Below are 48,222 nucleotides of genomic sequence, written 5' to 3'. Positions count from 1 at the left end.
CCACCGATGCCAGCGTGCTGGGCGAGAACGCCAGGTGCAGCTTCGGGGCGGCGGCCCGGTCGTCCACGTCCCAGCGTCGTCCGCGCTCGCTGACCAGGACGTAGTCGTGTTCCAGCCGGGTGGTGCCGCCGACGGCGCTGCCGAGGCTGACGCCGACCCGCCAGGGATTCTCGACGGCGGTGTCGACGCCGGAGTCGCGGACGGCTTCTCCGGCGGCGACGGCCGCGAACTGGATGTACCGGTCGGCGTGCTCGACCAGTTCCTGCGGAAGGCCGTGGGCGTACGGGTCGAAGTCGCACTCGGCAGCGATGCGGGAGCGCAGGCCGACCGGGTCGAACAGGGTGATCCCGCGGGTCGCCGTGCGCCCCTGGCTGAGGAGGTCCCAGAAGGCCGCGGTCCCGGCGCCGCCCGGGGCGACCACGCCGATGCCGGTGACGGCCACGCGTCGCTTCACTCGAGCGCCCCCTCCCGCTCACGTGCCCGTCCATGGTCGGCGCCCGCTGCGCACGGCGCCGTCCCGGCCGTGTCCTCGGTGTCGACGTGGCCGAGGCTCGGGTGCGGGGCGAGCGGCCCCAGGTGGAAGACCATGCGGGCCTCCACGTCGCCGACGTTGCGGAAGCGGTGCCGGACGTCGACCGGGATCAGCAGTCCCTGGTCGGGCACGAGCGTGTGCGTCTCGCCGTCCAGGTCCACTTCGAGCAGGCCGGAGACGACGTAGACGAACTCCTCGGAGTACGGGTGGTAGTGCTCGCCGATGCGGTCTCCCGGCTGGATGATGGCCAGTCCCATGAAGCCGCTGGTGGAGCCCACGGTGGCAGGCGTGAGCATGGCCCGGAGGTCACCTCCGCGTCTGCAGTTGGGTTCCGTGTCGCTCAGGTTCACGATGCGCGGACGCTGCTGGAGCATGGGGTGGTACCTCCGGTTGTGACGGTGACGTGTGACGGACGGCCGGGGCCGGGGCCCCGCGGAACGGATCCGGTGGCCCGCGGTCGGGCCGGTGGCCGGACGGCCCGCGGCGGTCCTCTCAGGAGTCGACGGAGCGGCGGTCGGTGACGGGCAGCATGTCGGCGTGCGACAGGAGCCGGTTGAGGTTGCGCTCGGTCTCCAGGGACCCCTCGACGCCGATGGCGGCTCCGTCGAGGAGGCGCTCGAGCACCTTGGCCTTCCTGGTCCCCTTGACGCCGAGGGCCGCGACCGGGTCGAGGTCGAGGTCGCCCTCGACGTCGATCAGACGCACCACGACGTCGTCGCGCTGGAAGACGGTGCTGCCGTGGACGGGGCTGTCGGGGTCGTCCGCGGCCTCCGCGTCCTGCTGGGCCAGGAGCCGGGCCAGGTCGGTGCCGCGCCCCTCCTTCGCCGGGTAGTACAGCGCGTGGCGCCGGAGGTCGGTCGGCTCGGGGCCGGCGGAGACCACGTGGTGCACGGCCGGGAGGGCCGCCCGGGTGAAGAAGACACGGGCCGACTCGGGATCGGTGAGGTCCCGGTCCTGCTCCAGGTACGGATTGATGGCCTCCTCGACCGCCCGGACCTCGGGCTGCCGGGCGACGTGCCGCAGCGCGGAGAGGAGGTCGCCCTCGACTTCGACGGCCCGTACGACGCGGTTGCCGTGCATGAACAGCGAGGTGCGGCGGAGTCGGGTGTTCTCGTCGACCTGTGCCTGGGGCGACTCGTATCCGGCGAGGAGCTCCGCGACCTTCGACTCGGAGCCCGGCTTGACGGTGAACGTGAGCGCGTGGCGGGTGACTCCGTCGCCCACGCGGGCGGCGACCTGCTCCCCCGCGAGGGCCTCCGGGGTGACCGGCCGCTGGGCCCCGGTCTCCCTGAGGATGCTGTAGCGCATCGACCGGGTGTCCCGGACGCAGCTGTGCATCGGCTTGACCACCTCGACGTGTTCCTCGCTGTTGACCCAGGCGAGGAAGGGCGGGGCGCTCTCCCACTCGCTGGTGATGAGCCATTGGGAGGGGTTCTCGATGGACTGGCACAGCTGGTCGCTGATGTGGCCGGGGACGTCGGCGACCTGCCTCCGCATGATTTCGTAGGCTTCGAGGAACTGCTGCTGGGCTCCGTCGTACAGGTCGAGCAGCAGGATCACCCGCAGCCTGGACCCGTCGAACACCGACTGCGAAACGCGTGCGGCGCTGGTCATGGGGCGCACCTCTTCTCGTCTTTCGAGAGCGGGGAGGGACCGCCTGGCTCGGAAGGCCGGGGTCGTCATGTACTGATCGTTGGCGCGGGCAGGCCCTCCACGCGAGTCCCACGGGGCGGATGAGTGAACCGCGCGTCATTCGGGTGCTCTCCAGGCAGGGTCGGGAGCTCCTGGGGGCAGACATCTGCTTCCCATCCTCGACCTGCGTCAGCGATGACGCTGGAGGCCTTCAATGAACCGAAGCGAAGCGACCGGCGAGGTCGACCAACGCACGCCCGTGCTGATCGTCGGCGGCTCTCTGGTGGGCCTGTCCACCTCGCTGTTCCTGGGACGCCTCGGCGTGCCGCACATGCTGGTCGAGCGCCACGCGGGCACCTCGATCCATCCGCGGGGGCGCGGGAACAACGTGCGCACCATGGAGGTGTTCCGCGCCGCTGGCCTTCGGGACCGCATCCACGAGGCCGCGTCCGTGCTCGCGGGGAACAACGGGATCCTGCAGGCGCCCAGCCTGGTCGGCGACGCCGGCGAGTGGCTCTTCCGGGAGATCGACCCCGGAGGGGGCCTTGCCCGGTTCAGCCCGGCCGAGTGGTGCCTGTGCAGCCAGAACGACCTCGAACCCGTGCTCCTCGATGCCGCGCGGGAGCTGGGCGGGGACCTGCGGTACTCGACCGAACTGATGTCGTTCGAGCAGGACGGCGAAGGGGTGACCGCGCGGATCAAGAGCCGCGAGACCGGCGAGCACACCACGGTCCGGGCCGACTACCTGGTGGCGGCGGACGGCCCGCGCAGCCCCGTGCGGGAGCAGCTCCGCATCGGGCAGAACGGCTCCGGCGACCTGTTCCACAACGTGAGCGTCACCTTCGAATCCCCTGACCTCGCGGACGTCGTGGGCGACCGGCGCTTCATCGTCTGCTACCTCACGAACCCGGGGGCGGACGGGGCCCTGCTGCCGGTGGACAACGCCAGGCGGTGGGTGTTCCACGCCCCGTGGCACCCCGAACACGGGGAAACGCTCGAGGAGTTCACCGACGAACGGTGCCGGGAGCACATCAGGCGCGCCGTGGGCGTTCCGGACCTTCAGGTGGAGATCACGGGCCGGGCTGCGTGGCACGCCGCCGAGCGGATCGCCGAACGGTACGCGGACGGGCGGGTGTTCCTCGTCGGCGACGCGGCCCACGAGATGCCTCCCACCGGGGCCTTCGGCTCCAACACCGGCATCCAGGACGCCCACAACCTCGCGTGGAAGCTCGCGGCGGTCCTGGGCGGCTGGGCGGGTCCCGGCCTGTTGGCCTCGTACGACGCGGAGCGCCGGCCGGTCGCGGAGACGACGAGCGCCCGCGCCGCGTCCCGTTCGGTCGAGCACAGCCACCCGGGGTACGCGCCCGATTCGGGAGCGGGCGGCCCGGCGGGGAAGCGGGGCGGGATCCTCAACGTCGCGCTGGGCTACCGCTATCCGCACGGCGCGGTCCTGGGCGCGGACCCCGCGGTCCCGGTCGTTCCGGACGGCCTCCGGTTGACGGGCGAGCCCGGTAGTCGTGCGCCCCACCTGTGGCTGGACCGTGACGGAGTGCGGCTCTCGTCCCTCGACCTGTACGAGCGGCGTCCGGTGCTGTTGTCGACGGCGGGCTCCGGCGCCGGTTGGCACGCCGCGGCGCAGCAGGTCGCCGAGGACCTCGGGGTGCCCCTGGAGTCCCACCGGATCGGCGGGGGTCCCGATGCGGAGCTCTGTCCCGCGGACGGGACGGATTGGGCCCGGGCCCACGGGGTGACCGCGGACGGTGCGGTCCTGGTCCGGCCCGACGGTTTCGTCGCCTGGCGCTCCGAGGGGGCGGCGGAGCACCCGGTGTCGGCCCTGCGGGTCGCCCTGGGGACCGTGCTGGACCGGGAACCGCGGTCCGGGCGGGAACGCGGCGGAGCCCGTTGAACCGGGCGGGGCGGGCCCGCACGCCGTGCGAGGGTCCGCCCCGCCACCGGTGGGTGCGGACGGTGGGGCGACGCGGGCGGAGCGCCCCGTCCGAGCGGAAGGGCCGGGACGGCGGGACGGGGAGCCCGCCCCGGGCCGGTTCGGTGCCCGCGGGCACCGCGTTAGGGTGGGGGGTGCTTCCTCGAACCCTCCTGACCGGTCCGTCGCTGGCTGATGCCGCCCTCCTCTCCCACGTGGAGCAGGGCAGGGACTGGCCGCTGCTGGTGTGGGCCCCGGGGCCGGGCGTGCGGATGGTGTCGAGTGCGGTCCTCGGTGGGGGGATCGGTGAGCGGCAGTGGGTCGTGAACGCCCAGGTCCCGCCCGGCTACGCCCGGCTCGACCCCGTCGCCCATCTGCGCGAACTGGCCTCCGGGGCGGGACTCGACGGCGCCGGCGTGGGGCTCATGACCGCGGCGTCGGTCGCCGGCCGGTGCCACGCCGCGGACGGCGGCGCGGAGGCCGTGGTCACCGCCGGGATCGGGGTGCGGGGCTGGGCGGCCGTGCCGGAGGGGCCCGTGGTGGCACCGCGGCCCGGCACGATCAACATCGTCGTGTCCTTGCCGGTCCCGCTGACGGATGCCGCACTCGTGAATGCGGTCGCCACCGCCACCGAGGCGAAGGTGCAGGCACTGGTGGAGTTGGGCGCCGACGCGTCCGGCACTCCCACGGACGCCGTCTGCGTGGCCGTGCCCTCCCCCGGCTCGGCGCCCGCCGGAAGCCCCGTCGAGTGCTTCGCCGGGCCGCGGTCGTACTGGGGCGGGCGGTTGGCCCGCGCGGTGCACGCCGCGACCCGGGCCGCCTGTGCGGGACCGCTCGCCTCCCCGACGGTTCCCTCCGCCGTCAACCGTGGGCGAGCAGCGAGGCGGTGAGTTCGGCGGCGCGGCGGTGCCAGAGGTCCGCGCCCCTGAGCATGGCGTGGCCCCCGCTCGGCATGGGGATGCCCGCCGCGTCGGCACCCGCCGCCCGCGCCCGGCGGACGAACTCCCAGGACTGGCGGGCCGACGTCACGCGGTCGCGCTCGTCGTGGAGCAGGTAGAGGCGCCGACCGCCGAGGTGCTCCACCGGCTCGTCAGCGGGACACCAGGGGGCGAGCGCCACGACCCCCCGTACGGCGGGATCGCCCGCGACCCGGAGCGCGGCCCGGCCTCCCATGGAGTGGCCGAGGAGGACGACCGGCACCGGCCCGGTCCGTTCCCGGAGCAGCGCGAGGGCCGCCTCGGCGTCCCTGGCCGCGTCGGCGCGCGCGCCGTTCCAACCGCGATGGCGGTAGCGCACCTCTGCGACCAGTACGCCCCTGCCCCGCACGGCACGGGTCACGGCGGTCGCGAACGGGCGCATGCGCAGGGCGGGGAGGTTGAGGGCGGGCGGCGGCTCGGGGCCCTCGGCCCGACCGCCGTGGAGCAACAGCACGGCCGCGGCGGGCTCGGCGGGCTCGCTGCGGACGAGGAGGGCGGTCGGGTCGGCACGCCGGGTGCGGCACCGGGTCATCACGCGGCCGTCCCGACGGCCCGCCGGTGCACCGGCCGGGGGTGGTAGCCGTTCGTGCGGGCCGCGCGACCGGGCCGCTGGGCCATGGAGCCTCCAGGATTCTGGGTGGGACGACCGTGAGGCCCGCAGTCTGCCAGGCCGCGCGGGCCAAGGGGTACACGAGGCTTCGGAACCGCCGTCCCCTCCGGGCGTGTCGGCGGCTGCCGAGCCGACGACGGAGGCCGTGCACGGTTCCGGCGGCGCACGGTCCGACGGAGGCGCGGCCCATCGGAGTGAGCTCGCCCACCCGCACGGACGAGTCCTGACCTCCTCCGGCTCCGCGGGCTCGACCGAGGACCCGGAGTGCCGAAGAGTGGCCTCCGGTCCCTTCGATGGGGTACGACCAGATCACGGGCCCCGAGCCCGTCGTGACCAGTGGGACCGACCCCGACCGCACGTCCCGTTCGAGCAGGGAGCCCCATGGCACACCGCCACCCGTTCCGCCGCTGCCGCGACGCCCTCGCCGTCGCGGTGCTCGCCCTCGTGGCCGCCGCCCTGCCCGGTGCACCGGCTCCGTCGGACGCTTCCGCCGCCGGACCCGCCTTCGACCCGGCGCCCGCGCGGGCGGGACTGGAGCGCCTGCTGCCCGCGAGGGCGGCGCAGTTCACCCTGGTCCCCGTCGAGGAGTCGGACTCCGGGGACCACTTCTCCGTCTCCGGCACGGCGGGGGCGATCGAGGTGCGGGGCACCTCACCGGCCACGCTGCTCGCCGGGGTGGGCTGGTACCTGGAGCGGGTGGCCGGCGTCGACATCGGCTGGCCCGGCGGGAGCGTCGACCGGCTGCCCGCCGTGCTCCCCGCGGTCTCCGGAACCCTCACGAAGTCGGCGACCGTGCCCCACCGCTACGCCCTGAACGACACCGACGGGGGGTACTCCGGCGCCTACCGGGACTTCGCCTCGTACCGGCACGACATCGACCTGATGGCCCTGCACGGGGTGAACGAGGTGTTCGTGCAGACGGGGGCCGAGTATCCGTACTACCGGGCCCTCCAGGAGTTCGGCTACGACGCGGCGGAGCTGCGGGCGTGGGTCCCAGGCCCCGCGCACCAGTCCTGGTGGCTGCTGCAGAACATGTCGGGTTTCGGGGGGCCGGTGTCCGAGCAGCTGATCGAGGCCCGGGCGGCCCTGGGGGGCCGCGTCGCGGAGCACCTGCGTTCCCTGGGGATGACCCCGGTGCTCCCGGGGTTCTTCGGCACGGTGCCACCGGGCTTCACCGCCCGGAACCCGGGTGCGGTCACCGTCCCCCAGGGCACCTGGGTGGGGTTCGCCCGTTCCGACTGGCTGGATCCCAACGGACCGGTCTTCGGCGCGCTGGCCGCCGCCTACTACCGTCACCAGCAGGACCGGTTCGGGGACAGCGACATGTTCAAGATGGACCTGCTGCACGAAGGCGGCACCGCCGGTTCCGTCGACGTCGCACGGGCCTCGGGCGCGGTCCAGCGGGCTCTGGACGCCGCCCGCCCCGGGGCCACTTGGGTGCTGCTCGGTTGGCAGCAGAACCCTTCCGCAACGCTGTTGAGCGGTGTGGACCGGCGGCGGCTGCTGATCGTCGACGGCCTGTCCGACCGGTACGAGGACCTCGACCGGGAAACGCAGTGGGGCGGTACGCCCTACGCGTTCGGCACGATCCCCAACTTCGGCGGCCACACCACGCTGGGGGCGAACACCGCCGTGTGGGTGGACCGTTTCCAGACGTGGTTGAGCAAGCCCGACAGCGCGCTGCGCGGCATCGCGTACCTCCCGGAGGGCACCGGCGGGAATCCGGTGGCCTTCGACCTGTTCACCGAACTCGCCTGGCAAGCCGGGCCGATCGACCACCGGGCCTGGTTCGCCGCGTACGCGGCCCGGCGCTACGGCGGTGCCGACCCCCACGCGGCCGCCGCCTGGGAACAGCTGCGCCTCGGCCCGTACAGCGGAGCGTCCGGCCTGTGGAGCGAACCGCAGGACAGCCTCTTCACCGCGCGCCCCGGCCTGACGGCGGCCACGGCCGCGCGCTGGAGTCCCACCACCATGCGCTACGAGGCCGGAACCGTGGAGCGCGCGTTGTCGGAGCTGCTCCGGGTGGCTCCTGAGCTCCGGACTTCGGACGCCTACCGGTACGACCTGGTGGACGTGGCGCGGCAGGCGCTCAGCAACCGTGCCCGGGTCCTGCTGCCGCGCATCAAGAGCGCTTACGAGGCCGGGGACCTGACGGGTTTCCGCACCCTGGTGCGCGAATGGAACGCGGACGAGGAACTGCTCGGCCGGCTCGTGTCCGCCGACCGCCGCTTCCTGATCGGTCCGTGGCTCGCCGACGCCCGCGCCTGGGGAGCCGACCCCGCCGAGCGCGACCGGCTCGAATACGACGCCCGCTCGATCCTCACCACGTGGGGCGACCGGGTGCAGAGCGAGAACGCCGGACTGCGCGACTACGCCAACCGCGAGTGGGACGGCTTGCTCCGGGACGTCTACGCGCCGCGCTGGGCCGCGTACTTCGCGGGCCTGGACACGGCCCTCGTGCGGGGCACCGCACCCGCCCCCGTCGACTGGTTCGCCCTGGACGACGCCTGGGCCCGCGGTCACCGGTCCTATCCGACCGCACCGGTCGGGGATCCCGTCGCACTGGCGGGCGAAGTCAGTGCGGCCCTGGCGTTGTCGTAGCCGGCGCGTAGGCTTCGATCCACCGGAACGGAGCGGGGGCGGACATGATTGCTGGAGCGGCACCGGGGTGGGGGTCGACCCTCGACTCGGTGGTGGTGTACGCGCAGGGCGCGCTGTGCCGGCGCCTGGCCCGGGGAGTCGTCCCGCAGGACGGCCGGGTGCGGGTGGCGGGGCTGCCCCGCTCACTGGACCCCGGCTCGCTGCGGGCCCGGGTCTTGGGCGGTTCGGCAGCTCGTGTCACCGAAGCGCGCGTGGAGGTCGAGGCGGAGCCGCGGACCGCGGAGGCGCCCGGGACGTCACAGCAGGAGCACGAGCGGCTGCTCGATGCCTATCGGGCCGCACGGGCCCGCCGCGACCGTCAGCAGGGCCTGATCGAAGAGGTCACGGGGCTGCGTCCGGTTCCACCCGCCCGCAGACGGGAGGACCCGTACCGCCGCACGCCGACCGATGCATGGCTGGGCTTGGCCGATTTCGTCGAGGAACGGCTGACGCGACTCCACGCCCGTCTCGTCGCGCTCGACGAGGAACTCCGGCTGGCGGAGCACGCGGTGGACCTCTCCGCGGACCGCCTCGCCCGCGCTTCCACCGATGCGCCGTCGCCCTCCGTGGAGACGTCGGTCTGCGCCGCCCTGACCCTCGCCGACGCCGGCGACGACGAGGTGGAGGTGGAGGTGGAGGTGGAGTACGGCGTGCCCGGTGCCGTCTGGGCGCCCGCGTACCGCCTGGCCCACCGGCAGGGCGAGGAGAGCGGTCGGCTCGTGCTGCGCGCCTCGGTGGCCCAGCGCACCGGGGAGGACTGGACCGGGGTGCACATCGCCCTGGCCACCGCCGATCTGCGGCGCCGCACCGATCTGCCCGCGCTCCGCTCGCTCCGGATCGGCCGCCGCCAGCCCCCGCCCGCTGCGTCCGGCTGGCGCGAACCCCCGGCGGGGCTCGCCTCCTTGTTCACGGGGTACCGGGCGGCCGGACCGGCACCGGAAGGCTTCGGAGTGGCTGGCGCGGTCGGGGGCGGTGTTTCCCTGCCCGTGGCGGCCCCCGGTCCGCAACCGGCACCGAGGCCGCCGGCTCCGCCGCCGGGCGCCGGCGGGGCGTTCACCGGCCTTCCCCGGTCCGGCGCAGCGTACGGCTCCGCACCGCAGGGCTTCGAGGGCGGGGCACCAGGTCACGCGCGGTCTGCCGCCCCTCGTCCGGCCGGCCGCACGCACGGTGGCGGCGGGGCACCCCTCCCCGCGGCTCCGGCGGCTCCGGCCGCGCCCGTGCCTCCCCCACCGCCACCATCGGGTCCGCCACGGCCGAGCGCCCCCGAGCTGGACTACGCCGGACTCGTCCTGTCCGGTCCCGAGGAGCCGGGCGACCGGCGGGGCAGGTTGTTCCCCGGCTCCTCCTTCGACGCGATCGCCGCCGAGTACCGCCGTCGTGCGGAGGCGGTGGCCGCCCTGCCGCTGCCCGAGCACGCGGTGCGCCCCAGCGAGTCGGCCGGTTCGTTCGCTCAGCGCTTCGATGCAGCCGCCCGCACCGACGTGCCCTCGGACGGCACCTGGCACACCGTCACCGTCGGTGAGATCCCGGTCGATCTGCGCGCCGAACACCTCTGTGTGCCTTCGGTGGAGCCAACGGTGTACGCGACCCTGGCCGTGTCGACCTCCACCGGTCAGGCGCTGCTCGCCGGACCGGTGGAGGTCAGCGTCGACGGGGAGTTCCTGCTCACCGCCGCACTGCCCACGCTTGCGCCCGGATCCGTTCGTCGACTGGGGCTCGGGCCGGTCGAGGGCATCCGCGTGACCCGCCGCACCCATCTGAACGAGTCGACGGCGGGCCTGCGCAACAACGTCACCGTGCTCGACCACCGGGTCCACGTCGAGCTGGCCAACCGCCTCGCGACGCCGGCCGAGGTCGAGGTGCACGAACGGGTGCCGGTCTCCTCGGAGCCGGACGTCCGCATCGAGGAGCGCGGGGACTGGGAGGCCCCCGAGGACGGCGCCGCACCGGAGCATCACGTCCCGGGCACCCGCATCTGGCGGGTGGAGCTGCCCGCCGGCGGCACCGCCGTGCTCGAAGCCGGCTACGAGATCCGCATTCCGGCCAGCAAGACCCTGGTCGACGGCAACCGCAGGAGCTGACGCACGCCATGCCCACGGAACCCCGACCGATCGCCCTCCCCGTCACCGCCGTCACCTGCCTGGAGGACCGCGCGCTGGTCGAACGCACCGCCGTGCTCGATCTGGAGCCCGGAGTACGGCGTGTGCGCCTCGGTCCCGTCAGCGCGCTCGCCGTCGACCGGACCCTCCACGCCGAACTGCTCTCCGACCACCCGGCCAGCGTGCTCGACGTGCGGATCGTCCGCGCCTGGACCCCGCCTGCTGCCGGGCCGCCCGGCGCCGAGGACTCGGCCCTCCGGCGCCGCGCGCACGACCTGGAGGAGGAGCGGCGCGCCGTGGAGCAGCACCGTGACCGGCTGCGGTCCCGTCTCGACCTGCTCGGCCTGCTCGCCGCCGACCTGCTGCGGGAGATCGGTGAGGGCGCCGGCTCCGGTGAGTCCGAGGGTCCCCGATGGCACCGGGAGCTGGACCGGGTGGACGCCGAGCGCGACGCCCGCGCCGAGGAACTGCGCCTCGCGGACGCCCGGTCGGCCGCCCTGACCGCCGAACTCGACGAGGTGCGACGTGCCGTGGAAGCCGCCGAGGAGGAGCCGGCCGAACTGCTCGGCCACATCGAGCTGACCGTGGAGGCGACGGCAGCCGGCCCGGCCCGGCTGCAGCTGTCCCACCTCACGCCGTGCGCCCTCTGGCGACCCGCCTACCGGGCCGTGCTCAACGGGGACACCGTGACCCTGGAGACCGAAGCCGTCGTCTGGCAACGGACCGGAGAGGACTGGTCGGACGTGCGGTTGACGCTGTCGACCGCACGGTCGGCACTCGCCTCCGATCCGCCCCGGCTGGTCGAGGACCGGCTCAGGCTCAAGGACCGCAGTGCGGCGGAGCGGCGGACGATCGACGTCGAACTGCGCGAGGAGGAGATCTCGACCGTGGGTCCCCCGTCGGTGCTCGGCCTGCCCGGCGTGGACGACGGCGGAGAGACACGGGTCCTGCACGCTCCTGCCGCGGTCTCGGTGTCCAGCGACGGGCGGGCCCACCGGGTGCCGCTCTCCTCGTTCGCGACCCGGGCCTCCAGCGAGTACGCCTGTGCACCGGAGCTGTCCCCGTTGGTGACCCGGACGGTGCGGTTCGACAACCGGTCCGGCCACGCCCTGCTCGCCGGCCCCGTGGACCTGGTCCGGGACAGTGGCTTCACCGGACGCGGCACCCTGGACTTCACCGCCCCCGGCGCTGCGGTCGAGCTCTCCTTCGGCAGCCACGACGACCACCGGGTGGTCCGACACGTCGAGGAGTCGCGCGACACCGCCGGCATCGCACAGCGGACGGTGGTGACCCGTACGGTGCGGCTGCGCCTGTCCCGGTTCTCGCCGCCCGGCGAGGAGGGCGAGCGGGTGGTCGTGCTCAGGGAGCGCCTTCCGGTGTCCGAGGTGGCGGCGGTGGAGGTGCGGCTGCGCAAGGAGGCGTGCTCTCCCGTGCCCGACGCAGTGGACGAGGAGGGCATCGCCCGCTGGGACGTCCCGCTCCCGCCCGGCGGCCACCGTACGGTCACCCTGGTCTACGAGCTCTCGGCGACGTCCAAGGTCACGGGCCTCTGACCGGCGGCGGCCGGCGGATGCCGACCGGCCCGCGGATCCGGTTTCCACGGCCCGTACCCGTACCGCGCCCGCGGCCGTCAGACCGCTCGTGCCCTTCGTCGCCGTGAGCGCCGTGGCCCGCGGACGGACGGGCCGGTGGAGTGCTTTCCTCCTCCCGGAGGACCGGGGTGTCGCCCTGCACGCTTCCGCTTCCCCGGGGGGGCGGAGCCGGCCGACCGCCGTCCCGGGAACGGGGGCGGGCACTTTAGCAGGGTGATGTCCGCTCCATCCCGAACTCTCCTCACTCTCCACAATCGTGTGGGCACATGGGGTAATCATGGGGCCGGGAGGAAACACCTTGGTCTTCATTTTGCGCCGCCGCCGCAAGGCCGCCGTCGCCAGTGCCTGTCCGGTCACGTCTTCTTCGCCCGTACCCCCAGCGGACGACGCCCCCGTCACCGGGGAACCCGCCCCCGATCCGGAACGGGCGTACCCGTCGCGCCCCTCGGCGTGCCACCCGACGGATCGACGGGAGGCGGAGAGCTTCGTACGCCAGTTCCACCAGGAGCAGCTCGGGGCAGGAGACGTGGAGCGTCGGGTCCGGGAGGTGCTCGCCGAGATCGACCGCACCGGCACCTACGAACACACCCCGGGAGAAATCGCCTTCGGCGCCCGGGTCGCCTGGCGGAACGCCGCCCGCTGCATCGGCAGGCTCTACTGGCGCAGCCTCGTCGTCCGCGACCTGCGCCACGTCTCGTCGGCCGACGAGATCGCCACCGAATGCTTCGAGCACCTCCGGATCGCCGGGAACGACGGCCGGATCCGCCCGGTGATCTCCGTGTTCGCACCGGACCGGCCCGAACGTCCCGCGCCGCGGATCGTCAACGACCAGTTGGTCCAGTACGCGGGGCACCGTGCCCCCGAGGGCCACTGGGTCGGGGATCCGCGCAGCGCGGCTCCGACGACCCTCGCCCGCGGCCTCGGGTGGAAGCGGAGCGACGAGCCCTTCCAAGTGCTCCCGCTGATGATCGAGGAGCAACCGGGCGCCGGAGCCGAGTGGTACGAACTGCCGGACGACTCCGTCATGGACGTGCCCCTGCGACACCCCGACCACGCGTGGTTCGAAGAGTTGGACCTGCGCTGGTACGCAGTGCCCGCGATCAGCAACATGACGCTGGAGATCGGCGGGGTCAGCTATCCGGCCACACCGTTCAACGGCTGGTACATGGGAACCGAGATAGGCGCCCGCAACCTCGCCGACGCCGAGCGGTACGACCTCCTCCCGGTGGTCGCCGACCGCTTGGGGCTCGACCGTTCCTCGGAGCGGACCTTGTGGCGGGACCGGGCCCTCGTCGAACTGAACGTGGCGGTCCTGCACTCCTTCCAGGAAGCAGGGGTGACGATGGCGGACCACCACACCGAATCCGAGCGGTTCCTGCGGCACATCGCGCAGGAGACCCGGCACGGCAGACCGACTCCCACCGACTGGAGCTGGATCGTCCCGCCCGTTTCCGGATCCGCCACCCAGGTCTTCCACCGGTACTACGACCCGGTGGACCCCTCGCTGCGGCCCGCGTTCCTCGCACGGGAACGGTGACGGGCTCCGCGCACGGGACGAACGGACGGTGGAGACGGGCGCCGGGGCCTTCCCCCGCCCCGTCATGAACTGCGGAGGAACTCCGTGAGGGACCGTCCTCGATCGCGCCTTCCCGGGGAGGGGCAGCGTCGCCGGGCAGTTTCCCGAAGCCGCGTCCCACAGTGGGTTCGGGCGGACTCAGGCGGACTTGCGTCGCCCCACGTAGCGAATGACCTCGCAGTCGTCAAGGATCACCAGCCCCTCGCCGACGAGCTCGTCCAACTCCGGTAGGAAGGAGCGGACCTTCTCCTCCGTGTCGACGATGACCACGGCCACGGGGAGGTCCTCGCTCAGGGACAGCAACCGCTGGGTGTGGATCAGGGATGAGGCTCCGAAGCCCTCGATTCCGCGGAACACGCTCGCGCCCGCGAGCCCTGCTTCCCGGGCCCGACCGACAATCTGGGTGTAGAGCGGTTTGTGGTGCCACAGATCGGTCTCGCCCACGAAGACCGTCACCCGGAGGGCCTTGCCCCTCAGCCTGGTCATCGCCACCTCCGCACGGTGCGCATCGGGCCGTCCCCCGCACCGCGGCGAGTCGGGCCCCGCACTTCGAGTCTACGGTTGCTCCGATCTGCGGTCGCTCCGACGGCGGGGAAGGAACGGGCGACGGGCACAACACCGGCATCCAGCACGTCTCCCCCGTTCCGCGCCGTCCCGGACGGGGCGGACCCGCTGCGCCCCCCGTTCCGAACTCCTGCGCCTTCGGAACTTGCGACGGGGAAACCCGGCAGAACTAGTCACAATTGACAACGTATTCCTTCATCCGAATACCGATCCGACCGGGGGAGGTTCCTAACCGATCAAGATCGCGCCTATAGTGCCGTCGTTACGACTACCTTGCCCGCGTGACTGTCTCGAGAGTCTGGTTGATGTCGGCGCCGTCCACTCCCTTCCGCCCTGCCCTGCTCGCCTCCTTGCTGACGGCCGCCGTGGGCGGTGCGCTCGCGGTGGCGGCGACCGCCGCGGCACCGGACGGTATCCGTCCCGCCCTCGGCTGGTTCACCAGCGGCGGCGTCCTCTTGCTGTCGGCCGCGGCCTTCGCCGTCACCTGGTACGGGCGGACCTCGCGGGCCTTGGCCAAGAAGGTCGAGAACCTCACTGCCGAAGCCGCCTCCCGGGACGCCTATTCGACCCGGCGCGCCAGCGAAACCGAGCGCGAGGCAGCGGCCCTGCGGGAGCGGTACGAGACGGAAGCCGCCGCCTCGGAGGCGGCGCACGCGGCACGGGTCGAAGAACTCGTCCGCGCCCATGCGGCGCACACCGAAGAACTCGTCCGCGTCCACACCGCACGCACCACCGAACTGACCGAGGCTCGGACAACCGACCTCGTGCGCCTCGAGGCCCAGGTCCACCGCGCCGAGTCCGGGCGCTCCGCCGCAATGGCAGCCGCGGCCAACGCGGCCGGCCGGATGCAGGCCCTCGCCACGAGCATGCTGGCCGACCTGCGGGAGATGGAACACCGGCACGCCGACGAGGACGTGCTCAGCGACCTGCTCCACCTCGACCACCGCACCGCCCAGGCCGGCCGCCTCGCCGACTCCGTCGCCGTGCTGGCCGGAGCCCGCTCCGGTAGGCGCTGGGCCCGACCCATCGTCATGGAGTCGATCCTGCGCGGTGCCATGGGGCGCATCAGCGGCTACCAGCGGGTGCGACTGCACTCCAGCAGCGACGCCGCGGTCGCCGGACACGCGGCCGAAGGCGTGATGCACGCCCTGGCCGAACTGCTCGACAACGCGGCGAACTTCTCCCCGCCCACTGCCGAGGTCCACGTCTACGTGGAGGAGGTCCCGGCAGGAGTCATCATCGCGGTCGAGGACAGCGGTCTGGTGATGAGCGACGTGCAACTGCGCCGCGCGGAGGCCGCCGTCACCTCGACCGCACAGGACCTGGCCGGCCTCTCCGGCACCCGACTGGGCCTGGCCGTCGTCGGCCGGCTGGCCCGCAAGCACGGTCTCACGGTGTCCTTCCGTCCCTCTGCGCGGGGCGGCACCGGTGCCCTGCTGATGCTGCCCCAGGAACTGATCAGCCACGTCACTGCGGAACCGCCGACCGCCCCGGCCCTGCCGACGGTCACGGGCCGCGGGACGGGCGCGGCGAAGCCGTCCCGGGAGCAGGCGTCGTCCCCCGCTCCGACGGCCGAGCCGGAGGCCGCCCACGGGGCTGCGGCCGAAGGCACCGGCGAGCACCCCCGGTTCGGCGAGAGCGGACTGCCGCGACGCCGTCGCGGCCGGGCGATGGCAGCGGCGCACCCCGAAGGGTCGGAAGCCGCCAAGCCGCGTGCGGCAGGCCCGCGCAGCGGCGCGGCGGCCGGGGCGGCCACGCGCTTCGGCACCTTCCGGCAGGCGGTCCGCGGCACCGGCGCACCGTCGGCGGGACCGGTCGACCCGGGTGCGGCGCCCGCAGACGAGCCGGCCGGCGCCGAGCAACCTCCTTCCGCCGCACCCGCTTCCCAGCAGCCCGCCGCCACCCCGCCCGCACCGTCCGATCCCTCCGACGGCCGGCCGTCCGCCCCGCGGACTCCGCCGCCGTCCTCGAACTCCCCGTACCCGGAAGGCACCCCGTCATGACCGGCACCACCACCGACGAGAAGCTCAGCTGGCTCCTGGAGGGCCTGCTGGAACGCACCCCGGGCACCCGTCACGCCCTGGTGCTGTCCCGTGACGGCCTCAAGCTCTGCCGCACGTCCGGGCTCTCCGTCGACCAGGCCGACCAGCTCGCCGCGATCGCCGCCGGCATCCAGAGCCTGTCGCACGGGGCGTCCGTGGAATTCGGGGACGGCACGGGTGGGGTCCGTTCCGCAATGGCCGAGTTCTACGGCGGCATCCTGTTCATCGTGGAAGCGGGCGAGGGAGCCCATCTGGCGCTGGTGGCCGACGAGGACGCCGACGCGGGGTTCGTCGGCCACAACATGTCCGAGCTGGTCGAGCAGTTGGGTGAGTACCTGGTCGCGAGGCCCCGGGGATGAGCCGCGGCAGGCCGGGCCGGGACGACTCACCCGACCGGCTCTACACCCTGACCGGCGGCCGGAGCCGTGCCGGATCCGACGCCTTCGACCTGGTGACCCTGGTGGTCTCCGAGAGCGACCCGGTGGCCGGCATGCAGTCCGAGCACGCCGCGATCCTGCGCATGTGCCGTTTCCCGACGGCGGTGGTGGAGGTGGCGGCGGGGCTGGGGCTGCCGGTGTCCATCACGCGGATCCTCCTCGCCGACCTCCACGACACCGGCCGGATCAGCGCGCGGCACCCCCGCGCCTCGTACCGACTTCCCGATCACGACATCCTGGAGCAGGTGCTCGTTGGACTCCGCAACCTCTGAACAGCGCCAGACCCTGGACAGCACCGCCGACAACGGGTTGAAGATCGTCGTCGTCGGCGGTTTCGGAGTCGGCAAGACGACCCTGGTCCGCTCGGTCAGCGAGATCCGTCCGCTGAACACCGAGGAGACCATGACCCAGGCCGGCGAGGGCGTCGACGACACCGTCGGCGTGGCCGCGAAGTCGGCCACCACCGTGGCCTTCGACTTCGGCCGGATCTCGCTGGACGCGCACAACGTCCTCTATCTGTTCGGAGCGCCCGGACAGGAACGGTTCTGGTTCCTCTGGGACCGGTTGTTCTCCGGCACGCTCGGAGCGGTGGTGCTCGTCGACACCCGGCGGCTCGCCGACTCCTGGTACGCGATCGACCGTCTGGAGCACCACGGCACGCCGTTCGTCGTCGCCTGCAACGACTTCGGGGGCCCGGCCCACACCCCCGCCCAGATCCGCGAGGCCCTCGACCTCGCCGACGAGGTCCCACTGGTCTTCTGCGACGCCCGGTCGCGCGAGTCCAGCAAGCAGGTGCTGATCTCGCTCGTCGAGCATCTGCGCACCGTCGTCGCCGCGGCCTCCCGGCCGCTCCCCCACCCGATACCGGAGCCCACCCCGTGACCCTCTCCGAGCCCCAGCCGGTCCCGCTGAGCGGCCCCCGGTTCCAGACCGACCCCATCGAGCTCTACCGGCAGATACGGCGCGAGCACGGGGCCGTCGCTCCGGTCCTGCTCGACGGGGACGTCCCCGCCTGGCTGGTCCTCGGTTACCGCGAGCTGCACCAGGTCACCAGCGACCCGGTGCTCTTCTCCCGTGACTCCGACCTGTGGAACCAGTGGGACGCGATCCCGGCGGACTGGCCCCTGTTGCCCATGATCGGGCGCAAACAGCCTTCCATCCTCTACACGGTGGGCGAGCGGCACCGCCAGCGGGCCGGGGTGATCTCCGACGCCCTGGAGGGGATCGACCCGTTCGTCCTCAAGCAGTTGGCCGAGCGCTTCGCGGACGAACTCATCGACGGGCTGTGCGGCAAGGGCTCCTGCGACATCATCGCCGAGTACGCCATGCTGCTGCCGGTGCGGGTCCTCGCCAGTTGCTACGGCTTCGCCGACGAGCAGGGTCCCGCGCTCGTCACGGCCATGAACGACATGATCAACGGTCAGGAGGGGGCCCTCGAAGGCCAGCGGCACCTCGCCGAGTCGATGTTCGCCCTGCTCGCCGCGAAGTCGGAGGCGCCCGGTGACGACGTCGCCTCCCGGATGCTCGCCAACACCACGGGGTTCACGATCGAGGAAGTGGCCCAGGACCTGATGGTGATGATGGCCGCCGGCCATCAGCCGACCGCCGACTGGATCGGCAATTCGCTGCGGCTGATGCTCACCGACGACCGGTTCGCAGCCTCCCTCGCCGGCGGCAGGCACAGCGTCGGCGAGGCGATGAACGAGGTCCTGTGGGAAGACACTCCCACCCAGAACGTCGCCGGGCGCTGGGCCTCTCGCGACACCCACCTCGGCGGGCGGCGGATCGGCCAGGGCGACCTGCTGCTGCTCGGCCTGGCCGCGGCCAACTCCGATCCGCACGTGCGCACCGACTCCGGCACCTTCACCGGCGGCAACAACGCCCACCTGTCCTTCGGCCACGGCGAGCACCGCTGTCCCTTCCCCGCCCAGGAGGTCGCCGAGACCATCGCCCGGACCGGGATCGAAGTGCTGCTCGACCGGTTGCCTGACGTCGATCTCGCGGTCCCCGCGAAGGACCTCGCCCGCAGGCCCTCTCCATGGCTGCGCGGCCTGAGCGCGCTCCCCGTGACGTACACCCCGACACCTGCCCTAGGAGGCCTCGGATGACCTGCCCGTACGACCACACCGCCGCGTCCGGCACCGATGCGATCGCCCTGGACCCGTTCGTGGCCGACCTGGACGGCGAGAGCGCGCGGCTGCGGGCTGCCGGTCCGCTGGCCCGCGTGGTCCTGCCCGGCGGGGTGGCCTGTTGGGCCGTCACCCGGCACGCCGAGGCGCGCAAACTGCTCACCGATGCGCGACTCGTCAAGGACATCGAGGTCTGGGGGGCCTGGCAGCGCGGCGACATACCCCTGGACTGGCCGCTGATCGGTCTCGCGAACCCGGGCCGGTCGATGCTGACCGTCGACGGCGAGGAGCACCGCCGGCTGCGCACCTTGGTCGCCCAGGCGCTGACGGCGCGCCGGGTGGAGCGGCTGCGCGAGGGCATCGTGGCACTCACCGAGGGCATGCTGGACCGGCTGGCGGAGCGTCCGGCCGGGGAGGTCGTGGACCTGAAGGCCGAGTTCGCGTATCCGCTGCCGATGAACGTGGTGGGCGAGCTGATGGGCGTGGACCCGGCCGACCATCCGCGGATGAAGGCGCTGTTCGACAAGTTCTTCTCGACGCAGACGCCGCCCGAGGAAGTGCCGCAGATGATGGCGGACCTGGGCGCCCTGTTCGCGGGGATCGTGGCGGGCAAGGCGGAGAACCCGGGCGACGACCTCACCAGTGCGCTGATCGCGGCGTCGGAGGGGGGCGACCGTCTGACCACGGAGGAGATCACCAACACCCTCCAGCTGATGGTGGCGGCCGGGCACGAGACGACGATCAGCCTGATCGTGAACGCCGTGGTCGCCCTGGAGACCCACCCCGAACAGCGGGCCCTGGTCCTCAAGGGCGAGGTTCCGTGGGAGAACGTGATCGAGGAGACCCTGCGCTGGTCCACGCCGACCTCCCACGTGCTGATCCGGTTCGCCACCGAGGACATCGAGGTCGGTGACCGGATCCTGCCGAAGGGCGACGCCCTGATCGTGTCCTTCGGCGCGATCGGCCGGGACGAGGAGCACCACGGTCCGACGGCGGGTGAGTTCGACGTGACCCGGACGCCGAACCGGCACATCTCCTTCGGCCACGGTCCGCATGTCTGCCCGGGTGCGGCGCTGTCCCGCTTGGAGGCTTCGGTGGCGCTTCCGGCGCTGTACCGACGCTTCCCCGAGCTCCGTCTCGCGGTCCCCCGCGAGGAGCTCCGCAACAAGCCGGTCGTCACCCAGAACGACCTGTTCGACCTGCCGGTCCTCCTTTCCTGACGCGGTCCTTCCCGCGGCGCGCCGAGCGTGCCGCGGGTCCGTGACGCCCGGTGACGGCACCGCGTGCGGTGGAAGGGCCGGAGGGCGGCCGGCCCGGTGCGAGCGCGGTCACCTCTTCCTGCCGCCCCTCGCGCGACGGCGCCCCGGCTTCGGATGCGGGGTCGCTATGATGGGGCACATGCATCTGTCGTCGTGCCCCACCTGGTGGCGCTCCTCTTAGGAGCGGCCGCTTCCCGTGCACGACCGGGCCGTTCGGACGAACGGCCCTTTCGCGTTTCCTGACCCGTGGGTTCCGTCGTCCCGACGACTCGACCGACCCCCTCAGGAGACCCTCGTGATCGCCACCGCCCCCACCACTCCCCTCGGCGACCCGCTCCGCGCGTCCGAAGCACGGGCACGCAGTGCGGTCCTGGAGGAGCAGATCCTCAAGGACCCGGGGAGGTTCCGCGTCCTCACCGGAGACCGCCCCACCGGGCGGCTGCACCTGGGGCACTACTTCGGCACCCTGCAGAACCGGGTTCGTCTGCAGGACGTCGGAGTGGAGCTGTTCGTGATCATCGCGGACTACCAGGTCCTCACCGACCGCGACGTGGCGGACGGGCTCACCGGGCACGTCGAGGAGCTGGTGCTCGACCACCTCGCCATCGGTGTGGATCCGGAGCGCAGCACGATCTTCACCCACAGTGCCGTCCCCTCACTCAACCAGCTGTTGCTGCCCTTCCTGAGCCTGGTGTCCGTGGCCGAGCTGAACCGCAATCCGACCGTCAAGGACGAGATCGCCCGTTCCCGGCAGTCCTCCGTCAGCGGGCTGATGTTCACCTACCCGGTCCACCAGGCCGCCGACATCCTCTTCTGCAAGGCCAACGTCGTTCCCGTCGGCCAGGACCAGCTTCCGCACCTGGAGATCACCCGGACCGTGGCCCGCAGGTTCAACGACCGGTACGGCGACGGCACCGCCGTCTTCCCCGAGCCCGAAGCCCTGCTGTCCCGGGCGCCACTGCTGCTCGGCACGGACGGCACCAAGATGAGCAAGAGCCGCGGGAACGCCGTCCCCCTGGCTGCCGACGCCGACGAGACGGCCCGGCTGATCAAGGGCGCGAAGACCGATTCCGAGCGCCACGTCTCCTACGACCCGGTCGGGCGCCCCGAGGTGTCGTCCCTCCTCCTGCTGGCGGCGCTGTGCCAGGACCGGACCCCCGAGGAGATCGCCGCCGACATCGGCTCCGCGGGCGCCGCGGCGCTGAAGAGGACCGTGACGGAGTCGGTCAACACATGCCTGGCGCCGATCCGGGCCCGCCGCGCGCTGTACGCACAGGACCGCGGTGCGCTGCACCGCATCCTTCGAGAGGGGAACGAACGGGCCCGGGAAACGGCCGACGCGACCCTCGCCGAGGTGCGGGCGGCCATGCAGAGCCACTACTGAGGGCGCCGGAGCAGCACCGGGGGGGCCGTCCTCCGACGGGTCGGGCGGCCCCGTGGGCAAGGGCACCCTCGGAGGGCCGCTTCGTACGGCCGGTCTCCGTGGGGCGGGCGATCGACGGGGCCGGAGGATCAGGCGGACGCGCCTTCCAGGATGCCCTTGAGGGTGCGTTCGTCCCTCGGCATCTCCTTTCGCACCTGCGGACGGACGACGAGGGGCACGAGGGCCTTGCCGAGGCCGCGTCCTTCGAAGTCGAGGGAGAGCGTGAGGCGGGAGCGTTCGCCGTCGCCGAGCGGCTCCACGGTGCCCTGGACGTCACTCCGCACGGGGCCGTCGACGCCGTGCAGGTGCCAGCGCCTCGGCGGCTCCCATTCCATGACCTGCATGGTCGTGGTGAACTCGCGCCGGCCGAGCCGGCGCGTGACTGCGATCTTGGAACCGACCTCGAAGGGGGCGTCGTCGACCTTCCGGACCGAGACGGCGCTCTCCTGCCACTCGGGCAGGTGGGACGGGTCGGTCACATAGGTGAAGACGTCCGCCGGCGTGCGGTCGATGTCGATGCTTTGCTTGATGGCAGGCATGTCGCCTTCTCCGTCCGACGGAGCCCGCGACGGAGCCTCATGCACCCGTGCCGGGCTCATCGTCGCTTCATACGAATCGTCCCACTCCGGGCGGCGCACTGCCAGCCTCGATCTGAGTCGTGGTACTCATGCCGGCCGTCACCCCTCCGGGGGAGCATGGCGCCGGGCTGATGAACCGTCCGGAGGGGGCTGCATGGGCAAGGTCGTCGGTGCGTTCGTGGCCGGGGGGCTCGCGGTGGGGGCACTGCTGCTGGCGTACGCGGTGGGGGCACCGCCCGGAACGGTCCTCGCGGTGGGCGCGGGGACCCTCGGGCTGCTCTGGTTCCTGCTGCTCCTCACGGCACCGTGGAACTTGTACTTCCGGGCCCGTGCGGTACTCGCCGAGATCGCCGTCAGCCGGGAGAAGGGGCTCGACGTCTCAGGCCGGCGGGACGCCGAGGCGCGACGGATCGCGCGGGTGATGCTGTGGGTCGCCGTCGCCGGTCACCTGGCGTCGGCCTGTGCGGCACTGGCGGTGGCCGTGGCGACCGGGCGGGCGGCGGGCTACTGGTGCGCCGCCCTCTTCCTGTTCAGCACCTCCTTCCGGCCCGCAGGGGCGTACTTCGGACAGTTGCGGCGCCGGCTCGGAGTGTTGCTCCGGGAGGTGACGTATCCGCGCGACGACGTGGTCGCGCTGCGCGAGCGGGTGGCCGCCCTGGAGGGCGGAGGGACGGTGCTCGGCGAGAAGGCGGAGGAGCAGTACCGGGCCCTGGCCGAGCTGCGCCGCACCGTCGATGCGGTGGGCCTCTCCGCACACGAGCGGGCCGAGGAGACCGACCGGCGGATCTCGGCCTTGGCCAGGGAGTTCGAGGCGACGGTGAACCGCCTCACGGACAACGAGGAGATCATCACCGGCCTGAAGGCGTTCCTGCGGCTGCTGCGCGCCGCGGACGGAGCCACCGGGCCGGCGACGCCCTCCTGAGCGCCGGTGCACCGGTTCGCCGACCGCATGGCGACGGGCGAGCCGGTGCTCACCCGCTTGCCTGCCTTCAGCTTGCGACTAATGTCGATAGGTAGGCGATATGTGCGTCCTCGTTCCCGCACTCACGAGGTGGAGGAGGGAAGGCGTGCGAAAGGAGCCTCCCATGACCCGTTCATTGCGGAGCGCAATAGCCTTGGCCGGAGCCGCAGTCCTCTCCCTGGGAGTGGTGGCCACGAGCGCAACGGCCCTGGGGGCGGGGAGCCAGAAGCAGGGGGACATCAGGATCGGACTGCTGCTTCCGGAGAGCAAGACCACGCGGTACGAGAAGTTCGACCGGCCCTACATCGAGGCGAAGATCCAGGAACTGGCGCCCGGGGCCCAGATCGACTACTACAACGCCGCGGAGAGCGCCACCACCCAGCAGCAACAGGTCAACACCGCCCTCGCCAAGGGCGACCAGGTCCTCATCCTGGATGCCGTGGACGCCAAGTCCATCCAGTCCTCCGTGCAGAAGGCCCATGACGCGGGCGTCAAGGTCGTCGCGTACGACCGCCTCGCCCAGGGCCCCGTCGACGCCTACGTCTCGTACGACAACCGCAAGGTCGGCGAGCTGCAGGGCGAAGCACTCCTGGAGGCCCTCGGCGACCGGGCCGGGGACGGCGTGATCGTGATGCACAACGGGTCACCGACCGACCCCAACGCCGCCGAGTTCAAGGCCGGCGCCCATTCGGTCCTGGACGGCCAGGTGAAGATCGGCAAGGAGTACGACACGCCGAACTGGGACCCGAACAACGCCAACCAGCAGATGTCCGGTGCCATCAGCTCGCTCGGCAAGGACAACATCGTCGGCGTCTACTCGGCCAACGACGGACTGGCCGCCGGCATCTCGACCGCCCTCAAGGCGGCCGGCATGAACGTGCCGCTGACCGGTCAGGACGCACAGCTCGACGCGATCCAGCGGATCCTCATCGGCACCCAGACGATCACGGTCGAGAAACCGTACAAGCCGGAGGCCGACATCGCCGCGACGATGGCCGTGAACCTGGCCGAGGGCAAGTCGCTCCCGGCCGACCTGACGCCGACCACCGTCACCAGCGGCAGCGAGCACAAGGTCGCGGCCCAACTGCTCACCCCGGTCGTGGTCAACAAGGACAACATCCAGGACACCGTCGTCAAGGACGGGCTCTACACGGTCAGCGAGATCTGCACCCCGACCTATGCGGCGGCCTGCAAGGACGCCGGTCTCGAATGAGCGGGTCCTCGGTGTCCGGCCCCGAATGACAGGTCCTCAGAAGTCGGTCCCGAGGACGCCCCGGTTGTCGCGGCCGGTCCCGAGCAGCCGCGAACGGGCGAGCGGAGGAGGCGGTTCCCTTGCCGGAGTCACCCGTGCTCACACTACGGGGGATCTCCAAACGGTTCGGCGCGGTCCAAGCACTGAAGGACTTCGATCTGGAGGTCCACGCGGGAGAGGTCGTCGCACTCGTCGGCGACAACGGCGCCGGCAAGTCCACCGCGGTCAAGGCGATCGCCGGGGTGAACCCGCCCGACGAGGGCGTGATCGAATGGCAGGGCCGCCCGGTCGGCATCAACCGACCGCACGACGCCCAGAACCTCGGCATCGCCACCGTCTACCAGGACCTCGCCCTGTGCGACAACCTCGACGTGGTCGGCAACCTCTTCCTCGGTCGCGAGCTGCACCGCTTCGGCATCCTCGACGAGGTCCGGATGGAACGACGCTCGCGCGAGCTGCTCAACACCCTGTCCATCCGGATCCCCAGTGTCCGGATCCCCGTCGCCTCCCTCTCCGGCGGTCAGCGCCAGACCGTGGCGATCGCCCGCTCGCTGATCGGCGACCCCCGGATCGTCATCCTGGACGAGCCCACCGCCGCACTGGGCGTGGAACAGACCGCAGAGGTGCTCGACTTGGTCGAACGGCTCCGTGAGCACGGGCTCGGCACGATTCTGATCAGCCACAACATGGTGGACGTGATGGCGGTCGCCGATCGGATCGCCGTCATGCGCCTCGGTCGGAACAACGGCTTCTTCGACAAGCGCTCCACGACCACCGAGGAGATCATCTCCGCCATCACCGGGGCCACCGAGAGCGCGGTCACCCGTCGCCAGGCCCGCAAGCGGGAGGAGGAGCGATGAGACGGGACCCACCGCCCCCCGACGATGCCCGGGAACCGGCTCCCGAAGCGCTGCCCGCGGTCGACAGTCGGTTGCTCGTCCGCGAGGAGGGCATCCGGGGGTACCTCGGGGAATTCCGCCGCAAGCTCCGCAGCGGAGAGCTGGGGTCACTCCCCGTCGTCGTCGCGGTGATCATCATCTGGACCGTGTTCGGCAGCCTCGACAGCACCTTCCTGTCGGCCCAGAACCTCTCCGACCTCAGTCAGCAGATCGTCGGCACCGGCATGATCGCCGTCGGGATCGTCTTCGTGCTGCTGCTCGGCGAGATCGACCTCTCCGTCGGCTCCGTCAGCGGTCTGTGCGCCGCCCTCTTCGCCGTGCTCAACGTCCTGAACGGCATGAACCAGTGGCTGGCGCTGCTCGTCGCCATCGCGGGCGGAGCGGCCGTCGGCCTCATCCAGGGCTTCTTCTTCGCGAAGGTCGGCGTACCGGCGTTCGTCGTCACCCTGGCGGGCAACCTCGCCTGGAACGGCCTCATGCTCCAGGTCCTCGGCACCAGCGGAACCGTCAACATCCCGAGCGAGAGCGTCGTCTCCAAGCTCTACTCGACCATCTTCCACAGCCCGGCCGCGGCCTATGTGACCGCGGCCGTCGGGGTCGGACTGTTCCTCGCCGCCGCGCTCCTCGACGCCCGGCGCCGCCAGGCCGCCGGGGTGCCCTCGCGGCCGATCGCCGAGATCGTGCTCCGTACGGTCGTCATCGCCGCGATCGCCTTCGCAGCGGCCTACACCCTCAACCAGTACCAGGGGCTGCCGCTGGCGCTCCTGGTCTTCCTGATCCTGCTGGTGGTGCTGGACTTCGTGCTCCGTCGCACCTCCTACGGGCGCCAGATCTTCGCCGTCGGCGGCAACATCGAAGGCGCGCGCCGGGCCGGCATCAGCGTGGCCTTCGTCCGGATGAGCGTCTTCTCGATCGCCGGAACGATGGCGGCGGTCGGCGGCATCTTCCTGGCCGGACAGATCCAGTCGGCAAGTCAGACCTCCGGGGGCGGCAACCTCCTGATGAACGTCATCGCCGCGGCCGTCATCGGCGGCACGAGCCTGTTCGGCGGACGCGGCTCGGTCTGGTCCGCCCTCCTCGGCGCCCTGGTGATCGGATCCATCCAATCGGGCATGAACATCATGGGAGTGAGCAATGCCGTGCAGTTCATGATCACGGGATCGGTCCTGCTGGCCGCCGTGGTCATCGACTCGCTGTCCCGCCGGAGCCAGAAGGCCGCCGGTCGCGCCTGAACCATCCGTCCCGCCGAGGAGGTTTCCGTGGAGGAGCGCCCGAGGGCGACGGCCGGGTACGCCCGAGGTCGCAACGAGACCGAGGAGGAACGGGCCGACCGCCGCTGGCAGGAGCTCATCCAGGAGATCCGGGTGGCACAGACCGGCGTGCAGATCCTCCTCGGCTTCCTGCTCACCGTCGTGTTCACCCCGAAGTTCCAGGGCCTCGAACAGACCGACAAGGCGATCTACATCGTCACGATCGTCCTCGGCTCGCTCGCGACCGGTGCGCTCATCGGCCCCGTCGCCTTCCACCGCATCGTGTCGGGGCGCCGGATCAAACCCCAGACGGTCACCTGGGCCTCGCGCCTGACCTTCACCGGACTCGTCCTGCTCCTCGCCACCCTCACGTCGGCGCTCTTCCTCGTCCTCCGGGTCGTCACGCACGCTCCTTATGTGCCGTGGCTCGTCGCCGGTGTCCTCGCCTGGTACCTGATCTGTTGGTTCGTCCTGCCCCTGTGGGTGCGCTTCCGCTACACCAACGAGGACTGACCCGGGCACTACCGGGAAGCCCCCTTCACCGGTGGATCAGCACGGCGCGGCCTCGGCGAAGAGCTCGTTCAGCCGGTGGGCACTCGCTTCGGCACACCCCGCCCGCGGTGTGCCGGGAAACAGGCGGAACCACGGGACCGCCCGGCCGAGCGCGGCGAGCCGAGCGGCGAGCACCGCGACGCGACGCAGTTCCGGAAGGGACGGTCCCCCTCGGTCCAGGGCTCCAGGTAGGCGTCGCGCAGCCGGTGCACGTGTTCGGGGCCGTGGCGGAAGAGGGGGCCTCCGTCGGGAGGAGCGACCAGCCCCGATCCGGGTCGACGGCGAGCGGCGTCACGACGTGCTCGGGGACCCAGTCCGCGAGGGCGCCCCCCGGGGACCGCTTCGAAAGCCGCGTCCGCCGCCCCCTGCCCGACCTACAGGTAGGGACGCGTGAGCAGCTCGATCGCGTGTCCCGAGGGGTCCTTGAAGTAGACCCCTCGCCCACCGTGCCCGGTGTTGGTCTCGCCGGGCCGCTGCATGTGCGGGTCCGCCCAGTGCTCGATGCCCCGGTCGCACAGGCGTCGGTACGCGCGGTCGAAGAGCTCGTCGTCGACCATGAACGCATAGTGCTGCATCTGGATGTCCACCGGGGGTTCGGCGAACTGGATCAGCACGCCGTCGGCGAGCTGGACGTTCACGAAGGGGCCCCAGGACGGCGCTTCGGGAAGTTCGAGCAGCTCCCTGAAGAAGCGCGCCGATGCGTGGCGGTCCTTGGACGCGATGATGGTGTGGTTGAACGTTGCTGCCATGGGGATGACCTCGCTGTTGGGTTCGACGTGTGGAGGAGGTGCGCGGTGCATCCGCACCGGGCGGTCCTCGTGCCGAACTCCCGGGGCACCTCGCGGGGCCCCGTTGAGCGATCAGCCTTCCACCGGATGGCCCGTCCGTGCGTGGCGTGTCGCCGTTCCGGTGTTCATGTCGGGGACGCTACGGGAGCCGCCCTCCCCCCGGCAAGCGGTGCCGTCCGTTCCCGCCACGCCAATGGCCGGAAGTGCCTGCCGGCTTCCGAAGACCGAACCTGCGGGGCGGAGCACGGCTCTCCGCCCCGGTGGCGGGACACCGCCCTCCACCCCGCTCCACAGGGGTGCGTTTCCCCTCCGTCCCGAAGGGCGGAGTGTCCACGGAGGAATCAGATGAAGTGGGTGCGGTCCCCAACGGGTGGGGCGACGGCACGGTGGATGTTCCCCAACGGCCACCGCTACGCACGCTTCGTGCCGCTGCTGCTCGTGCTGACGTTCGTCAGCGGGCTGGTGGACGCGGCGAGCTTCCTCGGGCTCGACCGGGTCTTCGTGTCCAACATGACGGGCAATGTGGTCTTCCTCGGGTTCGCCCTGTCGGGGGTTTCCGAACTGTCGGCCCTCTCTTCGACGGTGGCGGTGGCGGGCTTCCTGGCCGGGGCGGTGGCCGGCGGCGCCTGGCGGCGGGAAGCGGAGCCGGGCGGACTGTTCCCGCTGCTGGTCGCGGCCCAGGCGCTCGGGGTCGCGCTCGCGCTCACCGCCGAGGCAGCGGGGTGGGGACGGTACGCGGTCCTGGTGCCCCTGGCCTGCGGGATGGGGCTGCAGAACGCCGTCGTGCACCGCCTGGGGCTGCCCGATCTGACCACCACCGTGATGACCCGGGCCCTGACCGGGCTCGCCGCGGATCGACCGGGGCCGGCGGCGGTACGGCGCGGGGTGTCCGTGGTGGTGCTCGCCGCCGGGGCACTGACCGGCGGCCTCCTCCACAAGGCCGCCGGGGTGCACGGGGTTCTCATCGTGGTCCTGGCCCTCTTGCTCGCCGTCGCATCGGTCGCCCGCCGACGGCGCTAGCCGTTCCGGCGGGGAAGCCGCGAACGAGCGGGGACCGGGGGGGCCGCACCGCATGCCTCACCGGCGTGCCGGGGCCCCGGGGCGGACGACGGGCGCCGGTGGCGTCCGCGCGAAGTGACGGGCGGTGGGAACCAGCGCCGCGGCGGCCGGTGCGAGGAAGCAGACGACGGCGCAGGCGGCGAGTACGGCCGTGACCCCGAAGGCGTGGACGGCCGGGGCGATCAGGGCCAGTCCGACCGGCGCCAGGCCGTAGGAGACGAGGAAGTCCAGCGAAGAGACACGGGCCAGTTTGTCGGGAGCGACCTCGCGCTGGGTGGCCGTGAACCACGGCACGTTGAAGAGTTCGATTCCGACTCCGGCGAGGACGTACGCGGCGACGACCACCAGCGGATGCACCGGCAGCATCAGGCTCAGCGGCGCGAAGCCGTACGCGGCCAGTCCGGCGAGGGCGACCAGGCCCTGGGAGCGCGGGCGCCAGCGGGCGATGACCGCGGCCCCGGCGAGCGCCCCCAGGGTGTACCCCGTCATGGCCGCGGCAAGGACCCACTCGGTGCCGTAGCGGTCCCGGCTGATGAGGGGCAGTGCGACGCTGGTCGCGGAGTAGCCGAGGGTGATGACCGCGCCGAGGGCGGCGAGTCCGGCGAGGAACCACGGATGGCGGCGCGCCTCGCGCATCCCCTCCAGGAAATCGGCGCGGAAGCCGGTGCACGGCACGGGCTCGTCGAGGCGTTCCGCTGCCGCTCGGGCACCCCTGCCCGGGATGAGGGCCGCCATCACCCAGAGCAGTCCTATGCCGAGGAGCAGCGTCCGGACGTCGAGGAAGGTCGCGAGCAGGGAGGTCAGGGCGGGGCCGGCGAGCGTGGAGCTCCGCACGGCCATGGTGATGGCGGCATTGGCCCGTTGACGGTGCTCAGGGATGACGGTCTCCGCGGTGAGCGCCTGGAACGCCGGGCGGCAGGCCCCCTGTCCGGCGCCCGCGAGGGCGGCCGCGACCGTCATCAGTGCGACCGAGCGACCGAGCCCGGCGATGAGGAGGGGCGCGGCGACGGCGGCCATCAGGGCGGACCAGAGGACGACCGTACGGCGGGAGTGGCGGTCGGCCAGGACTCCGCCGACGGCGACGGCGACGAGGAAACCCGCGGTGCGGGCGGCGAGGACCAGTCCGAGGCCGGCGGCACCGAGGTCGCGGTGGAGGACGGCGAGTCCGAGGACGAAGGGCAGGGCCCAGGTCGCGAGGCCGGAGGCGGTGGTGCCGGCCCAGAGGCGCAGGAACGCGGGTTCGCGCAGGAGCGAACGCGTCTGCGGGGGCGCGGGATTGGCCCCCGTGGGTGCGGGTGTGGTCGTCACGGCGTGATGGCTCCTTGGCAGTGGGGACCGGTTCGGAGGATCCGCCCCGGGGTCGTTATTGAAAATGATTACCATTACAGTACTCTTCGAACGCGGCACTCCTGCCCGGTGCACCACAACGCCCACGCCCCCTCTCGACCGGAGGATCCATGCGCCACCCGGCCCGCCTCGGCCTCGCCCTGACCATCGCCCTCGCCACCGCGGGCTGTTCCACGACAGCCGGTGGCGCGAAGGCGGACACCGGGCCCGCCGCCCGGGCGACCTTCACCAGCTGCGGCCGTCACGTGGCCTTCACCGAGCCGCCGAACAGGACCGTCACCCTGGACCAGGCCTCGACCGAGATCCTGCTCGCACTCGGGCTGCAGGACCGGATGGCGGGAACCGCCAACCTCAAGACGAAGATCCCCCCGCAGTACGAGGCCGCGTACGCCCAGGTCCCGGTCATCGCCCCGAAGATCGCCACCGGCGAGCAACTGCGCTCGGCCACACCCGACTTCGTCGTCGCGAGCTCCACGGACCTGTACACCGAGGAGCGGGCCGGCACCCGCGAGGAACTGGCCGGCCTCGGGGTTCCCACCTTCGTCAGCGCCGTGGACTGTCCACGACAGAACCAGGCCGGCAAGACCGCCTTCGAACTGCTCTTCTCCGACTACGAGAACCTGGGCGAGGCCTTCGGCGTCGAGGAGCGGGCCGAGGAACTCGCCACCGCCCAACGCTCCGCACTGGTGGAAGCCGGTGCACACGCCCCCGGACACCTCCCCGGGGCGGACCGGCCGACCGTGGTCTACCTCTACTCCGTCTTCAACGGCATGCCGTACGTGGCGGGCGGGACCGGACTGCCGAGCGAGATGAGCCGCATCGTCGGCGCGAAGAACGCCTTCGACGACGTCGACGAGGACTGGCCGGAGGTCTCCTGGGAGGAAGTCGCCGAACGCGAACCCGACTTCATCGTGATCGGCGACCTGTCCGAGCGCGGCCGGCCCGGCGACAGCGCCGCCGAGAAGCGCGCCGCGCTGACGACCCACCCCGTGGTCTCCGAACTGGCCGCGGTCCGCGACGACAAGATCCTTGAGGTCCCGGGCATCGAACTCGACCCGTCGGTGCGCTCCGTGCACGCACTCGGGCTGCTGGCCGACGGCATGAAGGACCTCGGCCGTGTCCGCTGACCCCACCGCCCGCGGGGGAACGGCGGGGCTCCTGCTTCCGACGGCCCGCAGCCGGGCAGCGGCGGAAGACGCGGTCACCACCCGGTCGCGGACCGCGCCGCTGGGAGCGACGGCCCGTCCGGGCCGGACCGCAGCGGCCCGGACGGGCTCCCTCCTCCTCGCCGCGGGCGTGCTGACGGCTTCGGTGGCCACGGCCGTGCGCGTCGGCACCGCCGACGTGGGCTGGTTCGACCTCGCCCGTGTCCTCGGGTCCCGTATCGGCCTGGACGTGGCGCCCTTGCCGCCGCTGCTGGACTCCCTCGTCTGGGACCTCCGACTGCCGCGCGTGTTGATGGCCGCCCTCGTCGGGGCCTCCCTCGCCGTGTGCGGCACGATCCTCCAGGCCGTCACCCGCAATCCGCTCGCCGATCCCTACCTGCTCGGCGTCTCCTCGGGGGCGTCCGCAGGAGCCGTCACCGTGGTCGTCCTCGGAGTGGGTGCGAACGCGCTCGGGGTCACGGGCGGCGCCCTGGTCGGTGCGCTGCTCTCCTTCGGACTGCTCCTCCTGCTGCTGCGGCGCACCGGCCTGGCCCCGGTCCGCATCGTCCTCATCGGAGTGGTCGTCGGCCAACTCTTCACCGCACTGACCTCGCTGGTCCTGATGGCTTCGGCGGACGCCGACACCACCCGGGCCGTCACCCACTGGCTGCTCGGGTCCCTGGCGCCGGCCCGCTGGAACACCGTCGCGGTCTGCGCGATCGTCACCCCGCTGGGGCTGACCGCCGCTTGGTCGTGTTCCCGCTCCCTCGATGGATTCGCCTTCGGCACCGACACCGCGGCGTCCCTCGGGATCGACGTGCGACACACACGGATGCTGCTGCTCGTCATCACGGCCGCACTGACCGCCGTGGCCGTCGCCGCCGTCGGCGCCATCGGCTTCGTCGGTCTGATCGTCCCCCACGGGATGCGCTTCCTCGTCGGACCGCTGCACCGGGCCCTGCTGCCGTACGCGGCGCTCGCGGGTGCGGTGTTCCTCGTGTGGACCGATGCGCTGGCGCGGACCGCCTTCGCCCCCCGTGAGCTTCCGGTGGGCGTGCTCACCGCCCTGTCGGGCGCGCCGCTCTTCCTCCTCGTCCTGCGCAGGAAGGGCGAACTGTGAGGATCACCGTCGAAGAGATGGGTTGGTCGGTGGCGGGCCGGCCGGTGGTCCGTGGCGTCAGTGCGGAGATCGAGTCCGGCGAAACGGTCGGGCTGCTCGGGCCCAACGGATCGGGCAAGTCTTCGCTGCTGCGTTGCCTGGCCGGTCTACGGGTCCCCGACACGGGCACGATCCGGTACGACGGCGTGCCCGTGCGCCACTGGAGCGCGCGCCGGACGGCCCGTCGGATCGCCTTCGTCGCGCAGGACTCGGAGGCCGACAGCGATCTGCGCGTGACCGACGTCGTGGACCTGGGACGCACCCCCTTCCGGGGCCGCTGGCGGGGGCCGGACCCCACCGACCGGGCGGTGGTCGCCGCCGCACTGGAACGCCTCGGACTGACCTCGCTTGCCGACCGCCCCTGGCGGACGCTGTCCGGCGGCGAGCGCCAACGCACCCACATCGCCCGCGCCCTGGCCCAGCAACCGTACGGGATCCTGCTGGACGAACCCACCAACCACCTGGACGTGAAGCACCAGTTGGAGCTGATGGAGCTCCTGTCGGGCACCGAGCAGACGGTCCTGGTCTCCCTGCACGACCTGTCACTCGCCGCCCGGTACTGCGATCGCCTGCTGCTCCTGCACCACGGCCGCCTCGTCGCTTCCGGCCCCCCTGCCGCCGTCCTGACCGCCGAGCGACTCGCCGGGGTCTTCGAGGTCGACGCCGAACTCACCACCGACGCACGGGGACACCCCCAGATCGCCTACCGGGGGCCGCTCGGCGCCCCGGTCGCCGCGTCGACGTCCCGCTCCACTCCCTGAACCGAGGAAACCCATGCCCCGGATGCACCCCGATCCTGCCCGCCTCCGTGCCACCGCGACGTCCGTAGACGGCCTCATCGAGGCCGTCCTGGCCGGCGAGCACGGCCCGCGCCCCTCGGAACTGCACGCGACCAGCGTGTTCTGGATCCACCACGGCACCCGCCTCGCCGACGGCGACACCACGTACCTGAACCAGTACGTGCTGGTCCGCCTCGGTGGCTCGTTCGGCGGCTGCGCCTTCGAAGCCGGCGAGATCACCCCGTCGATCTGCCGCGACTCCTCGGGCGCCCCGCTCGACGTCCTGCTGCGCGAGGCCCCGCGCCCCCTGCGGATCGCCGCCCTCGACGCCTACCTCTCCGAAGTCCACCCGCACCGCACGGCCGACGACGCCGAGGCCGTCGTCCTCCCCGCCGGCACGCCGGAAGTCCGTGCGCAGGCCCGCGACGCGGCCGTCGCAGGCCTGCTCGACACCGTACGGGGCGGCGAGGTCGGCATCATCGGCGTCGTCAACCCGCTCGTCGCGGCCGTGCGCGAACGCGGGGGGAAGCCGTTGCCCTGCGACTTCAACCTGAAGTCCACCCAATGGGGCGACCCCGTGACCGACGATATGCACGAGGTGCTCGACCGGGCCGAGGCCGCCGTCGTCACCGGGATGACCCTGGGCAACGGCTCCTTCGACACCATCCTGGAGCGCTGCCGCTCCCGGGGCATCCCGCTGATCGTCTACGCACAGAGCGGCAGCGCCGTCGCCCGCGCCTTCCTCGGCTCCGGCGTGACCGCCCTGTCCGCAGAGCCCTTTCCCTTCTCCCAGTTCAGCGCGGGAGAGACGGTCCTGTACCGCTACCGGACGGCGGGCGGCGCATGACCTCCGCCACCCACCCGGCAGCAACCGGCATCGCCGTGCTCGGCACCGGACGCGCCCCCTGCCACCACGGCGAGATCCTCCAGGGAGTCTTCCTCGACGCCGACGGGCGACGGTGCGCGGGCCTGGTCACCCTCCCCATGGCCGACCCCGGCAGCACCGCCGTGTTCACCCGCCGGCCCGACACGCCCCCCGAGGCGCTCGTGGTCGTGCCCTCCGACCGCACGAAGGCCGCACGGGCCGCGGCCCTCGCCACGGCCGAATGCAGCGGGCGGACCGGGGCACCGCCCTGCGGCGGAGAACTGAGGCTCCGCAGTGACGTGCCCGTGGGCCTGGGCATGGGCAGCTCCACCAGTGAGGTGATCGCCACCGTGCGTGCGGTCGCGGACTCGTACGGGCTGCGGCTGCCCGTCGCCACGATCGCCCGCCTCGCCGTGCGGGCCGAGTCGGCCTGCGACCCCTTGATGCTGGACGGCCGCCCGGTGCTCTTCGCCCAGCGGGAGGGCAGGATCTTGGAGGCCCTCGGTCCGGCCCTCCCCCCGCTGGTCGTCGTGGGCTGCGCCCTCGGCGGAGCCGCCCCCGTGGACACCCTGTCCCTGCCCGTACCCGAAGTGCGGGACGAGGACGTACGCCGCTACGAACGGCTCCGCGCGGCGCTGCGCCGGGCCGTGGCCACCGGGGACGCACACCTGCTCGGCACGGTCGCCACCGCCAGCGCCCGGCGCGGCCAGCAGGTGCTCGGCCACCCCGAGTTCGAGGCACTGACGGACATCGCCCGCCGGACCGGGGCAGTCGGGGTGCAGATCGCGCACAGCGGGGCGGTGGCGGGCGTCCTCTTCGACCCGGCGGCACCGGACCTGCGCCATCGCGTCCACGACTGTCTGGGTGCCCTCGAAGCCCACGACATCCCCGTCACCCGGACCTTCACGACCTCCCCCACCGAGGAGAACCAGCATGGACCAGCACATCGCGGAGTCGCTGGCGAGACCTGCTCTGATACGCCTCGACGACCGGCTCCTGTGCCTGCGGTTTGAGACCATGAAGGTGGTCTCGGCCCTCGCTGCAGTGCGCCACCTGCTCGACACCGGAGCCGTGCGCCGCGGGGACACCCTGCTGGACAGCTCCAGCGGCATCTACGCCCACGCCCTCGCCCTGGCCTGTCACCGCCACGGCATGCGCTGCCACATCGTCGGCTCGACGACGGTGGACGACACGCTGCGCACCCAACTGACGCTCCTCGGGGCGACGCTGGAGCAGATGGAGCCGTGCAGTGACCTCAAGCTCGACCAGAAGCGGCGGGTGCAGCGGATCCATCAGATCCTCGCCGAGCATCCCGAGTACCACTGGATGCGGCAGTACCACGACGGCATCCACTACCTCGGCTACCGTACGGTGGCCGACCTGATCCGTCGGGAGACTGGAGCGGACGGGCTCACCGTCGTCGGCGGGGTCGGGTCGGGGGCCTCCACCGGAGCCCTCGCGCGCTATCTGCGCCGGGCCACCGGGGCCACCCGCGCCCCGCACCGCGGGGCAGACGTCGAACTCGTCGGCGTCCAGCCGTACGGAAGCGTCACCTTCGGCGCCGAACACGTCCACGACCCCGAGATCATCATCGCCGGGATCGGCAGTTCCATCCCCTTCGGCAACGTCGCGCACGAACTGTACGACACCCTGCACTGGATCTCCTTCGACGCCGCGCTCGCCGGCAGCGTCGACCTGCTCCGTCGGCACGCGGTCTTCGCCGGGCTGTCGGCGGGGGCCGGATACCTCGCAGCCCGGCACGAGCGCGACCGCTCCCTGGAGCGGACGGTGCTCTTCATCGCCGCCGACACCGGCCACCGCTACGCCGAGACCGTCCACGCCCAGCACCACAGGGCCACCTGCCTCTCCGACCTGGCCCCACGGGAAGTCCACGACCAGAGCCAACTCGCCCTGCCGTGGTCCCGGATGTGTTGGAACCGCGCCCCGGCGGACCCCCTGGTCACCGGGTGACCGCACCGGCGCACCCGCCGGGGCCGGGGCGCCCGCACCCGCGGGGCCTACGGGCCCGGCGGTGGATCACAGGGCCGCCCCGGCCCCGTCCCGGTCCGCCTTGCGCGTGGACGCCGACTCCTGGGGCATCGAGAATCCTCTCCGTGAGGGGCGCGGCCCCGAACGTCACGCGGCCGCGAGGGGCGGATCCGTGCAGCGTGCAGCCGTCACCGTCCCGTGCCCGGAAGGGGCCCGGGGGCACGTACCCCGAGGGGGTGGGCCTGCCGGTGGCCATCGCCGGGCGTGCCGTCCCGGGCACGGTCCTGAACCCCATGGTCCGACCGTAGGTCGTCGAGGCGGACGGGGGCTGCAAGCGCGCCCGCCTGCCGCTCCGCGGTCCGGACGGGACGCCGGGCCGCGAAGGGGCGTTCGCCCGTCGTGCGGGCCGGCCGTCCCACCCGGGCAAGGAGCAAGGGGCCCTCGTGCCGCTGCGGGCCGGGGCGCTATCGGTACCGCTCCGAATCGCCTAGCCTGAACAAGTGGGGAAAAAGCCCCGTGCCGTGGGGTGCCGGTCGAATCCGCGCGACCCCGCCCGAACCCACCTCCTCGCTCCCCGTGATCGCGGCGCACCCGGCCGCAGAAGGCACCTGTCGTGTTCCGGACCTATCTGCTGCCCGTCGAGGCGGCGCTCACGTTGTTCCCCCTGGTCGCCGCTGCGGTCATGGTTCCCGCGGCGATCCACGGCTACCGCACCAGGGGCCGTGCCGGGGGCTGGCCCGTACTGGTCTTCTACAGCTTCGTCTTCTACCTCCTGGCCGCGCTCCTGCAGACCGTCATGCCGCTGCCGGCCGACACCGACGCCCACTGCACCACCGTCCGCTACGCCGAGAGCCCCCAACTGCAGCCGTTCGCGTTCCAGAGCCGCATCGCCTCCGCCGCCAACGGCGACTGGTCCACGGGCACCCTGCTCGGACTGCCCTCGGCCTGGACGACGGCCCTCAACGCCGTCCTCCTGCTTCCCCTGGGCGTCTACCTCCGGTACCACTTCCGCCTGCGCCTGTTCTCCGCGACGGCCGTGGCCTTCGCCACCTCGCTGTTCTTCGAAACCACCCAGTACACCGGTCTGTGGTTCGTTTACGCCTGCCCCTACCGGCAGTTCAACGTCGACGACCTGACCCTGAACACCACCGGCGCCCTCCTCGGCTGGCTCCTCGCCGGCCCCCTCGCACGCCTGCTGCCCGCCAACGACCCCGACCGCGAGCGCACCCGCTACGGTCATCGCGTCACCCTCACCCGTCGGGCGCTCGCCTTCCTCATCGACCTCGCCGGCTGGCTCGTCGCCTGGACCCTGACCACCGGCCTCCTCGCCGGCGTCACCGACTGGTCCACCGGTCGCCGCTACGCCCTTGCGGCCGGCGCCGCCCTGGGGCTGCTGTGGTTCTGGCTCCTGCCCGCCCTCTTCGCCACCACCCCCGGCAAACGGGCCGTACTCCTGCGCCTGGCGCGGCCCGACGGCAGCAGGTCGGGGTTCCTGCGGACCACGGCACGCGCCTGGATCCACTGCCTGCCCCTCGCCTTGGCCTGGCTGGCCGTCGCCCATCACACCGCCACCCTCGTCGTTCCCGGGCCCGCAGGACCGCTCCTGCCCCATGCGGCCCTGCTCGCCGCCATCGTCACCTGGGGTTCCCCGCCCTTGGCCGTCCTCCTGGGCCCCGACCACCGGGCTTCGTACGAACGCTGGTCGGACGTGGTCAACCTCGCGACTCCGAGTCCGGTTTCCCCCGGGCACGCCCGCCTTCCCGCGGAACGCCCGGAGGACCTGGGCCCAGCGGCCTGATCACCCGTCCGGCGGCACCGGGGGCGGGCTCCCCGGTCCGGCCCGCACCAGGGGCGCAAGGGGTTCACGGCGTCGACGACGATCCCCGTTCGGCCTCCTGGCGGATCGCGGCCAGGGAGGCGGCGACCGTCGCCTCCCACCGAGGGGCGACGAGGCCGCCCCACCACTGCCCGACCCACCACAGATCGGTGCCGAGCCGCCCCTCGTACACCGGTCGCGTACCGTCGCCCCGTTCGACGAGCGTGAACGTCTCGGTCACGGCGGGCACCGGCCCGCGCACCAGGCGGAAGTCGACCCGCTCCGGGCGCGTGAACCTGACCGTCTCCACCGTGGTCGCGGTCAGCCGACCGCCGGCGACGGGGGTGCGGTGTGCGGCGAGCACCAGGTCCGAGCCGCGTTCCAACACCACGACCTTCTCCCGCATCGCCCTCGTCGCCCGCCCCAGGTAGGGGCGGGCGATTCGGCCCGTAGCGTGGACACCACGGGCCGGCAGGGTCACCGCGGTCCGGCAGGGAGGAGGGGCATGGCTTCCGTCTTCGATGCGTCCGACAGCCGCGCCGCTACGAACGCGCTGCTGGCCGGACTGCACGAAGACGGCTTCTCCCCCGCCGCGGTTGTGCTCTTCCTCGTGCGGGCCGCCCGTCGGTCACTGCTCCAGGCCGCCCGGCGCCCGCGCGCCCTGGCCGAGCTCACCGTGCTGCACGGAGCGCTGTGCGCACGGGGCGCGGGCAGACGGCCGGGCCCCCGGTGGGTGGCCACCAGCTGGGCACTGAGCGCCTCCCACCTGGGGCTGCTGGAACACCGGCGGCGACTGGCAGCCGCGGATGTGCTGACACTGCTGCGGGCCAACCTCCCCGCCCTGCCCGGTGGCGATCGCCGCCTCGCGGGGGTGGTGGCGATCGTCCTCGATCTCGCGGACGGACGGCTCGCCCGCCGGCACGGCACCACCTCTCCCTTCGGGGACTACGCCGACGCCTTTGCCGACGCCGCGTTCTGGACGTGGCACGCCTGGCGACACGAAACCGGTCGCACGCCACGGGCCGCAGCCGTGGCCGCCTGGGGCCTGCCGGTCGTCGCCGTCACCGCGACCGCCCTGCACCGGGACCGGATGCCCGAACGGCCCCGTCCCGCCCTGCTGCGTCCCGCCGCCGCCCTGCAGATCGTGTTCGCCGCCCGCAGCCTCCTGCGCGGCGCTCCCGACTCCCGGTGACGGCACCCGCCGCCCTCGCCCTTGGGTCCATTGCTCCCGGCCGCTCCCGAAGCGGCCTCCCCGGAAGCGTCCGGCACGGACCCGTCGTACGGCGGTCCGAGGGCGTTCACCACGTCTGGTGACGACTTGTCGCCAAACATCCATCTCATTCACTTGAATGGTGCAAGGTGGGACGGATCACCCGCGGATCGACCACGGTCCGCACGAAAGGAGTGGTGCCGTGTTGTCCGACTTCTTCGACCGACTCCGACTCCGACGGCGCAGCAATGGACCCGACACGCACGGACCGGTGTCGACGTCCGCGAACCTCGTCCTCGATGCGGACTTCGCCTCTACCGAGCAGTGGGTGGCCGGCCACTCGTGGGCCTATCCCGGCGGCGGGCCGAGGAACCCCGGCGACAACAAGCTCGACCATCTGGTGGAGGACCCCGCGTACAGCAGGTCGGGCACCTTCCGGGCCACCCGCAGGAGCGACGGCTACTGGAACGCCGGACTGCTGACCACGGAGGGCAGCGCGCAGGGGTTCTTGGTGCGCACCGGCGACGTGTTGGAAGCCCGGGTGCGCCTGCCCGTGGAGACGGGTGCCTGGCCGGCGATCTGGACCTGGCTCGACGGCGGCCAGGAGATCGACGTCTTCGAGTACCACCCCGACAATCCGGACCTCCTGGAGCTGTCGAACCGGGTGCGCAACCGGTACCACTACTTCCGGGATCCGGCCGTCCGCCCCGGGGCGTGGATCGACCTCCGGGTCGAGTTCGGCGCGCGGTCCGTGGTGTGGTGGGTCAACGGCGTCCGCGCCTTCGACGACCGCCGCGGGGTGGGGCGTTCCTGGCGGGCCCACCTGATCGTGAACCTCTCGGTGTGTGCGGGCCGTTACCACCCGGCCCCCGATCAGGAGGTCTCGGAGATGTCGTACGAGGTGACGGAGCTGCGCGTGTACCGTCGCTGAGGCACGGGGCCGGTGCGCCGGACACGAGCACCGATGCGCCTTCGGGACCCGACGGGGGCACCGGAGGGTGACGCGCACCACCGGCGAGGAGGGAGGCGCATCTCAGGGCAAGGGGAGTTGCGTAGGCTCGAACGGAGCGTTCCACGCACCCGCACCGCGCCGTCCCTACGACGAGGAGGACCCCGTGAGCACCGCCGGAGAAGGACGGCAGCAGCTGGATGAGGCCAGTGTCCTGAACGCGAAGAGGACACTGCTCCAACTGCTCGCACGAGCGGGGGTGTGGTCCGGCGATGCCGAGGAGCTCATCGGGTTCGTCGAGGCGGGGGCGCTGGCCCTCGCGTACCGGGAGATCGACGGCCGCGACCGCGAGACCCCCACGGAGAAGGGTGCCCCCTACGCCTCCGGCTGGCTCGACGGGGCCCGCACCGTCGCCGACGAGCTGGGCGCCATCTCGGAGCGGGCGCTGCGGCATGCCGTCGCCTCGGCCCCCTCGCTCTCGACTCCGGACGAACGTCCTCCCGTCGGACGGACGGAGCTGGAGCGCACCAAGGTCGCGGTCACCCCCCTCTACCTCTCCTTCACCGAGGCTTCCGATCTGGACCCCGAGGTCACCGAGCAGGTGCTGCGGGCCGTCCTCGGGACCATGACCTCGCGTCAGCGGGCCGGCTACGCGGGACGGTTGACGGAGTTCACCACGGGCCATCGGGATCGCCTGGAGCGGCTGTACGCCGAATACGGACCGGGCAGCGCGATCGCGATCCACGGCCGGTACTCCCTCGTCCACTCCCCCACCAGCGTGGCCGCCCTGGAACGGCTCACCACGGCTCCGGCGGAGCTGCACGAGGAGTGGGACGCCGCCGAGCTGCCGCCGGCCTGGCTGGACGGCCTGACGGCGGCATGGGAAGCGATGGGCTGACCCCCCTTCACCCGGGAGCCGGGGGCAGGCCCTGGCACCCCGAGCAGAAGAAAGATAGGTTAGGCTCACCTAACAAGACGCCCCCGTGATGGCCGTCGCCTCGGCACCTCCTGTCCGAGGAGGCCGCACGCGGGCTGTCAGCACACCTCTGCCCGGAGACAAGGATCCGCCATGCCTGCTGTGTTCACCCCCCTTCGCCGCCGCGTGTTCGCGGCGGGCGCCGCTGCGGTCTCGCTCGGCCTCATGGTGACCGGGTGCGGATCCGACGACAAAACGGACGACACCAAGGACTCCGCGACCGGGGCTTCGACGGGCGCGTTCCCCGTCACCATCAAGAGCGCGCTCGGCGAGGCCGTCATCAAGGAGAAGCCGAAGCGCGTCGTCACCCTCGGCCAGGGCTCCGCCGAGACCGCGATCGCCCTCGGCAACGTCCCCGTCGGCATCGAGAGCTACCCCTGGGGCAGCGACAAGACCGGCTACCTCCCCTGGATCCACGACGCCGTGACCAAGGCCGGCGCCACGCTGCCCCGGCAGTTCGACGGCGGCGAGGAGCTCGACATCGAGGCCATCACCGAGCTGGAGCCCGACGTCATCCTGGCGCCCTGGTCGGGCATCACCCAGAAGCAGTACGACATCCTCAAGGACATCGCGCCGACCGTCGCCTACCCCGACCAGGCGTGGAGCACCGACTGGGACCAGCAGATCGAGATCGTCGCCAAGGCGCTCGGCCAGCCGGAGAAGGCCAAGGACCTCACCGCCGACATCGACAAGAAGCTCGCCGACGCGGCTGCGAGCCGCCCGAACTACAAGAACGTCACGTTCTCGTACATCTACAACACCGGCCCCGGCACCCTCGGCGTCTTCAAGCCCGAGGAGCAGCGCGTCGCCATGGTCTCCAAGCTCGGCCTCACGGTCGATCCCGTGGTGAACACCTTCAAGGAGACCGAGGGCACCGACTCCGCCCTGATCGGCTTGGAGAACGCCAACAAGCTCGCCAAGAGCGACATCGCCTTCACCTTCTACATGGACGACAAGTCCCGCAAGGAGATCGAGGCGCAGCCGCTGTACGCGGCGATCCCCGCGGTGAAGAAGGGGGCGCTCGTCTACAGCAACGACCAGCCCTTCGTCACCGCCTCTTCGATGATCAACCCGCTGACGGTGCCGTACAGCATCGACCGCTACCTCCCGATGATCGACAAGGCCGTCGCCAAGGCCGGGAAGTAGCAGCAGGTCCCCGGCGTGACCACTCCCTCCCGGACCGGGCAGGTCCCCGCCTTCGTGCGGCGGGGCCCTGCCCGGCACTTCACAGCGACCGTCCTGTGCCTGGTCCTGCTCGCGCTGGCGGTCCTCGCCAGTGCGATGTTCGGCAGCAAGCCGACGTCCGCAGCGGACGTCCTACGGGTCGTCACCGGCGAAGAGGACGGATATCTCCGCACCGTCGTGGAGAGCCGTTACCCCCGCACCGCACTCGGCCTGCTGGCGGGGCTCTGCCTCGGGGTCGCCGGCACCCTCATGCAGGGCATCACCCGCAACCCCCTTGCCGAGCCGGGACTCCTCGGCATCAACGCGGGCGCCTCCGCCAGCATCGTCGCCGCAACCGCGTTCCTCGGTGCCGCCGGACAGCGCGAAACGATCTGGTGGGCGCTCGTCGGCGCCCTGGTGACCGGTGTCGCCGTCCACCTCATCGGCACGGCGGGAGGCGGTGGCAGCCCGGTCCGGTTGGTGCTCGCCGGTGCGGTGCTCTCCGCCGTCCTGGCCGCGTTCATCCAGGCCGTCGCCCTGTCGCGGCCGCGGGTCTTCGACACCTACCGGTACTGGGTCGTGGGCTCGCTCGGCGGACGCGGTTTCGACGCCCTCTGGGCGGTCCTCCCGTTCGCCGCGGCCGGCTTCCTCCTCGCCGTGCTCCTGGCCCCCGGTCTCAACGCCATGGCGATGGGCGACGACAAGGCTGCTTCCCTCGGCATCAATCCGGTGCGCGTCAAGGGTGCCGGACTGCTTGCCGCCACCCTCCTCAGCGCCGCGGCGACGGCGGCGGTCGGCCCCATCGCCTTCGTCGGACTCGCCGTCCCGCACGTCGTCCGGGCGCTCGTGGGCGCCGACTTCCGCTTGCAGATCGTCTTCACCTCGCTCGTGGGTCCGGCCCTGCTGTTGTTCGCCGACGTCATCGGCCGGGTCCTGCTCCGGCCGCAGGAGCTCATGGTCGGCGTCGTCACCGCCTTCGTCGGCGCACCCGCGCTGCTCTTCGCCGTCCGCCGCATGAGAGGAGCGACATGACGACCGCCGAGCGGATCGACACCCCCTCCGTGACACCGTCACGGTCCCTCCGACCCGCCGGCCGGGCCCTCCTGCGGATCGGTCCCCGGATCGCCGTTCCGGTCCGCCGCCGCACCGTGTTCGCCGCCGCGGTGACGCTGCTGCTCCTCCTCGGAGCGGCCGTGGCGACCCTGTCGATGGGTCGGCTCGGCATCGACCCGGCCGACCTTCCGTCCGCCGTCATGGGCGAGGCCACGGGCAAGAACGCCTTCGTGCTGAACCGGCTGCGCGGGCCGCGGCTCGTGGTCGCCATCGCCGCCGGTGCCGCCTTCGGCCTGTCCGGCGCCCTCTTCCAGTCGGTCACCCGCAACCCGCTGGGCAGCCCGGACGTGATCGGCCTCGGCTCCGGATCCGGGGCGGGAGCAGCCGCGGCGGCACTGTTCTTCCCCGACCTCGTGCCGGTTCCCCTCGGAGCGCTCCTCGGTGCGGTGCTCGCCATGATCGTCGTCTACGCCTCCACCGGAACCGGGTTCCGCAACCCCGGCCGCCTGGTCGTGGCCGGCATCGGCGTGGCCGCGATGTCGACGGCACTGACCCAGTACGTCGTCTACGCCGTCGAGCGGGACAAGGCCAGCGCGCTCACCGCCTACATCAACGGAAGCCTCGCGGCCCGTTCCTGGGACGACGCGACCACCGTCTGGTTGATCCTGCTCGTCTGCCTGCCGCCCGCGGCGCTCCTGGCGCGCCCCCTGCGCATCGGAGAGATGGGCGACGACCTCGCCACCGGTCTGGGCATCCGTCCGGGCCGGACGGCGACCGCGGCGATCACCTTGTCGATCGTCCTGTCCGCCGGCGCGGTCGCCGTCGCCGGACCGATCGCCTTCGTCTCCCTGACGGCACCGCAGATCGCCAAGCGGGTCACCCGGAGCGGCGGACCGCACCTGGTCATGTCGACGCTGCTCGGCGCCCTGCTCCTGGTCCTGGCCGATCTGACCGCCCAGCAGTCACCGGTCTTCGACAACCTTCCGGTCGGCCTGTACACGATGGCGGTGGGGGGCGCGTACCTCGGCTACCTGCTGTTGCGGGAGTGGAGGCGCCCGGCCTGACGCGTCCACACCGATCGACCGGGGGCGGGAAGCGCGTGCGGCTTCCCGCCCCCGGCACCGTCCGGTAGGAGGGTTCGACGGTCCGCGGGTGCAGCGGCAGGAATCCGGTCCACCACCAGTTGCCCCGCAGCTCCTTGTCGCTGCGACGGATCCACGCATGAGGCATGTCCATGATTTTCTTGACAAGGGGAACAAAGGAGTACCCCGTGCCGTCGACGGCAGACGCCGCCGGGCAGAATCGCCGCCAAGCGAACTGCCCCGCGATTGATCCGGGATGAGGCCGGTGATGGTGCCGCGCCCGACCGTCGTCCTGGCAAGATGGCGGCATGGAACGTGTACTTGGAATCGGTGGCTACTTCATGCGGGCCGCCGACCCGAAGACCCTGAACGCGTGGTACCTCGACTGCCTGGGCATCGACGCCGACGAGCACGGCCTGTGGCGTCAGCCAGCCGGGCCGACGGTGTTCGCCACGTTCGAGTCCGAGACCGACTCCTTCGGGTCCCGCTCTCAGCAGACCATGCTCAACTTCCGGGTCCGTGACCTGGATGCGATGCTCGCGCAACTGCGCGCCAAGGGAGCGGACGTGTCGGAGGACGTCCAGGACATGGAGGGTGTCGGCCGGTTCGGCTGGGTCACCGATCCCGAGGGCAACCGGGTCGAGCTGTGGCAGCCCGTCTGACCGTGTCTCCACCGCCCGAAGACGGGTCGGCCCGGACGACGGGCGTTCGTCTCCGGCAAGCGCGAGCAGAACGGCATCGAGACCACCACGATCAGCGACCGCCGGGGCCGCACCTTGTGGTCCGGAGTCACCCGGCCGGCCCTGATGCACGACCGGACCGCCATGCGCACCGAGGGCATCGCCGAGCAGTCCCGTCAGTACCCCGGCGTGAAGGCCGAGGTCGACGACGGATGCCGAGGGCCTGCGAGCGAGTTCCCCGATCAGATCACCGCACCGACGAAGAAGCCCGAGCACCTCGATCAGGACGGTGCCCCACTGATTGAGAAGTACGGCTGATGCGAGAGGAAGCGCCACCGGCCCTCGCCCGCACCGCCCGCACCACGGTCAGCTGATGCCTCCGCCAAGCCTTCGGGCCGACACGCTCCAAGATCAATTGCGGGGCGCCCCGTGAGCATTGCTCGCTACCGCCGACCTGGCGGCCTGCTCGATCTTCGCGCAGTGGGCCGCACGGGTTTCCTCGTCGATCTGCTCCTCGAATTCGGGGCGCACCCCGGTCCGTCCGTCGAGGCCCTCGCGCAGGACGTCGGCGTGGCCGGCGTGACGATTGGTCTCGCCGAGGACGTGGACCACGATGGCGAACAGGTTCGTGCGGGAATGAGGTTCCGGCCACCACGGCACGTGGCCGGGGGCGTCGAGCGGAAGCGCGTCGATCGTCGCGTCCGCATGTTCCCATGTGCGCTGGTAGAAACCGGTGACCTGATCGCGGGTCTCGCCCTCGGTCGCCCACAGATCGCTGCCGTCGTGGTCCTGCCACCGGGGCAGCGGTTCCGGGGAGGGGCGGTCGAAGACCTCGCCGAAGTACCTGGCCTCGACGGCGGCCAGGTGTTTGACCAAGCCGAGAAGGTTGGTTCCGGTTGCTGTCCGAGGTCGGCGGACGTCGTACTCTGACAAGCCGTCGAGCTTCCAGAGCAACGCCTTGCGGTCCCGCCGCAGTCTCTCGTGCAGGTTGGCCTTCGCGAATGCATCGATCACGGGGCGTGAGCCTGCCACGTGCTGCCCCTGTCCTCAAGATCCCGCACGCGGTCCGCAACGACCGGCAGGTCGAGGCCGGTCCGTGGCCCCCGCCCCGGCCCGCGGCAAGCAGCCGTCGCCATCACCGCGTGAGACACGGGCCTAACCCCGTTGCGCAAGCGGCTCGCCGGCGCGCAGGTTCCAACGACCGGCGCGCCCGCTGAAGTGAACCGCGGCCAGGGGGCGGACGTCGAGGCGCCAGGCCGTCGCGTCCGGTACCGCGAGGGCGTGGACGGTCGCGGCACGGATCACGTCCGGTTCGACGACCGCCACCACACGCCCGGAGCCGTCCCGGAGGTCATCGAGCCAGGAGCCGACACGGACGCGCAGGTCCCGCAGGGACTCCCCGCCGTGCGGGGCCGCCGTCGGGTCGGACAGCCAGGCGGAGACCCCGGCGGCCTCGTCCTCGGCAACCTCCGCGAGGCCACGGCCGCGCCACCGGCCCATCGCGCAGCCGGCGAGTTCGCCCAACGGGACCGCTTGCAGGCCCAGGGCCTCCGCCGTACGGCGACAACGACGGGACGGAGAGGCGTATGCGCGCGGAGCAGGACCGACTGTCGACGCGAGGGCCTCCGCCCGGGCGATGCCGGTCGGATCGAGTGGGCCGTCGTCATCGAACCGGACCTCGCGCAGCGCCTCGCCCGTCGCGGGCGAGATCAGGGTCAACCGGACTGTCATCAGGATCCTTTGCGGCAAGGGGTACGGCTGACCCGTCAGCGGAGCGGTCGGCGGTCGACGGAGCGGTCGGCGGGACTCTACCCCGGAGGTGGCAGAGCGTGATCCGGGCCTCACGCCCTTGGCTGGAACCGCAGCACGCGGTACGGTCAGGCGACATCTGAACAGCGTGACGACGGCGAGACGGAAGTCCGGTGAGAATCCGGCACGGTCGCGCCACTGTAAGCCGCAGCGCCCCGGAAGACGGCGTCACGGTGAGTCAGACCCGTGGACCGTCGTCCTGCACCACCGTCTGGGACGCGAGTTCCCACAGGAGGTTCCATCATGGCCGAGGCCGTCGTCTCCCCCGCCGTTTCCGCCCCATCCCTCACCGCACCGGCCCCGCTGCCCGTGCGCGCCGTCCTTCCCTGGGCCTTCTTCGTGGGCCTCCTCGCGCTGGTCGCGCTGTACTTCGTGGGCGCCGAGCAGGGCGCCACCTCCGTGTTCGCGGGCACCGACGTGCACGAATGGGTGCACGACGGTCGCCACCTGCTCGGCTTCCCCTGCCACTGAGGGGCGACCAGCACATGCACGCCTCGACTGTCAGATCCCTCCTGGTCCGCGGCATGCTCGCGGGCCTGATCGCCGGACTGTTCGCCTTCGCGGTGGCCTACGTGGTGGGCGAGCCCTCCGTGAACGGCGCGATCGCCGTGGAGGAGGCCCAGGGCGGCCACGAAGCGCACGCCGGCCACGAGGGCACGGCCACCTCCGAAGCCTCAGAGGAAGAGGAGGGCTTCAGCCGCACCACCCAGTCCACCCTCGGCCTGGCCACCGGAGTCCTGGTCTACGGAGTGGCCCTCGGCGGCATCGCCTCACTGGCGTTCTCCTTCGCCCTCGGCCGCATAGGCCGGTTCAGCCCGCGGGCGACGGCGGCGCTCACCGCCGCCGCCGCGTTCACCACCGTGTACCTGGTGCCGTTCCTCAAGTACCCGGCGACCCCGCCGGCCGTCGGCAATCCCGACACGATCGGGAAGCGCACCACCCTGTTCTTCCTGATGATCCTGCTCAGCGTCCTCCTCGGGGTCGCCGCCGTGATCGCCGGACGGCGCCTCGCACCGCGCCTGGGCAACTGGAACGCGACCCTGGCGGCCGGTGCCGGCTTCGTCGCCGTCACGGCGATCGCCTTCGTCGTCCTGCCGAACAACGACGATGCCGTCCAGGCCGGCTTCCCGGCTGCGCTGCTCTGGGAGTTCCGGGTTTCCACGCTGGCCATCCAAGCGGTGCTGTGGGCCGTGTTCGGGGTCGTCTTCGGCGTCCTCGCACAAAAGGCCCTGGCGGCCCGTGAGGAAACCGCCGGCGGCGGAGTCCGGCTCGGGGCCCCCGCCGCCGGTTGATCCCGGACTGCCCCACGACGGTGCCCCGCACGCCCTCGGTGGGTTCTATTGATCCCCGCAACACCCTGGAGTTCAGGGAGTTGCGGGGATCGTGGATTTCGAGGCGTTGAAGGCGAGGTTCTTCGAGGCGCT

47 protein-coding genes and 1 riboswitch are annotated in these 48,222 nt (G+C 72.2%); of the genes, 36 read left to right on the top strand and 11 right to left on the bottom strand.

Going from position 1 to position 48,222, the window contains the following annotated elements; all coding sequences use genetic code 11:
- The 3 genes from ACFW22_RS29655 to ACFW22_RS29645 form a co-directional block, all read right to left on the bottom strand.
- A partial coding sequence (locus ACFW22_RS29655; protein WP_386410329.1) for a beta-ketoacyl synthase N-terminal-like domain-containing protein occupies positions 1-454 on the bottom strand: 454 nt, incomplete at its 3' end.
- Entirely contained in the window at positions 451-906 is a 456-nt protein-coding gene (locus ACFW22_RS29650; protein ID WP_386410326.1) for a cupin domain-containing protein, read from the bottom strand. The genes ACFW22_RS29655 and ACFW22_RS29650, both read right to left, overlap by 4 nt.
- A gap of 118 nt (positions 907-1,024) precedes the next feature.
- Positions 1,025-2,146: a SchA/CurD-like domain-containing protein gene (locus ACFW22_RS29645; protein WP_386410323.1), complete on the bottom strand. Its 1,122-nt coding sequence runs from the start codon at positions 2,144-2,146 to the stop codon at positions 1,025-1,027.
- Positions 2,147-2,378: 232 nt separating this feature from the next.
- On the opposite strand from ACFW22_RS29645, the gene ACFW22_RS29640 reads away from it, so the two are divergent.
- Together ACFW22_RS29640 and ACFW22_RS29635 are read left to right on the top strand one after the other, a co-directional pair.
- Positions 2,379-4,070 carry an FAD-dependent oxidoreductase gene (locus tag ACFW22_RS29640; RefSeq protein ID WP_386410320.1) on the top strand — a complete coding sequence of 564 codons (1,692 nt, stop codon included), beginning with the start codon at positions 2,379-2,381 and terminating at the stop codon, positions 4,068-4,070.
- A gap of 173 nt (positions 4,071-4,243) precedes the next feature.
- The gene (locus ACFW22_RS29635) at positions 4,244-4,978 is read left to right on the top strand and encodes an adenosylcobinamide amidohydrolase (RefSeq protein ID WP_386410317.1); all 735 of its coding nucleotides are present in this window, start codon (positions 4,244-4,246) and stop codon (positions 4,976-4,978) included.
- On the opposite strand, the gene ACFW22_RS29630 is transcribed toward ACFW22_RS29635, so the two are convergent.
- A complete protein-coding gene (locus ACFW22_RS29630) occupies positions 4,950-5,597 on the bottom strand; it encodes an alpha/beta fold hydrolase (protein WP_386410344.1) in 648 nt (215 codons plus the stop codon). The two genes, ACFW22_RS29635 and ACFW22_RS29630, sit on opposite strands and share 29 nt — an antisense overlap.
- A gap of 459 nt (positions 5,598-6,056) precedes the next feature.
- Between ACFW22_RS29630 and ACFW22_RS29625 the strand changes: the two genes are divergently transcribed.
- From ACFW22_RS29625 to ACFW22_RS29610, 4 genes are all read left to right on the top strand, one after another.
- Positions 6,057-8,276: an alpha-N-acetylglucosaminidase gene (locus ACFW22_RS29625; RefSeq protein WP_386410314.1), complete on the top strand. Its 2,220-nt coding sequence runs from the start codon at positions 6,057-6,059 to the stop codon at positions 8,274-8,276.
- Between the two features lie 44 nt (positions 8,277-8,320).
- On the top strand, positions 8,321-10,396 hold the full coding sequence (locus ACFW22_RS29620; protein ID WP_386410311.1) for a DUF4139 domain-containing protein: 2,076 nt from the start codon (positions 8,321-8,323) through the stop codon (positions 10,394-10,396).
- 8 nt (positions 10,397-10,404) lie between these two features.
- A complete protein-coding gene (locus tag ACFW22_RS29615) occupies positions 10,405-11,967 on the top strand; it encodes a mucoidy inhibitor MuiA family protein (RefSeq protein WP_386410308.1) in 1,563 nt (520 codons plus the stop codon).
- 346 nt (positions 11,968-12,313) lie between these two features.
- Positions 12,314-13,543, top strand: coding sequence for a nitric oxide synthase oxygenase (locus tag ACFW22_RS29610; protein ID WP_386410341.1), 1,230 nt, complete (start codon positions 12,314-12,316; stop codon positions 13,541-13,543).
- Between the two features lie 177 nt (positions 13,544-13,720).
- Here ACFW22_RS29610 and ACFW22_RS29605 read toward each other — a convergent pair whose 3' ends face one another.
- Positions 13,721-14,068 (bottom strand): DUF190 domain-containing protein, encoded by a 348-nt coding sequence (locus tag ACFW22_RS29605; RefSeq protein WP_386410305.1) that lies wholly within the window; start codon positions 14,066-14,068, stop codon positions 13,721-13,723.
- A gap of 383 nt (positions 14,069-14,451) precedes the next feature.
- On the opposite strand from ACFW22_RS29605, the gene ACFW22_RS29600 reads away from it, so the two are divergent.
- The 7 genes from ACFW22_RS29600 to trpS all read left to right on the top strand — a co-directional run bounded on the left by ACFW22_RS29600 (position 14,452) and on the right by trpS (position 21,397).
- On the top strand, positions 14,452-16,149 hold the full coding sequence (locus ACFW22_RS29600; protein ID WP_386410338.1) for an ATP-binding protein: 1,698 nt from the start codon (positions 14,452-14,454) through the stop codon (positions 16,147-16,149).
- The gene (locus tag ACFW22_RS29595) at positions 16,146-16,547 is read left to right on the top strand and encodes a roadblock/LC7 domain-containing protein (protein ID WP_384878195.1); all 402 of its coding nucleotides are present in this window, start codon (positions 16,146-16,148) and stop codon (positions 16,545-16,547) included. The genes ACFW22_RS29600 and ACFW22_RS29595 overlap by 4 nt, the downstream gene beginning before the upstream one ends.
- On the top strand, positions 16,544-16,897 hold the full coding sequence (locus ACFW22_RS29590; RefSeq protein ID WP_030690507.1) for a DUF742 domain-containing protein: 354 nt from the start codon (positions 16,544-16,546) through the stop codon (positions 16,895-16,897). The genes ACFW22_RS29595 and ACFW22_RS29590 overlap by 4 nt, the downstream gene beginning before the upstream one ends.
- Positions 16,878-17,507, top strand: a complete 630-nt coding sequence (locus ACFW22_RS29585; protein WP_384878192.1) for an ATP/GTP-binding protein — start codon at positions 16,878-16,880, stop codon at positions 17,505-17,507. Before ACFW22_RS29590 ends, ACFW22_RS29585 begins: the two co-directional genes overlap by 20 nt.
- On the top strand, positions 17,504-18,733 hold the full coding sequence (locus ACFW22_RS29580; RefSeq protein ID WP_386410300.1) for a cytochrome P450: 1,230 nt from the start codon (positions 17,504-17,506) through the stop codon (positions 18,731-18,733). Before ACFW22_RS29585 ends, ACFW22_RS29580 begins: the two co-directional genes overlap by 4 nt.
- Positions 18,730-19,974, top strand: coding sequence for a cytochrome P450 (locus ACFW22_RS29575; protein ID WP_386410297.1), 1,245 nt, complete (start codon positions 18,730-18,732; stop codon positions 19,972-19,974). The genes ACFW22_RS29580 and ACFW22_RS29575 overlap by 4 nt, the downstream gene beginning before the upstream one ends.
- Positions 19,975-20,311: 337 nt before the next feature.
- On the top strand, positions 20,312-21,397 hold the full coding sequence (gene trpS / locus ACFW22_RS29570) for a tryptophan--tRNA ligase (RefSeq protein ID WP_386410335.1): 1,086 nt from the start codon (positions 20,312-20,314) through the stop codon (positions 21,395-21,397).
- Positions 21,398-21,525: 128 nt separating this feature from the next.
- On the opposite strand, the gene ACFW22_RS29565 is transcribed toward trpS, so the two are convergent.
- Positions 21,526-21,975, bottom strand: a complete 450-nt coding sequence (locus ACFW22_RS29565; RefSeq protein ID WP_386410294.1) for an SRPBCC family protein — start codon at positions 21,973-21,975, stop codon at positions 21,526-21,528.
- Between the two features lie 193 nt (positions 21,976-22,168).
- Here ACFW22_RS29565 and ACFW22_RS29560 point away from each other — a divergent pair, with 193 nt between their 5' ends.
- The 5 genes from ACFW22_RS29560 (at position 22,169) to ACFW22_RS29540 (ending at position 26,889) form a co-directional block, all read left to right on the top strand.
- Positions 22,169-22,936 carry a hypothetical protein gene (locus ACFW22_RS29560; RefSeq protein WP_386410291.1) on the top strand — a complete coding sequence of 256 codons (768 nt, stop codon included), beginning with the start codon at positions 22,169-22,171 and terminating at the stop codon, positions 22,934-22,936.
- A 163-nt stretch (positions 22,937-23,099) separates the two neighbouring features.
- Complete coding sequence (locus ACFW22_RS29555) at positions 23,100-24,188, top strand: sugar ABC transporter substrate-binding protein (protein ID WP_386410288.1); 1,089 nt, start codon at positions 23,100-23,102, stop codon at positions 24,186-24,188.
- Between the two features lie 119 nt (positions 24,189-24,307).
- Entirely contained in the window at positions 24,308-25,087 is a 780-nt protein-coding gene (locus tag ACFW22_RS29550; RefSeq protein WP_386410285.1) for an ATP-binding cassette domain-containing protein, read from the top strand.
- Positions 25,084-26,358 (top strand): sugar ABC transporter permease, encoded by a 1,275-nt coding sequence (locus ACFW22_RS29545; RefSeq protein ID WP_386410282.1) that lies wholly within the window; start codon positions 25,084-25,086, stop codon positions 26,356-26,358. The genes ACFW22_RS29550 and ACFW22_RS29545 overlap by 4 nt, the downstream gene beginning before the upstream one ends.
- Positions 26,359-26,385: 27 nt before the next feature.
- Positions 26,386-26,889 (top strand): DUF6328 family protein, encoded by a 504-nt coding sequence (locus ACFW22_RS29540; protein WP_386410279.1) that lies wholly within the window; start codon positions 26,386-26,388, stop codon positions 26,887-26,889.
- A 413-nt stretch (positions 26,890-27,302) separates the two neighbouring features.
- On the opposite strand, the gene ACFW22_RS29535 is transcribed toward ACFW22_RS29540, so the two are convergent.
- Positions 27,303-27,677, bottom strand: a complete 375-nt coding sequence (locus ACFW22_RS29535; protein WP_386410276.1) for a VOC family protein — start codon at positions 27,675-27,677, stop codon at positions 27,303-27,305.
- Between the two features lie 429 nt (positions 27,678-28,106).
- Between ACFW22_RS29535 and ACFW22_RS29530 the strand changes: the two genes are divergently transcribed.
- Positions 28,107-28,736 (top strand): YoaK family protein, encoded by a 630-nt coding sequence (locus ACFW22_RS29530; RefSeq protein WP_386410273.1) that lies wholly within the window; start codon positions 28,107-28,109, stop codon positions 28,734-28,736.
- Positions 28,737-28,793: 57 nt separating this feature from the next.
- Here the strand turns inward: ACFW22_RS29530 and ACFW22_RS29525 are convergent, their stop codons facing one another.
- Positions 28,794-30,083 (bottom strand): MFS transporter, encoded by a 1,290-nt coding sequence (locus ACFW22_RS29525; RefSeq protein WP_386410270.1) that lies wholly within the window; start codon positions 30,081-30,083, stop codon positions 28,794-28,796.
- A 149-nt stretch (positions 30,084-30,232) separates the two neighbouring features.
- On the opposite strand from ACFW22_RS29525, the gene ACFW22_RS29520 reads away from it, so the two are divergent.
- The 7 genes from ACFW22_RS29520 (at position 30,233) to ACFW22_RS29490 (ending at position 37,857) form a co-directional block, all read left to right on the top strand.
- Positions 30,233-31,249, top strand: a complete 1,017-nt coding sequence (locus tag ACFW22_RS29520) for an ABC transporter substrate-binding protein (RefSeq protein WP_386410267.1) — start codon at positions 30,233-30,235, stop codon at positions 31,247-31,249.
- On the top strand, positions 31,239-32,387 hold the full coding sequence (locus ACFW22_RS29515) for a FecCD family ABC transporter permease (RefSeq protein ID WP_386410264.1): 1,149 nt from the start codon (positions 31,239-31,241) through the stop codon (positions 32,385-32,387). The genes ACFW22_RS29520 and ACFW22_RS29515 overlap by 11 nt, the downstream gene beginning before the upstream one ends.
- Positions 32,384-33,187: an ABC transporter ATP-binding protein gene (locus ACFW22_RS29510; RefSeq protein ID WP_386410261.1), complete on the top strand. Its 804-nt coding sequence runs from the start codon at positions 32,384-32,386 to the stop codon at positions 33,185-33,187. The genes ACFW22_RS29515 and ACFW22_RS29510 overlap by 4 nt, the downstream gene beginning before the upstream one ends.
- 13 nt (positions 33,188-33,200) lie before the next feature.
- Entirely contained in the window at positions 33,201-34,052 is an 852-nt protein-coding gene (locus ACFW22_RS29505) for a Rossmann-like domain-containing protein (protein ID WP_386410258.1), read from the top strand.
- Positions 34,049-35,083, top strand: a complete 1,035-nt coding sequence (locus ACFW22_RS29500; protein WP_386410255.1) for a GHMP kinase — start codon at positions 34,049-34,051, stop codon at positions 35,081-35,083. The genes ACFW22_RS29505 and ACFW22_RS29500 overlap by 4 nt, the downstream gene beginning before the upstream one ends.
- Positions 35,004-36,041: a pyridoxal-phosphate dependent enzyme gene (locus tag ACFW22_RS29495; RefSeq protein ID WP_386410252.1), complete on the top strand. Its 1,038-nt coding sequence runs from the start codon at positions 35,004-35,006 to the stop codon at positions 36,039-36,041. The genes ACFW22_RS29500 and ACFW22_RS29495 overlap by 80 nt, the downstream gene beginning before the upstream one ends.
- A gap of 631 nt (positions 36,042-36,672) precedes the next feature.
- The gene (locus ACFW22_RS29490) at positions 36,673-37,857 is read left to right on the top strand and encodes a VanZ family protein (protein ID WP_386410249.1); all 1,185 of its coding nucleotides are present in this window, start codon (positions 36,673-36,675) and stop codon (positions 37,855-37,857) included.
- A gap of 64 nt (positions 37,858-37,921) precedes the next feature.
- Here the strand turns inward: ACFW22_RS29490 and ACFW22_RS29485 are convergent, their stop codons facing one another.
- Positions 37,922-38,266: a hypothetical protein gene (locus ACFW22_RS29485; protein ID WP_386410246.1), complete on the bottom strand. Its 345-nt coding sequence runs from the start codon at positions 38,264-38,266 to the stop codon at positions 37,922-37,924.
- A gap of 114 nt (positions 38,267-38,380) precedes the next feature.
- Between ACFW22_RS29485 and ACFW22_RS29480 the strand changes: the two genes are divergently transcribed.
- The 8 genes from ACFW22_RS29480 to ACFW22_RS29445 all read left to right on the top strand — a co-directional run bounded on the left by ACFW22_RS29480 (position 38,381) and on the right by ACFW22_RS29445 (position 45,307).
- The gene (locus ACFW22_RS29480) at positions 38,381-39,067 is read left to right on the top strand and encodes a CDP-alcohol phosphatidyltransferase family protein (RefSeq protein ID WP_386410243.1); all 687 of its coding nucleotides are present in this window, start codon (positions 38,381-38,383) and stop codon (positions 39,065-39,067) included.
- Between the two features lie 289 nt (positions 39,068-39,356).
- Positions 39,357-40,016 (top strand): beta-glucanase, encoded by a 660-nt coding sequence (locus ACFW22_RS29475; protein WP_386410332.1) that lies wholly within the window; start codon positions 39,357-39,359, stop codon positions 40,014-40,016.
- Positions 40,017-40,200: 184 nt separating this feature from the next.
- Complete coding sequence (locus ACFW22_RS29470) at positions 40,201-40,932, top strand: hypothetical protein (protein WP_386410239.1); 732 nt, start codon at positions 40,201-40,203, stop codon at positions 40,930-40,932.
- Positions 40,933-41,103: 171 nt separating this feature from the next.
- The gene (locus ACFW22_RS29465; protein WP_386410236.1) at positions 41,104-42,156 is read left to right on the top strand and encodes an iron-siderophore ABC transporter substrate-binding protein; all 1,053 of its coding nucleotides are present in this window, start codon (positions 41,104-41,106) and stop codon (positions 42,154-42,156) included.
- 15 nt (positions 42,157-42,171) lie between these two features.
- Positions 42,172-43,206 carry a FecCD family ABC transporter permease gene (locus ACFW22_RS29460; RefSeq protein WP_386410233.1) on the top strand — a complete coding sequence of 345 codons (1,035 nt, stop codon included), beginning with the start codon at positions 42,172-42,174 and terminating at the stop codon, positions 43,204-43,206.
- Complete coding sequence (locus ACFW22_RS29455) at positions 43,203-44,291, top strand: FecCD family ABC transporter permease (protein ID WP_386410230.1); 1,089 nt, start codon at positions 43,203-43,205, stop codon at positions 44,289-44,291. Before ACFW22_RS29460 ends, ACFW22_RS29455 begins: the two co-directional genes overlap by 4 nt.
- Positions 44,292-44,617: 326 nt before the next feature.
- Positions 44,618-44,971, top strand: a complete 354-nt coding sequence (locus tag ACFW22_RS29450; RefSeq protein WP_386410227.1) for a VOC family protein — start codon at positions 44,618-44,620, stop codon at positions 44,969-44,971.
- 144 nt (positions 44,972-45,115) lie between these two features.
- On the top strand, positions 45,116-45,307 hold the full coding sequence (locus tag ACFW22_RS29445) for a hypothetical protein (RefSeq protein WP_386410224.1): 192 nt from the start codon (positions 45,116-45,118) through the stop codon (positions 45,305-45,307).
- A 93-nt stretch (positions 45,308-45,400) separates the two neighbouring features.
- Here ACFW22_RS29445 and ACFW22_RS29440 read toward each other — a convergent pair whose 3' ends face one another.
- Positions 45,401-46,003 (bottom strand): DinB family protein, encoded by a 603-nt coding sequence (locus ACFW22_RS29440; RefSeq protein WP_386410221.1) that lies wholly within the window; start codon positions 46,001-46,003, stop codon positions 45,401-45,403.
- Positions 46,004-46,144: 141 nt separating this feature from the next.
- Positions 46,145-46,720 carry a histidine phosphatase family protein gene (locus ACFW22_RS29435; RefSeq protein WP_386410218.1) on the bottom strand — a complete coding sequence of 192 codons (576 nt, stop codon included), beginning with the start codon at positions 46,718-46,720 and terminating at the stop codon, positions 46,145-46,147.
- Between the two features lie 182 nt (positions 46,721-46,902).
- Positions 46,903-46,982: riboswitch (cobalamin riboswitch) on the top strand.
- Positions 46,983-47,041: 59 nt separating this feature from the next.
- Here ACFW22_RS29435 and ACFW22_RS29430 point away from each other — a divergent pair.
- Positions 47,042-47,269 (top strand): CbtB-domain containing protein, encoded by a 228-nt coding sequence (locus ACFW22_RS29430; RefSeq protein WP_386410215.1) that lies wholly within the window; start codon positions 47,042-47,044, stop codon positions 47,267-47,269.
- 14 nt (positions 47,270-47,283) lie between these two features.
- Entirely contained in the window at positions 47,284-48,090 is an 807-nt protein-coding gene (locus ACFW22_RS29425) for a CbtA family protein (protein ID WP_386410212.1), read from the top strand.
- The last annotated feature ends 132 nt before the right edge of the window (positions 48,091-48,222 follow it).

It is taken from the genome of Streptomyces sp. NPDC058872 (assembly GCF_042743065.1).
In the GTDB taxonomy this organism is placed as follows: Bacteria; Actinomycetota; Actinomycetes; order Streptomycetales; family Streptomycetaceae; genus Streptomyces.
Note: the sequence above shows the minus strand (reverse complement) of the source record. Positions and strands in the feature narration are given on the sequence as shown.

Bases quoted from the DNA above. Each gene is read 5' to 3' on its own strand.
- ACFW22_RS29650 (WP_386410326.1), bottom strand. From the start codon at position 906: ATGCTCCAGCAGCGTCCGCGCATCGTGAACCTGAGCGACACGGAACCC.
- ACFW22_RS29645 (WP_386410323.1), bottom strand. From the start codon at position 2,146: ATGACCAGCGCCGCACGCGTTTCGCAGTCGGTGTTCGACGGGTCCAGG.
- ACFW22_RS29640 (WP_386410320.1), top strand. From the start codon at position 2,379: ATGAACCGAAGCGAAGCGACCGGCGAGGTCGACCAACGCACGCCCGTG.
- ACFW22_RS29630 (WP_386410344.1), bottom strand. From the start codon at position 5,597: ATGACCCGGTGCCGCACCCGGCGTGCCGACCCGACCGCCCTCCTCGTC.
- ACFW22_RS29625 (WP_386410314.1), top strand. From the start codon at position 6,057: ATGGCACACCGCCACCCGTTCCGCCGCTGCCGCGACGCCCTCGCCGTC.
- ACFW22_RS29620 (WP_386410311.1), top strand. From the start codon at position 8,321: ATGATTGCTGGAGCGGCACCGGGGTGGGGGTCGACCCTCGACTCGGTG.
- ACFW22_RS29615 (WP_386410308.1), top strand. From the start codon at position 10,405: ATGCCCACGGAACCCCGACCGATCGCCCTCCCCGTCACCGCCGTCACC.
- ACFW22_RS29605 (WP_386410305.1), bottom strand. From the start codon at position 14,068: ATGACCAGGCTGAGGGGCAAGGCCCTCCGGGTGACGGTCTTCGTGGGC.
- ACFW22_RS29600 (WP_386410338.1), top strand. From the start codon at position 14,452: ATGTCGGCGCCGTCCACTCCCTTCCGCCCTGCCCTGCTCGCCTCCTTG.
- ACFW22_RS29595 (WP_384878195.1), top strand. From the start codon at position 16,146: ATGACCGGCACCACCACCGACGAGAAGCTCAGCTGGCTCCTGGAGGGC.
- ACFW22_RS29590 (WP_030690507.1), top strand. From the start codon at position 16,544: ATGAGCCGCGGCAGGCCGGGCCGGGACGACTCACCCGACCGGCTCTAC.
- ACFW22_RS29575 (WP_386410297.1), top strand. From the start codon at position 18,730: ATGACCTGCCCGTACGACCACACCGCCGCGTCCGGCACCGATGCGATC.
- ACFW22_RS29565 (WP_386410294.1), bottom strand. From the start codon at position 21,975: ATGCCTGCCATCAAGCAAAGCATCGACATCGACCGCACGCCGGCGGAC.
- ACFW22_RS29560 (WP_386410291.1), top strand. From the start codon at position 22,169: ATGGGCAAGGTCGTCGGTGCGTTCGTGGCCGGGGGGCTCGCGGTGGGG.
- ACFW22_RS29555 (WP_386410288.1), top strand. From the start codon at position 23,100: ATGACCCGTTCATTGCGGAGCGCAATAGCCTTGGCCGGAGCCGCAGTC.
- ACFW22_RS29545 (WP_386410282.1), top strand. From the start codon at position 25,084: ATGAGACGGGACCCACCGCCCCCCGACGATGCCCGGGAACCGGCTCCC.
- ACFW22_RS29535 (WP_386410276.1), bottom strand. From the start codon at position 27,677: ATGGCAGCAACGTTCAACCACACCATCATCGCGTCCAAGGACCGCCAC.
- ACFW22_RS29530 (WP_386410273.1), top strand. From the start codon at position 28,107: ATGTTCCCCAACGGCCACCGCTACGCACGCTTCGTGCCGCTGCTGCTC.
- ACFW22_RS29520 (WP_386410267.1), top strand. From the start codon at position 30,233: ATGCGCCACCCGGCCCGCCTCGGCCTCGCCCTGACCATCGCCCTCGCC.
- ACFW22_RS29505 (WP_386410258.1), top strand. From the start codon at position 33,201: ATGCCCCGGATGCACCCCGATCCTGCCCGCCTCCGTGCCACCGCGACG.
- ACFW22_RS29500 (WP_386410255.1), top strand. From the start codon at position 34,049: ATGACCTCCGCCACCCACCCGGCAGCAACCGGCATCGCCGTGCTCGGC.
- ACFW22_RS29495 (WP_386410252.1), top strand. From the start codon at position 35,004: ATGGACCAGCACATCGCGGAGTCGCTGGCGAGACCTGCTCTGATACGC.
- ACFW22_RS29480 (WP_386410243.1), top strand. From the start codon at position 38,381: ATGGCTTCCGTCTTCGATGCGTCCGACAGCCGCGCCGCTACGAACGCG.
- ACFW22_RS29465 (WP_386410236.1), top strand. From the start codon at position 41,104: ATGCCTGCTGTGTTCACCCCCCTTCGCCGCCGCGTGTTCGCGGCGGGC.
- ACFW22_RS29455 (WP_386410230.1), top strand. From the start codon at position 43,203: ATGACGACCGCCGAGCGGATCGACACCCCCTCCGTGACACCGTCACGG.
- ACFW22_RS29450 (WP_386410227.1), top strand. From the start codon at position 44,618: ATGGAACGTGTACTTGGAATCGGTGGCTACTTCATGCGGGCCGCCGAC.
- ACFW22_RS29445 (WP_386410224.1), top strand. From the start codon at position 45,116: ATGCACGACCGGACCGCCATGCGCACCGAGGGCATCGCCGAGCAGTCC.
- ACFW22_RS29435 (WP_386410218.1), bottom strand. From the start codon at position 46,720: ATGACAGTCCGGTTGACCCTGATCTCGCCCGCGACGGGCGAGGCGCTG.
- ACFW22_RS29430 (WP_386410215.1), top strand. From the start codon at position 47,042: ATGGCCGAGGCCGTCGTCTCCCCCGCCGTTTCCGCCCCATCCCTCACC.
- ACFW22_RS29425 (WP_386410212.1), top strand. From the start codon at position 47,284: ATGCACGCCTCGACTGTCAGATCCCTCCTGGTCCGCGGCATGCTCGCG.